This is a genomic window from Anaerobiospirillum sp. NML120449 (assembly GCF_023051105.1).
Taxonomy (GTDB): Bacteria; Pseudomonadota; Gammaproteobacteria; order Enterobacterales; family Succinivibrionaceae; genus Anaerobiospirillum.
Genome location: NZ_JALKIL010000008.1, coordinates 57,672 through 115,342 on the forward strand (window position 1 = coordinate 57,672; position 57,671 = coordinate 115,342).

31 protein-coding genes and 1 other RNA gene (1 of these 32 only partly in view) are annotated in these 57,671 nt (G+C 52.5%); 16 read left to right on the top strand and 16 right to left on the bottom strand.

Translation table 11 applies throughout. The features are described 5' to 3' along the window. Window positions 1-1,580: 1,580 nt before the first annotated feature. A complete protein-coding gene (locus MXE41_RS03885; RefSeq protein ID WP_247099438.1) occupies window positions 1,581-5,558 on the bottom strand; it encodes a GGDEF domain-containing protein in 3,978 nt (1,325 codons plus the stop codon). Between the two features lie 1,229 nt (window positions 5,559-6,787). Beyond that, window positions 6,788-7,777, bottom strand: a complete 990-nt coding sequence (truB, locus tag MXE41_RS03890; RefSeq protein ID WP_247099439.1) for a tRNA pseudouridine(55) synthase TruB — start codon at window positions 7,775-7,777, stop codon at window positions 6,788-6,790. A gap of 845 nt (window positions 7,778-8,622) precedes the next feature. On the opposite strand from truB, the gene ffs reads away from it, so the two are divergent. The 3 genes from ffs to MXE41_RS03905 all read left to right on the top strand — a co-directional run bounded on the left by ffs (window position 8,623) and on the right by MXE41_RS03905 (window position 12,124). Next, window positions 8,623-8,720, top strand: an RNA gene (ffs, locus tag MXE41_RS03895) — signal recognition particle sRNA small type. Between the two features lie 725 nt (window positions 8,721-9,445). Then, window positions 9,446-10,750, top strand: a complete 1,305-nt coding sequence (locus MXE41_RS03900; RefSeq protein WP_246977915.1) for an AAA family ATPase — start codon at window positions 9,446-9,448, stop codon at window positions 10,748-10,750. 735 nt (window positions 10,751-11,485) lie between these two features. Beyond that, on the top strand, window positions 11,486-12,124 hold the full coding sequence (locus MXE41_RS03905) for a copper resistance protein NlpE N-terminal domain-containing protein (protein WP_247099440.1): 639 nt from the start codon (window positions 11,486-11,488) through the stop codon (window positions 12,122-12,124). A gap of 508 nt (window positions 12,125-12,632) precedes the next feature. On the opposite strand, the gene MXE41_RS03910 is transcribed toward MXE41_RS03905, so the two are convergent. Next, window positions 12,633-13,418 carry a hypothetical protein gene (locus MXE41_RS03910; protein ID WP_246977917.1) on the bottom strand — a complete coding sequence of 262 codons (786 nt, stop codon included), beginning with the start codon at window positions 13,416-13,418 and terminating at the stop codon, window positions 12,633-12,635. Between the two features lie 117 nt (window positions 13,419-13,535). On the opposite strand from MXE41_RS03910, the gene MXE41_RS03915 reads away from it, so the two are divergent. From MXE41_RS03915 to MXE41_RS03940, 6 genes are all read left to right on the top strand, one after another. Continuing rightward, entirely contained in the window at window positions 13,536-13,703 is a 168-nt protein-coding gene (locus MXE41_RS03915; protein ID WP_247099441.1) for a hypothetical protein, read from the top strand. A gap of 1,819 nt (window positions 13,704-15,522) precedes the next feature. Beyond that, window positions 15,523-16,515, top strand: a complete 993-nt coding sequence (locus MXE41_RS03920; RefSeq protein ID WP_247099442.1) for a MetQ/NlpA family ABC transporter substrate-binding protein — start codon at window positions 15,523-15,525, stop codon at window positions 16,513-16,515. A gap of 268 nt (window positions 16,516-16,783) precedes the next feature. Beyond that, complete coding sequence (locus MXE41_RS03925) at window positions 16,784-17,968, top strand: ATP-binding cassette domain-containing protein (protein ID WP_247099443.1); 1,185 nt, start codon at window positions 16,784-16,786, stop codon at window positions 17,966-17,968. A gap of 2 nt (window positions 17,969-17,970) precedes the next feature. Continuing rightward, complete coding sequence (locus tag MXE41_RS03930; RefSeq protein ID WP_247099444.1) at window positions 17,971-18,633, top strand: methionine ABC transporter permease; 663 nt, start codon at window positions 17,971-17,973, stop codon at window positions 18,631-18,633. 114 nt (window positions 18,634-18,747) lie between these two features. After that, entirely contained in the window at window positions 18,748-20,130 is a 1,383-nt protein-coding gene (locus MXE41_RS03935; RefSeq protein WP_247099445.1) for an FAD-binding oxidoreductase, read from the top strand. A 178-nt stretch (window positions 20,131-20,308) separates the two neighbouring features. Beyond that, entirely contained in the window at window positions 20,309-21,466 is a 1,158-nt protein-coding gene (locus tag MXE41_RS03940) for an aminotransferase class I/II-fold pyridoxal phosphate-dependent enzyme (protein ID WP_247099446.1), read from the top strand. A 239-nt stretch (window positions 21,467-21,705) separates the two neighbouring features. On the opposite strand, the gene MXE41_RS03945 is transcribed toward MXE41_RS03940, so the two are convergent. The 6 genes from MXE41_RS03945 to MXE41_RS03970 form a co-directional block, all read right to left on the bottom strand. Then, window positions 21,706-22,638 carry a flagellin gene (locus MXE41_RS03945; RefSeq protein WP_247099447.1) on the bottom strand — a complete coding sequence of 311 codons (933 nt, stop codon included), beginning with the start codon at window positions 22,636-22,638 and terminating at the stop codon, window positions 21,706-21,708. 313 nt (window positions 22,639-22,951) lie between these two features. Beyond that, window positions 22,952-23,881, bottom strand: coding sequence for a flagellin (locus MXE41_RS03950; RefSeq protein ID WP_246977925.1), 930 nt, complete (start codon window positions 23,879-23,881; stop codon window positions 22,952-22,954). A 313-nt stretch (window positions 23,882-24,194) separates the two neighbouring features. Beyond that, window positions 24,195-25,112 (bottom strand): flagellin, encoded by a 918-nt coding sequence (locus MXE41_RS03955; protein WP_247099448.1) that lies wholly within the window; start codon window positions 25,110-25,112, stop codon window positions 24,195-24,197. Window positions 25,113-25,486: 374 nt separating this feature from the next. Then, entirely contained in the window at window positions 25,487-26,965 is a 1,479-nt protein-coding gene (gene putP, locus MXE41_RS03960) for a sodium/proline symporter PutP (RefSeq protein WP_246977927.1), read from the bottom strand. Window positions 26,966-27,916: 951 nt separating this feature from the next. After that, a complete protein-coding gene (locus MXE41_RS03965; protein ID WP_348647412.1) occupies window positions 27,917-29,293 on the bottom strand; it encodes a 3-phosphoshikimate 1-carboxyvinyltransferase in 1,377 nt (458 codons plus the stop codon). 480 nt (window positions 29,294-29,773) lie between these two features. Then, window positions 29,774-30,910: an aminotransferase class I/II-fold pyridoxal phosphate-dependent enzyme gene (locus tag MXE41_RS03970; RefSeq protein WP_247099450.1), complete on the bottom strand. Its 1,137-nt coding sequence runs from the start codon at window positions 30,908-30,910 to the stop codon at window positions 29,774-29,776. 131 nt (window positions 30,911-31,041) lie between these two features. On the opposite strand from MXE41_RS03970, the gene MXE41_RS03975 reads away from it, so the two are divergent. Further along, the gene (locus MXE41_RS03975; RefSeq protein ID WP_247099451.1) at window positions 31,042-31,182 is read left to right on the top strand and encodes a hypothetical protein; all 141 of its coding nucleotides are present in this window, start codon (window positions 31,042-31,044) and stop codon (window positions 31,180-31,182) included. A gap of 780 nt (window positions 31,183-31,962) precedes the next feature. After that, complete coding sequence (locus MXE41_RS03980) at window positions 31,963-32,802, top strand: flagellin (RefSeq protein WP_247099452.1); 840 nt, start codon at window positions 31,963-31,965, stop codon at window positions 32,800-32,802. Between the two features lie 914 nt (window positions 32,803-33,716). On the opposite strand, the gene nifS is transcribed toward MXE41_RS03980, so the two are convergent. Both nifS and nifU read right to left on the bottom strand, forming a co-directional pair. Then, on the bottom strand, window positions 33,717-34,964 hold the full coding sequence (gene nifS / locus MXE41_RS03985) for a cysteine desulfurase NifS (protein WP_246979001.1): 1,248 nt from the start codon (window positions 34,962-34,964) through the stop codon (window positions 33,717-33,719). Window positions 34,965-35,503: 539 nt separating this feature from the next. Continuing rightward, a complete protein-coding gene (gene nifU, locus MXE41_RS03990) occupies window positions 35,504-36,436 on the bottom strand; it encodes a Fe-S cluster assembly protein NifU (protein WP_247099453.1) in 933 nt (310 codons plus the stop codon). A 937-nt stretch (window positions 36,437-37,373) separates the two neighbouring features. Here nifU and MXE41_RS03995 point away from each other — a divergent pair. Further along, the gene (locus MXE41_RS03995; protein ID WP_247099454.1) at window positions 37,374-38,795 is read left to right on the top strand and encodes an MATE family efflux transporter; all 1,422 of its coding nucleotides are present in this window, start codon (window positions 37,374-37,376) and stop codon (window positions 38,793-38,795) included. Window positions 38,796-39,048: 253 nt separating this feature from the next. Here the strand turns inward: MXE41_RS03995 and MXE41_RS04000 are convergent, their stop codons facing one another. From MXE41_RS04000 to MXE41_RS04010, 3 genes are all read right to left on the bottom strand, one after another. Then, window positions 39,049-42,219 carry a heavy metal translocating P-type ATPase gene (locus tag MXE41_RS04000; RefSeq protein ID WP_247099455.1) on the bottom strand — a complete coding sequence of 1,057 codons (3,171 nt, stop codon included), beginning with the start codon at window positions 42,217-42,219 and terminating at the stop codon, window positions 39,049-39,051. A 1,940-nt stretch (window positions 42,220-44,159) separates the two neighbouring features. After that, entirely contained in the window at window positions 44,160-46,124 is a 1,965-nt protein-coding gene (locus MXE41_RS04005) for a heavy metal translocating P-type ATPase (protein WP_247099456.1), read from the bottom strand. A gap of 205 nt (window positions 46,125-46,329) precedes the next feature. After that, on the bottom strand, window positions 46,330-46,557 hold the full coding sequence (locus tag MXE41_RS04010) for a heavy-metal-associated domain-containing protein (RefSeq protein ID WP_246978549.1): 228 nt from the start codon (window positions 46,555-46,557) through the stop codon (window positions 46,330-46,332). Between the two features lie 499 nt (window positions 46,558-47,056). On the opposite strand from MXE41_RS04010, the gene MXE41_RS04015 reads away from it, so the two are divergent. The 3 genes from MXE41_RS04015 to MXE41_RS04025 all read left to right on the top strand — a co-directional run bounded on the left by MXE41_RS04015 (window position 47,057) and on the right by MXE41_RS04025 (window position 53,597). Beyond that, window positions 47,057-47,236, top strand: coding sequence for a hypothetical protein (locus MXE41_RS04015; protein WP_247099457.1), 180 nt, complete (start codon window positions 47,057-47,059; stop codon window positions 47,234-47,236). A gap of 635 nt (window positions 47,237-47,871) precedes the next feature. Beyond that, on the top strand, window positions 47,872-48,825 hold the full coding sequence (locus tag MXE41_RS04020; protein ID WP_247099458.1) for a 2-hydroxyacid dehydrogenase: 954 nt from the start codon (window positions 47,872-47,874) through the stop codon (window positions 48,823-48,825). Window positions 48,826-49,409: 584 nt separating this feature from the next. Next, entirely contained in the window at window positions 49,410-53,597 is a 4,188-nt protein-coding gene (locus tag MXE41_RS04025; protein WP_247099459.1) for a DnaT-like ssDNA-binding domain-containing protein, read from the top strand. A gap of 189 nt (window positions 53,598-53,786) precedes the next feature. On the opposite strand, the gene MXE41_RS04030 is transcribed toward MXE41_RS04025, so the two are convergent. After that, on the bottom strand, window positions 53,787-54,410 hold the full coding sequence (locus MXE41_RS04030; protein WP_247099460.1) for a formyltransferase family protein: 624 nt from the start codon (window positions 54,408-54,410) through the stop codon (window positions 53,787-53,789). Window positions 54,411-55,783: 1,373 nt separating this feature from the next. Here MXE41_RS04030 and folP point away from each other — a divergent pair. After that, window positions 55,784-56,629 (top strand): dihydropteroate synthase, encoded by an 846-nt coding sequence (gene folP / locus MXE41_RS04035; RefSeq protein ID WP_348647413.1) that lies wholly within the window; start codon window positions 55,784-55,786, stop codon window positions 56,627-56,629. 837 nt (window positions 56,630-57,466) lie between these two features. On the opposite strand, the gene MXE41_RS04040 is transcribed toward folP, so the two are convergent. Continuing rightward, window positions 57,467-57,671, bottom strand: the 3' portion of a protein-coding gene (locus MXE41_RS04040; protein WP_246978555.1) for a hypothetical protein. 278 nt of this gene lie beyond the right edge of the window; the window shows 205 of its 483 coding nt (coding positions 279-483); its start codon lies off the right edge, out of view — the gene reads right to left on this strand; its stop codon occupies window positions 57,467-57,469.

Here is a 57,671-nt window from a genome sequence, read left to right on the forward strand (position 1 = left end):
AAAAGCCATGGATGCTAAAGCGACAGCAGGTAAGGCGTCATGTGCATCTCCCTCAAAACCGTCTCCATAAGGTACGACAAATACACTTATGCCGTAGTCCACGATAAGAAGTTTCTGGGGAATTGGAACGTATTACCCTGACTTGCAGGAAATGTGTGTGAGTGGCTTTCTGCAAGGAAAGCTCAACTACAATGGGCAGCTGTTACTGAGTGCTGTAGAAAACAGCGAAGCAATAGGTAGGTGATGACAAGGAACAGATCTGCTCCTGGATCCCAAATGCCGCTTTTCGCTTGTTGCGCATCACAGGCATATGACAGGAAAACCAGATCTCAATGCCAAGACATCAGTTCAGTAATCAACCGACAGGTAATTCAGACAGCCTTGATGCTATTGAAAATATGCATCTATTTCCACTCTCTTCTACCCTCATAATCCCCTATTTTATGGGAATTATGGATAGTAATAGTGAGCTTGGGTGTCTGAAATTATGGCAAAGTTTATCATAAAATTTTAAAGATTCTAGTTATAAACTTTAAATATTATGGCCTACACACCATATTTATTTCCGATGGTTTCTGTCACATCGCGAACAGCTTCTGAAAAATCCTGATTCCATCAGCTTTCTAAACAAATTGAAGCACTGCTATGTTTTACCTGAAAAAATACTGCAACATTTTATCGAAAGGCAAAAAATGCGCTTTTACATACAGTTTTGCCATTTATGAATGTAGAAAAATCACATTTTTTCGCCGGTTAATGCCAGCGTGCTCACGCCCACTTCTCCTCTCTTGTCGCTGACAAATCTCATATACTCAAGCTTTTATAAGTATTTGTGTATTTGTGCTCATGCACATAATTCACGAAAAGCACGCTTTTGAGGAGCCATTCGCCCAAAATGCCATTAATTTGAGTTAGTTCGTAACTGTTCGTAAAAGGCCACGGACACAAAAAAGCCCTCATGACGAGGGCAAATTGTTACATGGTACGCATGAATATCACTGGCATGAAGGCAATACAGCAAATGCATCCGCGCAGCAAATGCAACAGCCCAGTCAGTCAGTTCAACAACCAAAACAACTGCGTATATGTAGCAGCCCCTACAGTCACCTGCATTGCCGGCTAATGGCTTACCTCATTGCTGTACCGGCTTAACTCATGGCTGCAGTAACGGCCTGCCTCACGGCTGCCTTCCTGTCTTACCCCATGGCTTACCTGATGACTTCCTGACTGACAGTTCCCCTTGCAAGAGGCTTTACAAATTCTTATAGGCCATACTTTTTTTTTGCATTGTGCCTGTAAGGCTATATGCCTCCTTTATAAATGCTTTTAGCTATTTTTGCATGCACGACTTTATCGGCTGCACTGCAGTTTTGAATCCTGCATTACCGCCATTCTGCCTGCGTGCATTAATGGTCGATGCGCTTGCCCTTCATCACACCAATACTGGCTGTCTGCGTGCCTTTACGGCTGCTGCTCTGCACTGCACTGCTTTGGCCTGCGCTACAGCCATGTTGACTGCATGCAGCAGGCATGCACCATGGCTGATGGCGTGTATGATTTGCAGGCAGTCTGAAGTGGCATCATGCTTTACTGTCGGTTTTGGACTGCGAAATATCGCCTGATGTACTGTTATCTTTATCAAAGGATGCATTGCGCTTATCTGGCAGGTCTACGGTATGAGGACCAATGGATACCTCGTTGTAGCCGTCGTGATCTACGACCACCACATTTGCCTGAGGTTCGTTGCGGACGCTCACAGTGTCGCCTATTGCGTTATTGAGCTTGCTGTTGTACTCCTTGCGCAGCTCGACTTCATGAGCCAGTTCACTTGCTGTGAAAGACACTTCATAAGCTGAACCATCCTGACTTAACTGGATAGAGTTGGTCCCCTCACTGCGAGAGTTTGATTCAAAATAATCCACACCAATGAGCACGGCCGAATCATGACCTGCACTTTCCGTGCTACTGGTGTAATTACGTCTGATGTGTTCAGTTACACCGTGCTCCATACTGGTACTGGTATGAGCTGTCCTCAAGTTACGGTACTTGCGCAGAGCCTTAATCCTCAGATTAAGCCGCCTCAGATGACGTAGAGCCTTACGGCGTGGAGAACGACGCTCTTCAGCCTCAATTACAGCTGCAACTTCACGTGCAGTATCAGCATTGGCAACAAGACAGCTGCCGCTGCTGGCAGCAAGGGTAGTTCTCTGCATTCCAGAAAGTTCTTGTGACTGTGACTTCCCCGAATCAGTCTGACTGGCACTCTGACTGGTAGTGTCGCCTGCATTGTTGCTGGCACTGCTACTGGTGCTGCCATCATGATCATCAGAATCATTTGAAATGGCTACGGTATCGGCAGATTTATGAGCAACAGCGGTGTTTTTCTCTTTATCGTTCGCAGCATCGGCATCGCCGTTTGCAGCCGCTGCTAATGGTCCGCCTGCAGAGGAGGCAGAGCTCTCTTCATTGATGGCTTCGGCTGCAGCAGCTACATCCGCGTCAGCCTGCGCTTCGGCAGGCTGAGCTTCAGTGGCCTGTGCTCCGGCATGATTAGATTCGGTGGCCTGTGCTTTGGCAGGCTGTGCTTCGGTTGCCTGGGCTTCTGCGATTTTAGCTTCGGTTGCCTGTGCTCCGGCAGGATTAGATTCGGTGGACTGTGTTTCTGCGATTTTAGCTTCAGTAGCCTGTGCTTCGACAGGCTGGGCTTCGGCGGCCTGAGCTTCGGCGGCCTTCTGGATGGCCTGAAGAATTTCTTTTTCTCTGGCCTCTTCAAGCAGCTCGCGCTGGCACTTCTTCCTTTCAAGGTAGTAGAAGTAGGCTGGAGTGCTTATGTAGTTGTTCAGCTCTTTCCGCTGACGGTCGAAGTAGTCAGACGTGTCCTCATTGGAGTTTATGAAGAAAACGCCCAATAAACCGCCCATCAGGCTGTTTGCGGCTTCAGCAACTTCACGCGCCTCATCCTCTTCAATGGCTCTGAGTTTTTCTACAGTAGCCTTGCGCTCCTCTTCATTCATGTTCTTCAGGGCATCCTGGTCGAAATCGAAGAGTTCCGGACTGTCTGACTCTGAAGGCAGGGAAATAGCCCTCTCAAAACTTCCTATGGAAAAGGAGCCCTCATTGCCCACAAAAGATGCCATTGCCAGGCTGTCGGTATCATTGCTACCGATCATTCTTTCCTGTTCTTTCTGCTCAATAGCTGCAATCTGAGCAATTACTGCAGAGGATGATTCCTGACCAGGGTCAGGCTCGGAGTCGTCCTTATCCTCCTTCTTTTCTGGCTTGGACTCTGTATTTTCATGAGCCTTGTTTTCACCTATCGAAATACCATGAGTTTCAAGAGCAATGGCCTCATTGCAGGCATGAACGCGGTTACGTCCGGCATGCTTGGCCTCATACAGAGCACGGTCAGCCTGAGCAATCATTTCCTCAATACGGAACTGACCGGGACGGTCGGTAACCAGACTCAGACCTACGGAAATAGTAACGTTACCGCTTACTACACCGTCATTCTTAAGGTGCAGTCCCTCTACGGTACGGCACAGACGGTCAGCAACACGGAAAGCATTTTCCTTGTTGACATCAGAAAGGATTACACAGAATTCCTCACCACCATAGCGGTATACCAGGTCCTTCTTGGCAAGGTTATGGTGAATGGTCTGAGCAACAGCAAAGAGCACCTCATCACCGCGCTGATGGCCCATAGAGTCATTGAGCAGCTTAAAGAAGTCGATATCAATCATCAGAATGGCGAAGTTGGCCGGAGTATTGGTATCGAGCTCCTTGATGAGCACATTAAGACTGCCTCGGTTAAATACACGGGTCAGAGCGTCATACTTGGAGTGGGTTACCAGCTCGTCATAACGCTTCTTGAGCACATTGGAGTTTTCTTTGATGGATGAGAACTCTTCGAATATCTGCGGCAGCACATCAATAACTTCTCGAATTTCCACGAGATGCTGTCGTTTGAAGAAGTCTTCATAGCGCCCCAGATTAACCTGCTTGGTATAACGGAATTTAATCAGTATGCGGGCAATGGTACGCAGAGGCTGCATGACCAGGCGGTTAAGGAAGAAGATAACCACCCAGAAACCAACCAGACCAAAGCCAATGGTGATCATTACCATTGGCTTGGTTTCAGAGGCCAGATAGGTAATGTCAGACAGTTCCTGATGCAGAGAGTGCAGCTCAGAATAGGTAAAGTCGTCAGAGAGGTCCTCTACATTGCGGATAATGGTCAGCACATCATTGGCAAACTCACGCTGCTGCTTGATGTAGATATCCCAGATAGGATCAAAACGCTCCAGCTCCTGACTGTAGTAATCGAGCATGCGGGCATTATGCTGGGCAGTTACACTGCTTATGGTCTGAGAGTCCATTCCCTGGAAATAACGTGCATGAATGTGGGAGCCGTCGACAGTATGCTTTTTGAGCACACGCTCAAGCATTGCCTGGTCAAGCTCCTCAATACCAGTGGCTCCATTGTCGCGGCCACTCATAGCCTCAAGCTCAGCCTCTAAATCAGCCTGCTCGGCACCACCCACAATAGTACTTACAGCACGGTCTTCACTGCTGACAAAAGCTGGCAGCTCAACTCCTGATGGATGCTTTTTGCCCTGAGCTTTAATCTGAGCCTGAGCACTTTCAGCAGACAGTGAAACCTCGCCTCCTGCCGCAGCTGATGCAGGTGCAGGCTTATTCTCCTGCCCGCTGGTACTGGTATCAGAGCCGGTCAGAGCTGCAAGTACAGCTGACTCAATATCGGTCACAGCCTCAGCTTTGCCAGAGGCCTGAGAACCTGATTTATCAGCAGCTCCGGCATCCTCTGCAGCTGCATTGTCAGCGGCTGCAGCAGCTTTGGCTGCAGATGCAGTGGCGCCAGCCTGGCTGGTGGCAGCACTGGTCTTGCCCTGTCTGTAGCTCTCTTCGCCCTCAATGGTTCTTGGAAGTACCGGATGGGAGTTGATAAAGGACTGGCGATCAAAAGAAGGATCGAGACGCTCGGTAAAAATAGAGTGATAGTAGTGATGGATGCTCTTGAGATCGCGGTTGTAAACACCGGTGCGGTACAGGTCAATGTAGTCACCCTGAGTAAGGGTGAGATCGGTAAAGATCTCAGGCTGCTCACTGGTAATGAGAAATGCGAGCATATCCATGTAATGGAGGGAATTATGTACGTTGGAGCGTAGCTGATCGATGAGAATGCGCTGCTTCCACAGGCGGTTAACCTCAAGAAGCAGTTCGTCGCGCTTGGTCTGCAGGCTGCGGGTATTGAAAATGAGATTGTCTTTGAGGGCGGCAGTAGCCTGGAAATAGGCTAGACGACAGCGCTGCTGATCCACTGAGGATGACAGAATTTCAATGTTGCGACGCAGCTGAACAAGACTGATGGCTCCCTGCTGGGCAGCAGATATGTGTGGAATGGCACCATCCACAAGATCCTGGGCCTTGTCCTGGATCTTGCCCATGTCTATATACAGGAAGAAAGACAAAAAGATCGAGAGCACCATTACAGGCAGAATACATACTCTGGTCAGGTCGCTGATCTTTTTGATTTGCAAAAAGCTGTTCACAAAGTTCTCTCCGCACTACCGGCAGTGCAAGTTCTCTTGCGTCAGTAATTGTTAATTCACTATCTGTCTGGATACAGCTCTGCACATTGCAGGCCAGCTCCAGACTCGATTATCAAGTTCAGGAATTTAAGGTACCGCCGCCTTTTACCTTATGTCATCGTTTGCATTAATCATAAGTCTTATCCGCAGACAGCTCCACAGCTGCATCTTACGGAGTCGGCAGACATTTTCTGTTACGCACAAAGTGCAGGATTCTGACCCCATAGCAGGCATTTATATAGCTCGATACGCTCTGCAAAAGTAAGGTACAGCAGGCATCGTCCTGTGTTCAAACCGGGAACAGCAGTCTTTTTCTACGGGGGAATACCCCATCAACTATGACCGCAGAAGATGCTTGAAAAGAGCCGGTGGTATAGAAGATACAGGTGGCATGAACTGTCCGGCCCGGGCATATATTCAGGATTAAGGACAGTTAGTTTCCTTTCTGTGATGGCTAAACGGGATTATTCAGATTTACAGGTCAGATATGGTTTGATCAGGCAGGTGCTAATCAGGATTAAAGGCATCAGACGAAATAAAACAGAATTTACAAACGGAGTGATGTCCTGAACTGCGTCCCCCTGCTTAACTGCAAAGGCCTGAAAATTCCCCTTGCAGCAAACTCCCGAGAATAAAAACCCAGTTTATTAATTCTGGCTAAAAGCTGATGTGACCTGAGTTGCAAATTCTTAATATGCAAAAGTTTACACATAAATTAATTTTGCTCAAGTACAGTACCAGGCCACTGTTATTACCATGCTCTCTGTCCACCAGGCATACAGAACAGGCAATGACGGCCATTTGCCATGAATATGTCCATGACATCTGACCTTATAAGCCGTAAAACTCCTTTATCAGCTCAATTCCACAGCTTATAACCATCATGCACCTGCCTGAGCCCCCAGTATCATGGACAGGATGAGCCAGCTGAACTGGCCCATACTGCAGCGCTCCATGCCTGACCATGATGCAATGCCATGGCTGACTATGATGAGGTGCACATGCCTGCCATGATGCAATGCCATGGCTGGCCATGATAAGGTGCACATGCCTGGCCATGATGCAATGCCATGGCTGACCTCACAGATCACCACTATGGCAGGTGTGCTCAGTCAGTGGCTCAGCATGCCAGGAGCGCGGACTGCGCGCCTGACAGAGTCATGCCGGGCCTGGGCAGGCTATTTGACGCTGCCGGCCTTTTCCTGAGCGCGGAACTCTCGGAAGAGATCCGGGTCCATGAGGCGCTTAGGTACCAGGATATTGTCCTGAGTAAAGTAGCAGACGCCCATAAAGTAGTTGTTATAACGTACCTGTACCGGCTCTTCAGGCTTGATGCCCGGAGTGCACAGAATCTGGCCCTTAAACTCAGGCCCCTGGCGGACGCCGTTGCTCAGCGGCTCGGCTACGGATAAAGGAATGTCTACACGTGGCAGATTATCAAGGGCATCGGCAACAGAAATCAGGCGCTCATCGAGACTTGAAAAGTCAAGCTTGTCCTCACGTGATGAAGCCAGCTGCTGCAGATCTTCAAGGGTAGTCATGTGACCTGCTGGCAGGCCCTCAACAAACGTACGGCGCAGGTGGGTAACGTAGGCTCCGCAGCCCAGAGCCTCGCCAATGTCGGCAATAAGAGTACGGATATAGGTACCCTTGGAGCAGTAGACTTCAACCTTGAAGGTAGTAGCGGTCTTTTCCAGCAGGTGCAGTTCGTGAATGACGACCTCACGCTTTGGAATCTCCACTTCGTCTTCAAGGCCCTGACGGGCATATTTGTACAGAGGTTTGCCATCGACTTTAATGGCTGAGTAGATAGGTGGGACCTGGGTTATTGGACCACGGAACTGGCTGAGCACCTCCTCAATACGATCTGAGGCACCGGTCGGGTCACGCTCAAGCACTACTGTACCCTCACGGTCACCTGTAGTGGTCACCACACCCAGGGTACCCTCGGCCAGATAACGCTTGTTACCTTCAAGGAAGAAAGAAGAAAACTTGGCAGCCTCGCCCAGACAAATCGGCAGCAGTCCGGATGCCAGCGGATCAAGAGCGCCAGTGTGGCCGCCCTTCTGAGCTTTAAAGATAGCGCGACACTTTACCAGGGCAGTGGATGAGGAAATACCCTCAGGCTTGTCCAGAAGAAAGATGCCATTAATCTTGCGCTTTGCCATAGAAGGTCACCAAAGAACTAATCGATAACAGAAAAAACTTATCCCGCAAAATCCGGGAGAATCACATCACTTTGCCGTAAGGATGCCTCAACAGACAGGTTCTGTCCTTAAGCAAGCTCAATCAATGAAATGTATTGTTTTACCGGGCCCGTGGCCCATAATTCATAACGCTGTCTGAGTGCAGGATAAACATCCCAGGCTGCCTGTGCAGCTGCTGACAGACTAAGCTGACATGCAATGGCTGGTAGACACTGCCTCCAGCACTGCCGCCAGCACCGCCTCAATGGCGCTCCGGCTCTGCTGTCAGGCAGGTCAGGCCCGGTTATGAAAAAAGCATGTGACCGGCCGAAATATCAGCTGACTTATGCGGCCCCAGTCTGAACCTAACTTGCCGGAAAATACTGTCGCCCCTGCGCTTCAGGTATGCGATGGCAAAAGCCTGTAAAGCCCTCAGGCAGCCGCAGTATGCGGTCTTTTGCAGCTGGTCAGCTGCCGGAAGCCAAAGTGCGCACATTGTATCATAGTGGCAAAATGATTAATGTCCGAACGCCGCACTGGAAGCCAGCTACGTCAGCGCACAAAAGCCATTCATGGCACCACAGGACTGTAAACAGTAAGGCATTCCTGCCGTCCCAGGCAGCCTGCTGGCCTTACTCTGACTCTGTCCAGAGTGAGACTCCATACGATACGTCGGGGACTGCTGCAGATGAATGCAAAGACCTCAGAGTGGCAGTTGCATGACTGGCCGGATCCATGGGTCTGCGCATGCTGCGCTGGTGCTGATGCATGCAGTGCTTGCCAATCAGAGGATAATCTATTATCATACCGGCACAATGTTATGGGGGTGCTAGCCCTCTCGTACTTGTTCTCAGATCAACCCGGTCAGGTCCGGAAGGAAGCAGCCAAATTTGAGTAATGAGGTACCGAGATTAAGTTAGTGCTCCCGCCCATGAAGACGCATTTGCGTCTTTTTTCGTTTCTGGGCCATGCACTTTGCGCCCGACTCACTATCTCCCGGCCAGCTCAGGCTGCTATGCTTCCGGCAACTCCCCTCTCCAGGCCAGCTAAGGCTACACCGATCTATACAGCTCCACTGTCCTGCCAACAGGCTGCCCTGTTCCCTGCAAATCAACTTTCCCGACCAGCACAGGCTGACGTGCTCCATGCCTGGCCCCACTCCATTCACAATGGTCATCAACTCCAGCCTCATGGCCTAATTCTTTGCCTGCCTGTCATTGAATGTCCTGCAGCTCAGTGCTCGCGCCCTCCCTGTTCAGAGCGGGCATACGTCTTTGTAACGCGTGTTTTGTCAACAACTGAGAATCTTGCTGCAATCTGCCCTCAGGTCATAATCGTTGACCATAATTGTTGCCGTGCATCCGGGCCTGAGTCTGCGCCCTGCTTTTCGTCTTTAGCGCCTGTCTTTGCTATCATAGGGCCCAGCTGTCAGCAGCTGCCCTTTAAGCAGCCTATGCTGTCATGTATAAGCCTTTACGGGCATTATCAGCCCAACGCTTCCAGTAGCGCCTATGGTGCGCCTCATGCGCTGCGACCGTAACTGCACTTGTTGTGGCGGCAGCGCAGGCTGCGGCGGCAGCGGCCCTGGCTGCAGCATGCTGCAGATGCAGCGGGCTGTAACTGTCCCATGTTCCGGTACGAGTGTCTTTCATGGAAAATGTAAATTCACGTGGTAACTCCCATCTTCATGAGGTTATCTTTGCTGACCGTCATTACATCAGCAAGCTTGAGCAGATCCAAAACTTCATGCGCCATCTTGAGCATGGGCAGCGTAATCCACGCCAGAATATCTTCATGCTGATTCGTCCTCGTGGCTTTGGTGTATCCCTTGCCAGTGAGGCCCTTGAATACCTCTACCGCCGTGATGAACTGCTTATCGACCACCTTTCGAGCAAGGCTGAGAGTTCCCTTAATCTCGATAACATAGGTGAGTATCCGGTACTGCACTTCAGCTTTTCCCGCGTTAAGGCCAACTCCTTTAATGACATTGTCAAAGTGCTCTTTGATACCGTACAGAGCCTGATCTGGGAGCATCACGTCAAGATCAAGACCGATGCAGGCAAGGATCTGCGCATGCAGATGCTGCAGCTTATCCGCACCATCAGCGATCGTGATGGCCGTCCGGTAGTTGCTCTCTTTGACAATTACGACATGCCTATCATGCTCATCAGCCGCCTTGAAAATGAGCAGGAACGTCAGCAGTGCCTTGCCCTGTATTTTGAGATGCTCAATGCATTCCGTCAGGCTGGTGACCGGGTGCGCTTCTGTCTTCTGACCGGCCACGTCAAATTCCCTCTGAGTACCAATATGTCCGAGGGTCTGCCTCATGTGGTTGACCTGTCTTTCAGTGATATTGCAGCTGACCTGGCCGGCTTTACCATTGAGGAAATCAAAAACACCTATGGTGAGGATCTGGCCCGTATTGCTCCTCAACAGGGTGTAACCGTAGCCGAGTATCTGGACACCCTTGAAAAGTGCTATGGCGGCTTCGTCTTCTCCGACCGCATGATCAAGGTGCTCTGCCCTTTCTCTGTAACCCGCGCCCTTGATAATGGCGGCGATCTGTATGCCTACAGCTGCGACAACAACTACGTGTTCCTGCAAAGCGCCCTGGACCGTGAAAAGCCTGACCTCTCCTGGCTTATCGAAAAGGACGGTCAGGATCAGCTGCTGCTTGAGGAAGTAAGCCTCAATCCAGAGGGCAAGGAGTTTGGCTCACTGCTGATTCAGCAGGGGCTTATCTCGGTCAACAAGGTTACCTTTGCTGACCGCTCCCACTCTCTTTCATGGCGCTACAAATACGGCTTTACCAATGTTGAAATGCGCCGTATATTCCAGATGCTCACAGGTATCTCTCACCCTGACCTGCGCGATCTGCCAATCAACACCCGCGTATTTGACGCCGGTGAAGAGGAATACCTCATTACCCGTGACGAGCCCCAGGCAGCCAAATAGCCGCCTGACATGCTGATAATTCAGCAGAGCAGCCCACCAGGTCCCTGAGCTGACTCTGCCTGAATCTGCAGCCCTGACCCCAAAGCTAATTGAGAAGCGATGCAACCAGAGCCACAGATCGGATTGAGCTTCTTCTGCAGCCACGGCCCCTGAGTCAACTGATCTGCTGCTGCCGCCATGGCATCAAAGCAGACTCTGCCCGCATCAGCAGCCCTGAGGATGAAGGTATCAGCAGCGCCAACATTAGTCCTGCGTACCTGCTGGGCTGCAAATAACAGAAAATGTGTCTGTCCAGTTGATGATATCTGTGCAACAATGCACCTCTCCAGTCCGCGCAGTGCTATGATCTGGTGCGACTGCACCAGTTAACGCTGAACGATACTGCCATGAGCACTCCCTTCCCGAGTGACATACCAGAACAGTATGTGATACAGCGATGCAGTGCTTTACTGTGATGGATTGAGATTATGCAGCTGCCTTGGATGCAGCTCTGGCTGCAGCCTTACCCCCAACTTCAGGCTGACAGATACGCTCAGTGACTGGCGTGTCGCCAGAGTGACTGACCGTCGCCTGAGTTACTGGCATGTCGCATGAACGGCGTGCAGACAGCCCCGGGCAGCTGCAGTATGATACCGCCGTCAGCACCGGCCTTACAGAACCTGATATCAGTGACGGACTGCCCTGCAGCCCTGATACAGACATGATTTTTCGTGCTAACACAAAAGGTAAAATTCGATGAATAAGATCAACGTGACTCTGGCTGCTGCAGCTGTAATGCTCAGCATGACTGCCTGTAACGACAACACCAAGAAAGATGCTGCCGCTGAGCCAGCCAAGACCGAAGCTGTCCAGACTGTAGATGCTGCCAAGACCACTGAGCCAGCTCAGGGTGCCGAGGCCGCACAGGGCGCAGAAGCTGCACAGACCGCCGAGCCAGGCAAGGAAGGTGAGGCTGCTCAGGCACCTGAGGCCGATGCTGCCAAGGACACCGAATCTGCCGAGGCTGCTGAGCCAGCCAAAGACGGCGATGCTGCCAAGGACGGCGAAGCAGCCAAGACTGATGCAGCTGTGATGACTGGTACTTTTGAGGGTGTACTGCCAGCCGCCTCCTCTGAGGGTATTCGCGCCTCTCTGACCGTAAATGCAGATGGCACCTATACCTACAAGACAGAGTACATTGGTGAAAAGGATGCCAACTTTGAGGCCAGCGGTGTTTATAACAAGATTGGCGACGACCTCATTGAGCTGGTTACCCCATCCTCAGGCGAGAAGACCTACTTCAAGCGTGTTGAAACCGGCTACATGCTCTCTGACAGCAAGGGTACTGTTAATGACGGTGAGCTTGCTGACCAGTACATTCTCAAGGCACGCTAATTTTCCTGCACCTGCAGCCTGAAGCCTGCAGCTGCGCTGCATGCACTTCTGACTGCAGCCAGGCTGCATGTACTGCAGGCTGTATGGCCCTGCAAAAGCCAGGAAGCCCGCAGGCCGTGGCACAGGACACCATCAGCATGGCGTGCTCCTTACCATGGCCTGTTACGACAAAGCCCGCATGGCTCAATACGAGCATGCGGGCTTTGTTATTTGTAACCAGGCATGGTACAGCCATGCCTGTCAGGCTCAGACCTGGCAGTCAACCCCAGGCAAGGCTGTCCGACCCATTAGGCTTGCGCTCATGAGAAGCGCTTTGTACCTGTCAGTTGGAGCTGCAGTAGTCCAGTGCCTGGCAGCCGGGGTGCAGTGGCATACCTGGCAGCCAGCGCTGCTGGAGCTGCAGGAATCCTGTGCCTGGCAGCTGGGGGCAGGGGCATGCATGGCACTCATGGCTGCAGGGGCATGCCTGGACGCCAGCGCTGCTGGAGCTGCAGGAGTCCTGAGCCTGTCAGTCATGGCTGCGAGCATCGTGCGCCTGGCACTGTGAAGCTGTTGAGCCTGTGTCCGGCGGGCTGGCACTGTCTGCAGCAGCTGAGCTCATGGAGCTGGCTCCTGAGGCAAAGATTTTTCCTACCGGGATACGGGACGATACTGTCTGGTAGGCTGATTTGTCATCGACTGTATACAGATGATTCTTTTTACGGTGCGGGAATACCCGACCTACATGGTCCGGTATGAAGCAGATTTTGCGTGCCGGTACCGCAGCGGTGAGGAAAAAGCGCGGATTTTCCGTGCCCGTCTCCTTGTAGATAACAGCATAGCGGCAAAAGCCATGCGGTCCCTGTCCCATAATGCGGCTTAGCAGCGACATCATATAGTCACCAAAGCCCATGTTCATATCAAGGCAGACCACGGCATAAGCCTCAGCCACTATGGGAGCCCTGTCACTTCTGAGCTTTGCTCTGAGTCTCAGGAAGTACAGATAGCGCATCAGATAGACAAAGGCATAGAAAAGCAGCAGATACATGAGGCTGAGCAGCAGAATACGCATGGAGCTGCTGATACCCTCATGATGCAAATCGCCCATGGCTGAATCAATTTCGGCAACAGGATTGCCCGGCATGCCCGGAGGCAGACCGAAAAGCAGCAATGCAGCAATCAGAGCAAGGTAAAACTTAAGCCCCAGACGGCGCTGACAAACGGTATCAACAATGTTGAAGTCAAAACGCACTCCGGCCTTGAGCAGATAAGACTGCAGATACTGATGGTCAAGAGGTGTTTTTTTAAGTGCCACTGAGGTAATCCTTCAGAAAACATCTAACCGGAAACTAAAGATGGTACTGCCAGCACCGGCTGGCAACAGCACTGCAGCTGCCGCGCCTGAGGCTCTGGCAGCATTGCCTGCCGCAGCATGCAAAACAGCGTGCTCCGCCACATGCAAAACCGCATGCCCGGCCCCGGCAAAACCGCATGCCCGGCCCCGGCAAAACAGCCCAGCATCATGCTGATACAGCCAGATACTGGCTGGGACTTGCAGGTACTTTCTGTCACCATGACCATCCTGATTCTGGCATGGTGAGCTTACTTCCATTTTAGCGGCTTACCTTATATTTATCATCATGCCCGAAAAAATCACTCTATCAGGAGTCTGGCACACAGCAAGTTGACTGCAGCCGCCTGGATCTTAGCTCTCAAGGCTGTCCCATGTCGGCTTTGAAGTCCCCACGATAGTCCTGTGCGGATCCATGCCGGGCCTGTGCCTGTTCCATACCGGGCCAAGACCAGTACTATGCCTTCTCCATGTCTGGCCAATACTGGCACCATGCCTGATTCATATCCGCCGCATTTCCCAGCCACCTCAGACCACTGCAATACTGTCATATCAGGCCTGATGTTATGACGCTTCATTCATCGGCTACAGCCAGGCAAGGCGGACAGAAAGCCAGCGCCATACATACAGACAGGCACTCAGATAGAGGATCAGGGGCACGGGAAGTTTTTGGTAATTGGGATGTCAGGGAAATGGTGCCTGCGTGTAATCATGGTCATTCAGAGCTTTTAGCTGATAGTTAACTGCGCATGCAGGACAGTACCTTTTCTTCTGAACTGCTAACCAAAATGACTCAAAGATGCCCGAAATGTGCACTATTTGCAGGCAAAGCACGGTCATTGAGCACAACAAGTGCGCAGAGTGCCCTATTCGTTTGACAGTTTTGGGCTATAAAGATTCAATAGTAAACACAGTCTCCGGTCACAGAACCGGAAATCAATATAGATTTTCCTGATTTATTCAGGCTTTTATGGCTGTTACTGGACTTTGCACCGCTGCGGATCTCAGCTTTTAAAAGGATCTGCCACACTCTGCCCCTGGTATGCAGAGAGCTGTGCAGTCAGACTCACTGTAGCTGACTTATTTTCGTGCCCCCTCAGGGGAAACAAGGAGAGCACAATGAAACACTCTCACAATCAGGCATCAGGCAAGCATCTGCCATCCCCTAACTCAAGAAGCTGCGCTTTCAGTCAGCTCGCCTGCACACGCTCATCAATTACCCTCCTTTCCCCTATGCTATCCAGCATGCGTATGCCAGGCATGGCATAACATCTATTCTCCCCTCATCCCAAAAGACAGAAAAGCCCTCAGCAGTAACCTCTGCGCTGTGCTTAACAGCCGGCATACCGGCCATAAATATCTGTCAGCGGTCATATCCGCCAGTCCTTGAACTTTCAGAATTAAAAGTCCTTTTACAGGCAATACTGCGGCCCGAAGTGCCCCTGCAGTTTACGTATTGAGCTTACCGGAACAGTGATGTACCAGCGCCAGCTCAATGCAGCTCCTGGCAAAAGCCAGCAGGCCCCCGGCTTCATCGTATATGACAGGCACCACTTCTGCCACTGCAGCCGCCATAAGCCCACGGTCGCGGCCCACAACCAGGGCCCTCGGTTCAGAGGCCTCAGCTCATAAGCATCGGGAAACATAGCTGCAGCAGCGCTGGAGCACAACGGGGTGCACCGTGCCCCAACAAGCCGCACATGCTGCAATTGGCACCACCAGGCTGACAGATATTCATTCATGGCCCGCGTTGCCTGCACAGCTGCCCTGCATGGCCTGAAGGCACAGCTGCCCTGCATGGCCCGCGTTGCCTGCACGGCTGCCCTGCATAGACTTAAGGCACAGCTGCAGGTAAGAGGCTTACAGCAGTGGCAGACAGTTACGCAGAATGGCTGCAGCTGCAGATGCGGCCTGCAGGTGTTCCGGGGAGACAGGAATAACGTTTTGGCTGACGCCATGAGGCTCAGCAACTCTGGTGGCAGATTAGTCTGCTGACAGTGCATCAGAAATTTATAAGACGCCCATTTGACCTAAGGTCAGAGCGGGCAACCTATTCAGGAGAAAAATAATGAAGTCCAAATTAATTTTAAGCCTCTGCGCTGCCGCAGTATTTGCTCTTACCGGCTGTAACGGCGATGACAAGAAGACTGCAGACACTGCTGCAGCTCCTTCTGCCCCAGCTGCCGGTCAGGTGATTAAGGTGGGTGTATGCCCTGGCCCTTATGGCGAGATGGTTGAGAAAATCATCAGCCCATTAGTAGCTGAAGAGGGTTACAAAATTGAGCTGGTTACCTTTACCGATTACGTACAGCCTAACCTTGCTCTGGCCAGCGGCGACATTCAGGCCAATCTGTTCCAGCACCGCTCCTACTTTGACAACTTCGTAGAGACTCAGAAGGTAAAGCTTGAGGCTGTTATCAATGTTCCTACCCTGGGCATGGCCTTCTTCTCTGACAAGGTTACCTCCTATGACCAGCTTGAAGAGGGCAGCAAGGTCGGTCTGCCTAATGACCCAATCAACCTGGGCCGCGCCCTTGGTATTGCTCAGAAAGCAGGTCTTATCAAGTTAAACCACCAGGAAAACGACAATAAGGCCAGCATTGCTGACATTACTGAGAACAAGTACAAGCTTGAGTTCGTACCAATGGATGCAGCTCAGATTACCCGTTCTCTGGACTCCGTAGTTCTGGGCATGATTCCGGGCAACTACGCTTATGCTGCCAACTTTGACTTTTCAAAGGCTCTGAGCGTTGAGGATGTAAGCGAGCCGGTAAAGAACCTCATCGCTGTTAAGGCCGGTGACAAGTTCCACGCCGATCTTTTCTACCGCGTCGTTCACTCCCAGAAGTTCAAGGACGCCATTACAGCTCACAAGAACTTCGATGCATTCACCCGTCCGGACTGGTGGGATAAAGTAAAGGCCGATGCCGATACCGAAGCCGCCTCTGCTGACGCCGCTCCAGCAGATGCCCCACAGGCTGCCGCACCTGCCTCTGGTGAGGCACCAGCAGCTGACCAGGGTGCCAGTCAGGAAGCTCCAGCTGATGACAAGGCTGCCTGACAGCTGCCGCAAACTGTGCCTGCCCCCTGCACACATCGCAAGACTGTCAACTGTTGACAGCCTGAGCCCAGCTGGCGCCAGCAGCGCCCAGGGCCGGTGCAGGCAAAGACAGCACGGCCTGTCCTGATGGACAGGCTCTCTGGATAACACAGAGCCACTGTGGCTCAAAGGTCATGCCTGCTGCCTGTTCAATGCAGGCTGACAAGCTCAACTTCCCCGGTATGAAAATGACTAACGCGGCTGCAGGCCGCAATGACTGGAGACAAGCATGATCCGCTTTGAAGAGGTCAGTGTCAGATTTGGTGATTACACAGCTGTGGACAATGTATCCCTGCACGTTGAAAAAGGCGACTTTTACGGCGTGCTCGGCCAGTCCGGAGCCGGTAAATCCACTCTGGTACGTACCGTAAATCTGCTGCAAAAGCCAAGTTCGGGACGGGTTATTGTTGCCGGTACCGAAGTCACCTCTGGCCTGAGCTCAGCCCAGCTCAGCTCCTTAAGACTGCGTATAGGCATGATCTTTCAGCACTTCAATCTGATTAAGAATGCCACTGTTTTTGACAATGTAGCCTTCAACCTCAAGGCCCGTGGAGCTGCCCGTGCCGAGATTGAGGCCAAAGTCCCACAGCTGCTTGCCAGTGTGGGACTGTCAGGTAAGGAAAGTCTTTACCCGCCATCACTGTCAGGCGGTCAGAAGCAGCGTGTGGCGATTGCCCGCGCACTGGCCAATGATCCTGAGATTCTGCTTTGTGATGAGGCTACCTCAGCCCTTGACCCTGACACCACCTCTGAAATTGTTGCTCTGCTCAAGAAGCTCAAGGCTGAGCGCAATCTGACTGTACTGTTTATCACCCACCAGATGGAAGTGGCCAAGACCCTCTTTAACAAGGTGGCCCTGATGGCTCATGGCAAAGTAGTTGAGCATGGCAGCACCTACGATCTCTTTGCTCATCCATCAAGCGAGTATGGCCGTGCAATGATCTCACGCCATGACGCTTTGCTGCTGCCACCTGAACTGCTGGCCAGCGAAGACAATCTCTATGAAATTACCTACAAGGAAGAGCAGGCCTACGACAGCGTAATTGCTCAGGCCATCAAACGCTTTGATGCTGATATCAGCATTCTGGGCGGACGAATTGAATACATTTCCGGCAAGCCGCTGGGCAACCTTATCATCTCGGTACGCCGCTCCAGCCATGCCCCTGATCAGGTGCTGGACTTCCTGTCTCAGAGCGCCTTCATCAAGAAAATCAAGGAAAACGGCCAGCTGCTCAATCAGCTAAACCCTGAGGCTGAGCGCTCAGTAGCCCATATCGACTACGCCGCAGCTGCCACAGCAACAGCCCCGGATGCTGCCCCTGCAGCTGCCACAGCAACTGCCCCGGATGCTGCCCCTGCAGCTGCCAGTGCAGCAGCCGCTGCCAGCAGCACTCAGGACCAGAACAAGGAGTAATCATGTTAGAAGAAACCCTGCAAATCCTTGATCGTGAATTTGCCAAAGCAGCATGGGAAACCACCATCATGCTGGGCATTTCCCTGATTCTTGGTGTGGTCTTTGGCCTGATCTGCGGTCTGGTGCTCTATCTGAGCTCCCATAAGGACTTTATTAACTCAAAGTCCATCAATTCCGTGCTGGGCTACATCATAAATGTAGTGCGCTCCATTCCTTTTATCATTCTGGTGGTCTTTACTCTGCCACTGACCTTTGCTCTGATAGGAAGCAAAATTGGTCCTATTGCAGCTGCGGTTCCTCTGTCTATCTGTGCCATTGCCTTTTATGCCCGTCTGGTTGAAGGTTCACTAAAGGAAGTAGATCCGGGCGTACTGGAGGCTGCCCTGGCCTCAGGAGCATCCAAATCTCTGATTGTGCGTGATGTTCTGCTGGTTGAGGCTGCTCCGGGCCTGATTCGCGGCTTTACCGTGACTTTCATCAGTCTGATTGGTTTTTCAGCCATGTCAGGCATGGTCGGCGGCGGCGGTATCGGTAATATCGCCATTCTCTACGGCTACTACCGCTATGAAACAGGCGTAATGATCTTTGTCATTGTCCTCCTGGTACTCTTTGTTCAGCTGGTTCAGTGGCTGGGCGACAAGTGGGCCAATGGCCTGAGCCGCTAAAGTAGCAAGTCTCAAACTGCTGCTGCGTCTGCCCCATGGGCAGGCGCCGCCACAGGGCTGCTACCAGCATATTGCTGGTACTGCCTGGCATTAACTGTTTTCAGGAATAATAAAGTGTCTGACAATACAATCTGCCTGCAGCTTAAAAAGCTGCTTTCATCTGAAGCTCAGGTACAGCCAGGCGATGCAGTTGATGCCCGCCTGCTTACAGACTTTCTGGGCTATGAAAAAGGTCATGCCGAGGTCTACGTCAAAGCCGCCTGTGCTGAGGACGTAAGAGCCGCTGTGGCCTTTGCCTGCGAACACAGGATGAGTGTTACCGTACGCGCTGCCGGTACCAACCTGGTAGGCTCCACCATTCCCCAGGGCGGCCTCGTGCTTGATGTCAGCGGTATGAACCGCATTCTTGAGCTTGATGAGGAAAACCGTACCATTACTGTAGAGCCTGGCGTTCTGCTTTGCGACCTGCAGGCCTACGTTGAAGAGCGAGGTCTGTTCTACCCTCCAGATCCGGCCGAGAAAAACGCCACTGTTGGCGGCAATATCGCCACCAATGCCGGTGGCATGCGTGCCGTCAAATATGGCGTAACCCGTGACTATGTTCTGGGCCTTGAGGTAGTAACTCCCGATGGCCGTCTGGTCGACCTGGGCTCCAAATGCCTTAAGGACAGCACCGGCCTTAATCTCAAGCAGCTCTTTATCGGCTCTGAGGGCACCCTTGGTGTTATTACCCGCTGTGTTCTGCGTCTTATCGACAAACCTGAGAGCACCTGTCATGCCCTGGTAGGCTTCAAATCGCTGCGTGAGGCTATTACCTCAGTAAATGAGATCAAGCAGGCACTGCTTGAGCCTACTGCCATTGAATTTATTGAGCGCAAGGTAATTGCCCTTGGCGAACAGTTCACTGGCAAGTCTTTCCCTATGCCCGAGTGCTCTGCCTATCTGGTAGTAACTTTCGATGGCCGTGTGGGTGAACCAGATCATCGTCTGCAACGCTGCCGCGAGGTCCTTGAACCTTTCCATAACATTGAGTTCCTGCCCCTTACAGACCCGGCCATATCAAGTGATGTCTGGACCGTTCGCTCAGCTCTTGCCAAAGCCGTACAGACATCGGGTCTCTGGGAGCCTGTCGACACTGTAGTACCGCTGAGCGACATTGCTACTTTCGTAGATTATGTCTCTGAGCTGTCAGAGAAAAGCGGTATACGTATCCTGGCCTTTGGTCATGCCGGAGATGGTAACGTACATCTGTGCATACTCAAGGACGATCTGCCAGTTGAAAAATGGCCTGATACTCTGACTTACATCCTGTCCTCGCTGTATCGCCGTGTCTATGAGCTCAAGGGCAAGGTAGCTGCCGAGCATGGCCTTGGCCGTCACAAGCGCAATTACTTCCTTAAGGAAGTTGATCCTCAGGAGCTGGCTCTGATGCGCGCCGTCAAAGCCGCATTTGACCCGCACAATCTCTTCAACCCGCACAGCGGCTACTCACTGTAACCAGACCTGACATGGCCCGCGCCAGGGCGAAACAGCCTCATGGCGCTGCGACCCTGGCGCTGCAGCATCAGTCAGACGTGCGCCAGACTGAAGGTCAGTTACCAGCCAGACGCAGCTATTACCCTGCTGAGCCCCTTTCATTTGCCGGGCACTTAGCCCCTTGCCTGTGAGCAATATTATGCAAACCTCATTAAGAACAGCTTCCTTCACCGATTCAGTTATCAGACGTATGACCCGCGTCTGCCTCAAGTACGATGCCATTAATCTCTCCCAGGGTTTTCCTGACTTTGATCCCCCTGCAGAGCTGACAAAGCGCCTTAGCGAAGTAGCCTTAAGCGGCCCACATCAGTATGCCGTTACCTGGGGCGCTCAGAATGTACGTGAGGCCCTTGCTGCCAAGATTAAGCACTTCTCCGGCCAGGCGGTTGACCCCAACAGTGAGCTGGTAATTACCTGTGGTTCTACTGAGGCCATGATGGCCTCGGTACTGGCTACAGTAAATCCAGGCGAAAAGGTGGCCATTTTTTCCCCTTTCTATGAAAACTACGGTGCTGACTCCATTCTGTGCGATGCCCAGCCTGTCTACGTCCCACTCAAGCCACCATCATTTACCTTTGACCCGGCTGAACTTGAGCAGGCCTTTGCCCAGGGCGCAAAAGCACTGATTCTGTGTAACCCGTCCAATCCATGCGGCAAGGTCTTTACTCGCGAAGAACTGGAAACCATCAGCGATATCATCAGGCGTTACGATGCCTTCGTAATCACTGACGAGGTATATGAGCACCTGATTTTCAAACCTCATACCCATACCTATCTTGCTACTCTGCCGGGCATGAAAGAGCGCACTCTGGTGTGCAACTCCTTCTCAAAGACCTATTCCATTACCGGATGGCGCCTTGGCTATGTACAGGGACCTGCCCATATTATCGAAGCCGTACGCAAGGTCCACGACTTCCTTACTGTAGGAGCTGCAGCTCCACTGCAGGAAGCCCTGATCGCAGGTCTTACCCTGCCTGACAGCTACTATGAGCAATTGCAGGAAACCTACGCCAAAAAGCGTGAACTCTTCTGCTCAGGCCTTGATGAAATCGGCCTTGAGTACTACCGCCCACAGGGAGCCTACTATGTACTGGTCGACATTGGCAGCTTTGGCTACGACAGCGACGTACAGTTCTGCGAGGATCTTGCCCGGAAGGTAGGCGTAGGTGCCGTACCAGGCTCTTCTTTCTTCAAGGAAAAGGTTAACAACTACATCCGCTTCCACTTTGCCAAGAAAGAAGAAACTCTTACCGCCGCCCTCGAGCGCCTCAAAAACATCCACATCCTCAAGCGCTAACCAGAGTCCGCAAGCCGCCCCACAAATCATGACCCGGGCAGCATTGTGCCCTCCGCATGTGACTGTACAGGCCACACTTTGCATCATATTGCGTTTTGCTCTGTCGCAAGCCTCCGTAGAGACATGCCAGTTCAGGCACCTGCCGCCCACAAACAAAGCCCCTGATCATTGCTGACCAGGGGCTTTGTTATGAAGTTCGCCAGCTAAGAGCTGACAGAACATAATCCCAGACTAAGGCATTATCCTAAGAGGGACAAACCAAGCTGTGGACGGGTGTTGGCCTGCATGAGCATGGAGGTAGCAGCCTGCTGAATGATGGACTGCTGGCTCAGATTGGCTGATTCCTCGGCAAAATCTGCGTCACGAATTCTGCTGCGGGCATCAGCCTGGTTGGCAGAAACGTTGGCCTGGTTTCTGATTGAAGACTCCAATCTGTTCTGTATAGCACCTAGTCCAGCACGTGAGCCGTCAACAGCGCCGATCATCTTGTCAATGTTCTCAAGCAGCTTATCAACGCTCTCGACTTTGGTGAAAGAAATCTTACCGCCAGCAGCTGCGCCAGTGAAGAATGCCTTAAGGTTATCAGCAGTAACGCCAGCTGCAGAGGCAATCTGAGAGAACTTCATTGCATTGACCTGGAAGTCAATTGTGTCTCCCTTGTTTGCTCCTACCTGCAGTGTGAGCTTACCCACGTTGTTGGAATCCTGACCAGCAGTATCCTTACCCTTGGTCATGATGGAGTTGGTGCCTGCACCGTCCAGGATTAAGGAACCGCCAAACTTGGTTTGCTTGGCAATACGGGTAATTTCCTGGGTCAGAGCAGTGGCTTCTGCAGACAGAGCTTTTCTGTCATCAAGTGTATTAGTACCGTTACGTGCCTGTACAGCCAGGGTACGAATCTTCTGGAGCATTCCAGTGATTTCGTCCATGGCGCCCTCAGCAGTCTGGGCAAAGGCCACGCCATCAGAGGCATTGCGGTTACCCTGATTCAGGCCATTGATCTGGGTGGTTAAACGTGAGGAAATCTGCAGGCCTGCTGCGTCGTCCTTGGCACTGTTAATTCTCAGTCCTGACGAGAGACGCTGATAGGTCGTATTGAGCTGATTCTGAACATTATTGAGATATCTACGACCGTTTAAGCTCGACACATTTGTGTTTACATATACCGCCATTGCTAATACTCCTTTACTGCATAGTAGTGGAGTGTCGCGCTTATTGACCGCAGCCCCCACTTTATATCTTTAAACGGAAGATACGCTTTATGTACAGAACATTAACCAGATTATCCCAGTGAGGCCCAACACCGCTTTCCAAAGTCTTTATAGATATGAAAATAGTCGTAAGGCCTGATTTAAACCATGAAATCATGCTCGCATAACTTTCAATACCCTTCAAAAACAAAGCCCCCGATCATTGCTGACCAGGGGCTTTGTTTTGAGGCGCAATCAGCTTACAGCTGACAGAGCACAGTCTTATCTTAAGGCATTAGCCCAGGAGGGACAGACCAAGCTGTGGACGGGTGTTAGCCTGCATGAGCATGGAGGTAGCAGCTTGCTGAATGATGGACTGCTGGCTCAGGTTTGCTGATTCCTCTGCGAAATCTGCGTCACGAATTCTGCTGCGGGCATCAGCCTGGTTGGCAGAAACGTTGGCCTGGTTTCTGATGGAAGATTCCAATCTGTTCTGTATTGCACCTAGTCCGGCACGTGAGGCATCTACAGCACCGATGAGCTTGTCCATGTGGGAAATGATGTTTCCAAGCTCTGCGGCATTGGTAAAGACCATGCCCTTGGCAGCATCATAGTACTTCTTCAAATCATTTGCAGCAACACCGGCTGCGCTGGCGATCTGAGAGAACTTCATGGCGTTTACTTCAAAACTGATAGTATCGCCCTTGTTTGCGCCTACCTGAAGGGTAAGCTTACCAATATGATCCTTAGTCTGACCGGCCTGGCCACCGCCGCCGCCCTTTGTCATGATGGAGTTGGCACCAGCACCGTCCAGGATTAAGGAACCACCGAACTTGGTCTGCTTGGCAATACGGGTAATCTCCTCTACCAGAGAGGTAGCCTCTTTCTGCAGAGCCTTACGGTCATCAGCGGTATTGGTACCATTGTTGGCCTGTACAGCAAGAGTACGAATCTTCTGGAGCATGCCAGTGATTTCGTCCATGGCGCCCTCAGCGGTCTGGGCAAAAGCTACGCCATCAGAAGCATTGCGGTTGCCCTGATTCAGGCCGTTTATCTGGGTAGTTAAACGTGAGGAAATCTGCAGGCCTGCTGCGTCGTCCTTGGCACTGTTAATTCTCAGTCCTGACGAGAGACGCTGATATGTCGTAGTGAGCTGATTCTGAACATTGTTCAGATATCTACGACCGTTTAAGCTCGACACATTTGTGTTTACATATACCGCCATTGCTATTACTCCTTTACTGCATAGTAGTGGAGTGTCGCGCTTATTGACCGCAGCCCCCACTTTATATCTATAAACGGAAGATACGCTTTATGTACAGAACATTAACTGGATTATCCAAGTGAGGTCAAACAACGCGTTCCAAAGTCTTTATAGATATGAAAACAGTCGTAAGGCCTGATTATATCCATAAAATCATGCTTGCATTACTTTCAATACCAATCAAATACAAAGCCCCTGATCATTGCTGACCAGGGGCTTTGTGTTGAGGCGCAATCAGCTTACAGCTGACAGAGCACAGTCTTATCTTAAGGCATTAGCCTAAGAGGGACAGACCAAGCTGTGGACGGGTGTTGGCCTGCATGAGCATGGAGGTAGCAGCCTGCTGAATGATGGACTGCTGGCTCAGGTTTGCTGATTCCTCTGCGAAATCTGCATCACGAATTCTGCTGCGGGCATCAGCCTGGTTGGCAGAAACGTTGGCCTGGTTTCTGATTGAAGATTCCAATCTGTTCTGTATTGCACCTAGTCCAGCACGTGAGGCGTCTACAGCACCTATGAGCTTGTCCATGTGGGAAATGATATTGCCCAGCTGATCAGCATGGGTAAATACCATACCCTTGGCGGCCTCATAATACTTCTTTAAATCAGTATCACCTACACCAGCGCCAAGAGCAATCTGAGAGAACTTCATGGCGTTGATTTCAAAACTGATAGTATCGCCCTTATTAGCGCCTACCTGAAGAACCAGCTTACCAATAGAGTTTTTATCGTTAGCAGCACCACCCTTGGTCATGATGGAGTTGGCACCGGCACCGTCCAGGATTAAGGAGCCACCGAACTTGGTCTGCTTGGCGATACGGGTGATCTCTTCTACAAGAGAGGTAGCCTCTTTAGAGAGTGCCTTGCGGTCATCAGCAGTATTGGTGCCGTTGTTGGCCTGTACTGCCAGGGTGCGAATCTTCTGGAGCATGCCAGTGATTTCGTCCATGGCGCCCTCAGCGGTCTGAGCAAAGGCCACACCATCAGAGGCATTACGGTTGCCCTGATTCAGGCCATTTATCTGGGTAGTTAAACGTGAGGAAATCTGCAGGCCTGCTGCATCGTCCTTGGCACTGTTAATTCTCAGTCCTGACGAGAGACGCTGATATGTCGTAGTGAGCTGATTTTGAACATTGTTCAGATATCTACGACCGTTTAAGCTCGACACATTTGTGTTTACGTATACCGCCATTCCTAACGCTCCTTTACTGTAAAGTACCGGAATATCGCGGTTTGCTCACGCAATACTCCCACAGAACAGCTAACGGGCATACCGTTTTATTTACAACTTATTTACACATAAAGCCGCATCAGGCTTACATAGCATATTTATACTTCTTTATAGATATATAAGTGAAAGTGGCACTGCTAATGTTGGCATGAAAAAAAGGTGAGCCTGAAATCAGGTTCACCTCTTTGAATTTCAGCCTGTGTGATGGACACAGCCGCTTTTTAAATCAGAACTTAGTCTTAGCCCTTATTGGCTATGCTTGAAAAGCTCTACTGCAGCCTGCAGCCCTCTGGCTACTGGCTGCTCCAGGCTGGCAGCTGGACTGCAGGTGCTGCTTAGTGCTGCTTGACCTCAACCCAGAACTTCTTTTCAAGATCGTTAAAGAGCTTCTCGCACTCGTTATCAGGCTTATAGGTCATCTTTGAAACCACAAAGATAGCGATGGCGGAGAGGATAAAGCCAGGTACGATGGAGTACAGTCCCAGGAAGCCGCCGATTTCCCATACGATAACGGTAATGGCACCGGTAGCCATACCGACAATGGCGCCTGGCAGAGTCATGCGGGACCAGAATACGGAAATAAGCACGGTAGGACCGAAAGCGGCACCAAAGCCAGCCCAGGCGTAAGCTACCAGACGTAATACGCCGCTCTCAGGATCAAGGGCGATGATGTAGGCAATGATTGCTACCAGCAGCAGCATGAAGCGGCCACACCATACCAGCTCGCGCTGAGAGGCATGTGGACGCAGCCAGCGACGGTAGAAGTCAGCAGTCAGGGTGGTGGAGGCCACCAGCAGCTGACAGGACAGAGTGGACATGATGGCGGCCAGAATGGCTGAGAGCAGAATACCGGCTACCCATGGAGTGAATAGTACCTGAGTTACGATGATGAATATCTGCTCAGGATTGGCAATGGAGACCTCAGGGTGCTTAACTGAGAATGCAACACCGTAGTAGCCGATTAATACGGCACCGATAAGACAGAGGGACATCCAGGTAATGGAGATACGGCGGGCATCACCCATGCCACGAACCGAGCCGGCAGCCATGAAGCGTACCAGAATGTGAGGCTGACCTACGTAACCAAGACCCCAGCCTACCAGGGACAGGAAGCCTATTACTGTCATACCCTGGAAGAAGTCATCAAGGGATTCGTCCTTCTGGGCAATCAGGGCATTGGCTGCATCAAGACCACCGCAGTCAAGAATCATGACTACAGGGGTAAGCAGCAGGGCAAAAATCATAAGGCTGGCCTGAACAGTATCTGTCCAGCTTACAGCAAGGAAGCCGCCGATAAATACGTAGAAGATAGTGGATACGGCACCGATTAACAGAGCATTGGAGTAATCAAGACCAAAGGTCTGCTCGAACAGACGGGCACCTGATACCATGCCTGAGGCACAGTAAACCACGAAGAAAATCAGGATGATAAAGGCTGCAATGATAGAGCAGATACGCAGAGTGTCATTGAAGCGAGCTGACAGATAGTCAGGCAGAGTCAGGGCATCAGAGGCATTGGCGGTAAAGGAGCGTAGACGGGCAGCTACAAACTTCCAGTTGCACCAGGAACCAACAGTAAGACCAATGGCAATCCAGGCCTCGCCCAGACCATGCAGGAACAGAGCTCCCGGCAGGCCCATCAGCAGCCATCCGGACATGTCCGAGGCACCGGCTGAAAGAGCGGTAACAAAACGACCCAGACTTCTGCCGCCCAGAACGTAATCGTTCAGGGAATTGGTCATACGGGCTGCTGCAATGCCGATTATCAGCATGCAGAGGATATAGACAATAAATGTGGTTGTGGTACTAAACATGAATAAGTGCTCAGAGCTAAGCTCGCCTCATATCGCTGCAGACCAGGCTGACTGCGCACCTCACATGGCCATACTATCTTGGCTTGACACCAGCCTGTTGAGTAAGACAGAAGAAATTGTCTGCTCCCTGCGTCCTTTAGTAAGAAAGACGCTGCCCTGCTGCATTGTTTGCAGCCGGATGACTGTTGCTCGCGGATTAATGACAAATCCACCTTACTGAGGTTATATCAGCCCCCTTATGTTCTCCGTCAGATACGAATCATGGCAGTGTGAAAAAAGCAGTCAAAGAGCTTAAATCAGGCACAAAAAAGCCAGTTAACGGAGAAAAACTGGTCCATAATAGCAAAAAACCCCTGTCTATGCTTGCAAGCACGCCCATTTTTGCACCAGTTTCAGGCATTTTCCCGCTTGCATAAGCCTTAAGCACTATTTTTGCCCAGATTACCCCAGCGCTGTCCCTTTCCCTTCCACTGCCTGAAAAGATACTGTCTTCTTTAGCTTTACCAATGCTGCAATGGGTAAACCTACGTCCCTTCCAACACCATAACCCCAGGCCCATCATGAGGGCTTAATGCTGCAATCTTACAGCTTACCCATACAACAAAGGCCCTGAACGGGCCTTTGTTTTATGGCATCCAGTGATGATAAATGTATGACTGCGCTGTAGGTAGCCAGCGTTACTGACGCATCCGGAAACGAAGCCATGGACTTTGCAGCCCATGCTGCGCTGGCATATCTGTATTAAGGGCCTCATCAGCCTCAGCTGACGTACTGTGGCTGTGGATTACTGGCCGCAACTGCAGTCCTCTGGCTGCGGGTTCAAGGCTGCAGGTGCCGACTTCTGGTTGCATGTTCAACGCTGCAGAGCAGTAGCTGGGCCAGGGCTGCAGTTGCACTCCTACAGCTGCAGGTTTCAGGCGTCATACTTCAGGCTCCAGCCTGACTGTGATGCTACTTTCTGACACTTACCTGAGCAAAGCGGGTGAAATAATCAGGGAAGGTCTTACGGCAGCAGCCCGGGTCGTTGATGACTATCTTTCTGTCAAGGGCAGCAAGCGACATGCACATGGCCATACGGTGGTCATTGTAGGTATCAAAGGCAGGAACATCACCGCTCTCGCGCAGGCTTGCACACTGCGGGTCTGAGCCGTCAACCATAATGTAGTCCTGTCCCTCCTCTACCTTGCAGCCCAGCTTGCGCATTTCTGCTGCCATGGCGGCAATACGGTCTGTTTCCTTAACACGCCAGCTTTCAATATTGCGAATCACTACAGGACTGTCGGTAAACAGAGCCATTGGCACCAGAGTCATGGCCGCATCAGGCATGTCATTCATGTCAATGTCGATACCATGGAGCACAAGGGCCTTACTTACCCTGAGGAAGTCCTCACCCACTTCAATGTTTGCGCCCATGCGCTCAAGCACTTCAATAAATCTGGCATCGCCCTGAATGGAGTCGCGGCCTACCCCCTTTACAGTGACCTCACCGCTGATGGCTGCAGCAGCAAGGAAGTAAGTAGCGCCACTGGCATCTCCCTCTACCAGATAAGAAGCTGGATTGATGAGTTTCTGAGGAGCAATGTCAAAGGACTCAAAGCAGTTATTGGCAACCTCAATACCAAAGCGCTTTAAAAGCTCAATGGTCAGATGAACATAAGGACGGGAAATCAGTTCACCCTTTACATTCAGGTGCACGGGACGGTCAAGCAGGGCACTTACCATAAGCAGGGCAGATATGAACTGAGAGGAAGTGTTGCCAGCTACCTCAAGCTCACATACAGAGCTGCATGAACCAGCCCCGGAGCCTGCGGCGCAGCCATGGCTGCCACCCTCTCCGTCTGCAGCATGCTGCACAGCTTTAACACCGGTAATGAGCAATGGCGGATAGCCCTCGTTGCCCAGATATTCGATTTTTGCTCCCAGTGCGCGCAGCGCATCTACCAGAATGCCAATAGGACGCTCATACATGCGCGGCTCACCTGTCAGTCTGTAGGTGCCATCAGACAGGGCCAGCGCTGCGGCCAGCGGTCTCATGGCGGTACCGGCATTACCAAGGAAAAGCTCAACAACGCCAGCATCGGCATTGTTAAACACGCCGCCCATACCTTCTACAGTAACCACGGTGTCATCATTGCTGTCCAGGGTTACTTTCACCCCCAGAGTCTGCAGAGCAGAAAGCATGACCTCAGAGTCATCTGAACGCAGGATATTGGTAAGACGGGTGGTTCCTGTACCCAGAGCGCTTAACAGCAGAGCACGGTTGGTCAGGCTCTTGGAGCCAATCAGATTTACTGAACCAGCGACATGGTCAATCTTTTCTAAGGTCAAAGTATCCTGCATGAGAGTATGCCCTGCTGGCGCATGCTAAGGTCTCGACACCAGGTGTGCTGCCCTTAGCTGCGCAGATAAAAAACACGTGCCCCGAAACAAAGGGACACAGCCTGAGGAGGCAAGAGATCTGCCCTGTGCCTGCGGCACAAACAAAAATGCGGCCTAAAGCCGCGTAATTCGCCTCACAATGTGGGATTAAGCCTATTAGCTTTAACAGTCATAGTCAATTAATGCACCGCCTGCGACCACCATGCCCACTGCCACAGAAAGGCTGAGCATGCGTTGCATGGCTGCAGTGCCATGACAGCCCCATGAATGCAGCACAGGCGTGCCCCTGCTTCCCTGCTGTCATAATCTGACCGCATCACCGCCATGCCCTGCAGAAGTCCCGGCCACACCTTTTATGCCTGGTTGGGATAAGTCATGGCATAGCCATGCCTGAAACAGCGATGCGTAGCAGAACATGGCAGATCAGGGTTAACTCATGGAGCTGTCACTGGAACCCTCCAGTTTGCTGTCCTTGAGAATGAGCTGCTCTATACGGCGCAGACAGAAGTCGTTTTCATCAGGGTGCCCCATGGTGATATTAATCAGCGAAGGCAGTCCCAGATACTCAAGATGTCGGGTAAAGATACCCTGGCGCATCAGCGCGTTATACCAGCTGTGGGCTCTGGAGCCAAAGTCTATGGTGACTGTATTGGTCTTATTATCAACCATGGCAAGACCGTAGAAAGAGCAGAACTCACGATAGCGGTTGCGCTCGGTATTGGTACGGTCCAGCACAAAGCGGGTAAATACGTTGTCTGTAAGAGCAGCGCAGGCACAGTCCAGTGCCAGCTGACTTACATTGTAGGGATCGCGCAGCACATTGATGATGCCGCAGATCTCATCACAGGAAAGCATGTAGCCTATTCTCAGGCCTGCAAGTCCATAAATGTGGGAAAAAGAGCGCAGCAGCACCAGGTTGGGATAATTGATGATAAGGTCATACAAATCCTTATAACCGCCTCCCAGGTAGTCAATCAGCTCCTCGTCTATGACTACCAGCACATCCTCAGGAACATCCTGCAGCATCTTTTCCAGACTTGAGTAATGAACGAAAGCTCCCAGAGGATTAGACGGATTGGCCATGATAATCATGCGGGTACGATCATCGATGGCTTCAACAATCTCCTCAAGAACAGGCTCCCAGTCATCATTAATGCCGGTACTCCTGATGCCTGCACCACTGATACGGACAGCACGCTCGATCATAATTGAGTTGACACGAGGCACAATAACATTGACCGAAGGGTTGAGAAAGGCACGGGCCAGCAGAGAAATCAGCTCATGATTGTCTGCTCCTGCTGTGATGTTGTTGACATCATAGTTAAAGGTACTGCTCAGCAACCTCTTGAAGTGCCAGGCTCCGGCATCTGGGTAATAAGGCAATTTGTCCGCATAGCGCTCGAGAACCTTCTGAACCTTGCGACTAATGCCATAAGGATTTTCACCTGAGTTCAGGCGCACAAAGTTCTTTGCCCCTATTTCCTCATGCACAAGCTCAACTGGCTTGCCCATACGATAAGGCAGCATGGAGGCTATGGCACCATTGGCAAGTGAGCTGAAATCCATGACAAAACTCCTGCAGTTTACTCATCCCATTGCCACAGCAAGGCCCAGAGTAAAGCAATCAAACAAAGACAGAGGCCTCAGCCCCGACAAGGTCATACCGGGCAGATCTTAGCATAGAGCTCAGCAATACCATGATTACGTTCAAGGCCATGATGCCGGTCCAGGCAATGAAGGCTGGCAACGCCATGATGACGGCCCGGACAATGATGGATGACAACGCCATGATGACAGGCAATGCCATTATGACTATGACGGGCAAGGCTAATAGATGAGGGCGTAATAGTGTGATGAGGTTGATGATTACCAGGGATGGGAGGAGTGCTGTAAAAGATTTTGGAAAGCACAGACGCAAAAAATTCCGGCATGCATTGCTGCAGTCGGTTTGCAAAGAAATGACGAGATTTTGATGGGAACTACTGGACTAGTCATAGCTCTGCTGCTGTGACTAAAGTGCTGTTTTTGAACGCTAACCAATATTATTAACAGCATCGACCAGTGCTAACCAGTCCCTTAAATGTGATGTATTCAAGCATCTGAAAAGGTGACTAAGGCGGCGCACTATGGCACTGATTGTCTGATCAGATACCGCCCTAGCGTCTCACATGCTTATGGGCCTATTATAACGATAGATAAAACAAAGTTAAGCCTTAATTTTGATCTTTTTCACGTATCTGACCTCTGTCCAGGAAAATGGTAGCGTATACAACCTGATAAATAAGGCAAATTTGAAAGATGTTATTGGTAACATAAGATATTGTGATCTTGATCAAAAATTTGTCCATTGATTGCAGTTAGCACATTTTCTGTGCAACGACAGCGATATTTTCCGCTTTCCTAGATGGAAAAATAGTAACTAGGCTCTCCAGGCTGACTCTTTTATTTAAGCGCTTTTCCAACTACAGCTCCATCAGCATCCCGTCCCAATAATTTCCCCTGCCATGTATCTGTCCTTAAGGCCCAGCCACGGCCCGAGCATGTGCCAATCATTGATATATTCTTACACTTACTTACATCTATTTCAGTAGTCAAAATGCGTATTTTAGACATTTAATATGTCACCAGGCCACCTGAGAATTAACAGTGCCAAGGACGATGCCGCAGGCCTGCAGATCAGCTCCCGCCTCACAACTCAGATTAATGGCCTCAACCAGGGCAACCGCAATGCCTCCGACGGTATTGCCCTTGCTCAGACTGTTGAAGGTGCCATGGACGAAGTCACCGGTATGCTTCAGAAGATCCGTACCCTGGCTGTTCAGTCCGCTAACGGTACCAACACTGCTGACGACCGCGCCGCCCTTAACAAGGAAGCCAACGCCCTGGCTCAGGAAATTAACCGTATTGCAGGCCAGACCAAGTTTGGTGGCAAGACTGTCCTTGACGGTGCAGGCAATGGCGACGACATCTACGGTGCTCCTGCTGCTGGTGGTGCTGGTGGCGGTAAAGCTAATGCAGGTACATTAACTCTGCAGGTTGGCGCCAATAAGGGCGACACTATCGGCTTTGATGTAAACTCAATGCGCTTCTCAGCTATTGCTGAACTTGCTGGTGTAAAAAACATTCTTGGCGATTTCTACGACAAAGACAAGCAGAATGTAAAGATCAGCACAGCAGAAAATGCCACAAAGCTGCTCACTAATATTGATAAGCTCATCGGCGCTGTAGATGCTCAGCGTGCAGGTCTAGGCGCTATCCAAAACAGGTTAGAGAGCTCCATTAGAAACCAGGCAAACGTTTCCGCCAACCAGGCTGACGCCCGCAGCAGAATTCGTGACGCAGACTTTGCCGAAGAGTCTGCCAACCTGTCACAGCAGTCCATTATTCAGCAGGCTGCTACCTCCATGCTCATGCAGGCTAACACCCGTCCACAGCTGGGTCTTTCCCTGTTAGGCTAAGGTCAAATACCAGAAATTACTGACAGTCGGTCTAAATAAGCCGATTGCGATTCAAAGCCCGCTGGCACAATGCCTGCGGGCTTTTTCGTATCTGGATACCTGTAAAACATGAGCAGATTTTCTTTAAGAGCTGTTCAACCGCAGATCATGCCGATCGAGCTGCAAGTGACATTATTGCTCGTAGATGTTCAATATTATACTTTACATAACAATATGTATATATTGAAAATATTACAGTTTATTCTTTACATATCGTTATGTATTGCATATCAGATTAATTATGGACTCAATGCGTTATGGAGCGCAGCTGTTCTGGATTGAACTCTAAGGTTCGTTCTGGATCGCAGCTGTTCTGGATTGAACTCTAAGGTTCGTTCTGGATCGCAGCTGTTCTGGATTGAACTCTAAGGTTCGTTCTGGATCGCAGCTGTTCTGGATTGAGCTCTAAGGTTCGTTCTGGATCACAGCTGTTCTGGATTGAGCTCTAAGGTTCGTTCTGGATCACAGCTGCTCTGGATTGAGCTCTAAGGTTCGTTCTGGATTACAGCTGTTCTGGATTGAGCTCTAAGGTTCGTTCTGGATTACAGCTGTTCTGGATTGAACTCTAAGGTTCGTTCTGGATTACAGCTGTTCTGTATTGAGCTCTAAGGTTCGTTCTGGATCGCAGCTGCGGATAATTGAGAACTCTATGGAGTTCTGGATTGCAGCTGGGCGCATTGTTGCTGAGGTTGCAGAGGTGGCTGGCCGGGACGGCCAGGGGCGGGATTTGGAGTTTTGCTGTGGGGCGGGTACGACAAAGCCCGGCATGGCCGGGCTTTGTGAGGGCCGGAGAATCCGGCACGGGAGGTGCTGCCGCTGGCAAAGCCAGGGCGCTGCGGCCAGCGCTGCTGGCGCTGGGCGCTGGAGCGGAGCGATTAGGCGCGGCGCTCGTTTGACTCAGGATCGAAGACGTGGTCGACGTTCTTGAGCTGTGGCTTGTTCTGGTTCCAGTATGGGGACAGCTCACGCAGACGGCCGATAATACCTGGCAGAACCTCGATGGTACGATCGATCTCAGCCTCAGTGGTGAAGCGGGATAAGGAGAAGCGGATAGTACCGTGAGCACAGGAGAATGGAATGCCCAGAGCCTGCATTACGTGAGATGGCTCAAGGCTCTCGGAGGAGCATGCAGAGCCTGAGGAGGCGGCAATACCGTACTCATTTAACATGAGCAGAATAGCCTCACCCTCAATGAACTTGAAGCCTACGTTCAGGGTGTTTGGAGTACGCTCAGTCTGATCGCCCATTACCAGAACCTCAGGAATGGTCTTTACGATGGCATCCTGCAGCTTGTCACGCAGCTTGCGTACGCGGGTGTCCAGCTCGTTTAAGTGAGCCTTGGCCAGCTCACAGGCAACACCCAGACCTACGATGTATGGTACGTTCTCTGTACCGGCGCGACGGCCTCTTTCCTGGTGACCACCGTGGAGGTATGGCAGGAAGCGGGTACCACGACGAACGTATAAGGCACCAACGCCCTTAGGAGCGTGCAGCTTGTGACCGGAGAAGGAGAGCATGCGTACCTGAGTGTTCTTAACATCTACAGGAATCTTGCCCACAGCCTGAACAGCGTCAGAGTGGAATACTACACCACGCTCGGCAGCAATCTCGGAAAGCTTTGGAATGTCGTAGACATTACCGGTCTCATTGTTAGCCCACATAATGGAGGCCAGAGCGGTCTTGTCAGAAAGCAGCTTTGCCAGATCCTCAGGATTTAAGTCACCCTTGGAATTTGCCTCAAGATACTTGACGGTAACACCACGGGCTGCAAGGAACTCACAGGTGTCGATAATAGCCGGGTGCTCCAGACGGGTGGTAACAATCTCATCCTTGTTCTTCTGGGTCCATAAGGAGGTCCATAAGGCGGCGTTATCAGACTCGGAGGCACAGGAGGTGAAGATAATCTCATCAGGGTGCTCAGCGCCGATTAAGTCAGCTACCTGCTCACGGGCACGGCTGATGGCCTTCTCAACAGGAACACCAAAGCCATGCTGAGAGGAAGGATTACCGTAGAAGGTAGTCAGGTAAGGCATCATGGCCTCAACTACCTTTGGATCGATCATTGTGGTGGCGTTGTTGTCCAGGTAAATGCCGGTACCTGCACCCATGTTATTTGTATCCATCTTTTTTCCTGCAATTGCCTCATGCCCCCTGATTTGGGGAGCGGCGGGCAGCTGTAAGTTTTATCCGGCCGGATTTTCATCACAGCAAGGCGATTTTCTGCAATGTCTTATCACTGATATCGCTTTGCCTGGTGCCAGTATCATCTGTATTAGTGCTGGCGCAGAGAAACAAAAGGTGAGCGGTGGGCAGACAGACTGTCCTGTGGGCTGGTCATCTGTCCATGGCATGATGAGGCGGCAGGTCTGACCTGTGTCAGTGGCTGCATAATCCCCGCACCCTTCCGGGCCGGTACTTTCAGTACCATGATTGAAACTGTTTTGACCTTTGACAGTCGGGGAGAGCCAGGATTTACCTGGAGCGCTGGGCCTGTGGTGCATGGCACCGGCCTGCTGTTCTCAGCTGGTAGTGCATGGCACTGGTCAGCTGCTATCTTCCCCGGCCGGCAGCTGACTGCGTGGTCAGTCTGCCGGCTGTGGTCCATCAGTGAGGGCTTTGCTAATTGCGGCCCTGCTGCCTGATGTCCTTGCGATCTGCGCTGTTAGACGGAGATCTTGAGCTTGGAGAAGTCAGCGCCAAAGGCGGCTTCAAGCTTGGTCTTTAAGAAGTTTAAGGTCATGTCGTGCATCATGCCGGTAGCGATGTTGCCGGTGAAGCGGAACTTGATCTCATCGCCGTTAATGCCCAGCAGGCTGATGCGGGAGCCGTCGGTCAGACCGGAGTTGAGCTCCTTGACTACGCCGTCAACTTTCTGGAAGTGTGGAGAATCCAGGGTAGCACCATCAAATGAAGTGGTGTTGCCGGTGCTGCAGCCACAGCTCTTGTTCTCGGTAGTGGTGGCAATCTTGATGCCCTGAACAGGAGTCTGAGCAAAGCCTGGACGTGGGGTACCGCAGCGCTCGAGGTCAACCCAGACCTCATCGATGATTTCTTCGATGCGCATGTGACAGCTCTGGCAGCCGCCGCCAGCCTTGGTGTAGTTGGTAACTTCCTCAACGGTGGTGAGGTGGTTTTCCCATACTACCTTCTTAATCTTGTTGGCTCCGACGCCAAAGCAGTGACAGATAATCTCGCCGTCTTCGTCGTGAATGTGCTCATAGGTCTTGCCGTGGTAGTTGGCAATGGCAGCGTCTAAAGCTTCACGGCCCATTACGGAGCAGTGCATCTTCTCAGCTGGCAGACCGCCCAGATAGTCAGCAATCATCTGGTTGGTAATCTTTTCAGCCTCGGCCAGGCTCTTGCCAATCAGCATCTCGGTTAAAGCAGATGAGGATGCGATGGCGCTGCCGCAACCATAGGTCTGGAAAGCTGCATCTTCGATAATGTCGGTGGTTGGATTGATCTTTAACATTAATCTCAGAGCATCACCGCAAATAATCGAGCCCACGTCACCAACAGCATTGGCGTCTTCAATAACACGTGCGTTGCGTGGATTCAGGAAATGATCTTTAACTTTTTCAGAGTAATCCCACATAGCTAAAAGCCTCAATTAAATTCGGTGAAACAGACAGATTCATTCCGTCTGGTGCCGGACATAACAGATCCGGGCATAAGCGGGACATCCTGTCTCCGTCATACCTCTGTCAGGCACTGGGTCAACTGGGCTGACCTGAAATCAGCGCGTTGATTTTAGATCCTGAAAGCCCTCATTACAAACCATATTCCTGACCTTCAGGATATCCATGGATTAATGCCTTCATTCACTTGGTTCTGTTGTTAACTCCTGCATAAACAGGCCTGAATTAACGGCTTACAATTTTACAGGAAATAACACAGGTGATAATGCAAAGATTTAGCAAATGCTAACCTGTCCCCAACAACTGATCAAAAGTACCATTCAGGGTGGAGAGCTCACCTGGCATCAACAGGCATATAAATCACAGCCACAGGCAGTTGCCGCTATTATTGCACAGTATTACAAAAGTAGATTAATAAAATGCTAAAAGCACCGGTATGACCCGTCTGATTTAGGGAAAATTTTCACTTCCGCCATAAGTTTTTACCATTTGCCTGCTGTATCGTGCCCTGCCCCTGCCATTGCCTGACTTAGCACCACAGGCAGCAGTCATGACCAAGGCTATGGCCATCTTGAGCATAGGCACATAACTGTTGCTGCGCATGCACAGCTGACGCACCGGCAGTGCGCCATGACTGCCACGAACAGCTATGAGCAATGGGATGGCTGGCCGGGCCGTCAGTTTCCGTGCAGCCGGCTGGCTGCACGGCGCGGCAAGTGGCAGCTGCGGTGGTCAGTGCCTGGCCATTGCGGTGGCCAGTGCCAGACCATTGCGGTGGTCAGTTCATGACCATTGCGCTGACCATTGCAGGTGCTGAGACCGGGCGGCCCGGGCTGCAAGGGGGTATAATGACGCCAGCTTTTAACTTCCCGGTCAACAGAGCAAGGGGTATGCATGACTAATCAGGCAAAAGCAAGAGAAAGCCTCAGCGACATGGTCAACCGTGACATGACGCTTTCTGAGCAGATTGGACTGACAGTAAGACTGAGTATGCCGTCAATCATGGCTCAGCTGTCCTCAATTGCCATGCAGTATATCGATGCTGCCATGGTGGGCAGTCTTGGAGCTCAGGCATCAGCCTCCATAGGTCTTATGATGGCCCCAATCTGGCTGTTTACCGGTATCTGCATTACCTCAGTGTCAGGCTTTTCCGTACAGGTAGCTCATCTGCTGGGCGGACGTGACGAGGTCAAGGCACGTATCGTAGTGCGTCAGAGCTATGTGGTCCTGATGATCTTTGCTCTGGCCGTTTCGGGAGTTGCCTGCGCCCTTGCCTCATCCCTGCCGGTATTTCTCGGAGGTTCTCCGGAGATTGTGGGCCACTCAGCTGCCTACTTCACTATCTACATGGCAGCCCTCCCTCTGTTCCAGCTTAACTTCCTGTCAGCTGCCATGCTGCGCTGCTCAGGTAATATGCTGCTGCCAGGCATGCTCAATATCATGATGTGCGTGCTGGATGTTATCTTCAATTTCATCTTTATCTTTGAGACCAGGATAATCGATCTGCCTTTATTTGGTCCGGTTGAGGTCTATAGCGCCGGTATGGGCGTTGAGGGTGCTGCTGCCGGAACAGCGGCAGCCGCCGGTATTACCGGTATTATCATGACCTTCTTCCTTACCATGCGTTCACCGTCCCTGGCCCTGCATATTGATAAGGGCTCATTCCGCCCTACTCTTGAAGTGGTAAGACGAGCACTGCGTATCTCCCTTCCTATTACCGCTCAGCAGTTCATGATCAGCTCAGCCCAGATTGTGTCCACCATGATTGTGGCTCCCCTGGGTACTGTGGCCATTGCCGCTCACTCTTTTGCCATAACTATTGAGGCTATCTGCTATATGCCGGGCTTTGGTATTGGTGATGCCGCCACCACTCTGGTAGGTCAGTCCATTGGCGCCCGCCGTTTTGACCTTACCCGTCGCTTTGCCCGTATTACTCTGAGCTTTGGCACTCTGGTCATGGCTGTCATGGGCATGCTTATGTATATCTTTGCCCCTGAGGTCATGGCTGTAATGACTCCTGATGAGCATGTACGTCAGCTGGCCGTTGACGTGCTGCGCATTCAGGCTTTTGCCGAGCCTCTCTTTGCCGTAGCCATCGTGGGCTATGGCATCTGCGTAGGTGCTGGTGACACCTTTATCCCAAGCCTGCTCAACTTCGGCTCCATGTGGCTTATCCGCCTTGGCATGGCCTGGTATCTGTCCTTAAGCTACGGCCTTACCGGCGTCTGGATTGCCATGGCCGTTGAGCTTTCTATCAGAGGCATGCTCTTCCTTGCACGCCTGCGCTGGGGCAACTGGATTAAAACCATGAACTGACCGGCCCCAGCGCCGTCGCAGCGCCAGCGCCATGGCCAGCCTCGGCCGTTAGCCGTACTTTGCCTGGCCTCAACATGCGCCATGGCTCCTGCCATGCAACGGCCATGGGCGCGGCCCTGTCACGGCACTGGTCTTGACCACTGCGGTCCACGCATCAAATAGCAAAGCCCCACACAGAGGCTGATAACAGCTTTTGTGTGGGGCTTTTGACTTTTCTTCTGATCAGAGTGTTGACTCGTCAGTCAGGCTGCGGCTACATGGTAATGCCCTTGCACTCAAAGCCCTCTTCGGTGATGGCACTTGATATCTGCTCGTCGCTTAGCTCAGGTGCTGCCTTAATGCGGGCACACTTGTTTTCAAGAGATACCTCAATGACCTCACAGCCAGGCAGAGCGCTCAGAGCCCGGGTCACACTGCGTACGCAGTGCTGACAGCTCATACCCTCAATCTGTACTGTTTTTTCCATAAACTCACTAACCTCACTTTGCTGTGCAAAAGCCTGAGCCTGCAGACTGTCCTTACAGCCACACTCGCCCCTGCTCTCCCCGCAGCAGCTGCCACTTTCAGATTCAGGCTCTGAGCTGGCGGCGCTGGTACCGGTACTGGAGCTTGTACTGGTGCTGGTGCAGGACTGGTCATCAGCGCTGCAGGCGCAGCCATGGCCTGGGCTGCAGCATGATGATTCACTGGCTGTGGAGCTGGCCGGGGCGGCAGCTGCCTGGGAGCCGGTTGCGGCGTCAGCTGCCGGCAGTGGTCCGCCGGTTACGGCCACACGTGCAGGTAAGGACAGGTCAAGGCGGGCGGCGGTATTCTTTTGTTTGGCAAGGTCACCGCCATGCTGGGAACCACAGACAGCATAGTTTTCGCACTCTTTGCAGGCCATGGCCTTGCAGTGTTTGGTAGAAACACCAGCAAGGGCATTGAGAGGCATGCTACGCAGTCTCAGGGCATTGCCTACCACGCACACTGAGCTCATGCTCATGAGCAGCGCGGCCACCATAGGGTTGAGCTGCATGTCAAACTGAACAAAGAGACCGGCGGCCAGTGGAATACAGAAGATATTGTAGACAAAGGCCCAGAAGAAGTTTTCCTTGATATTGCCAAGGGTAAGCTTGGACAGAGCAATGGCACGGGCAATGGTGGTCAGATCGTCACGCATAACAATGATGTCCGCACAGGATGCGGCAATATCGGTGCCTCCGGCCAGGGAAATACCGACATCACTGGCAGCAAGAGACGGAGCGTCATTAATACCGTCGCCCACCATGGCTACGACATTTTCCTTTCCCTTGAGCTTGTTTACCAGGTATGCCTTGTCAGCCGGCATACAGGCTGCTTTCCAGGTATCAATACCGGTTCTGCGGGCAACAGCCTCCACAGTGGAGAAACGATCACCTGAGACCATAAGCGGCCGCACGCCCTGGATATGGAGCATTTTGACCATTTTCTGGGCTGATTGACGGACACGGTCACCAAGGTAAAAAGCAGCCAGCTCCTGACTGGCATCAAACAGATGCACCAGCAGATACTGATCAAGGCGCTTTTGCTCAGAGCTCTTTTCACTGGCCGCAACATAAGCCTCCTCAAGACGCTCCCGGCTTTCAGCAATATCAGCCCGGCTGCTGTGCATGCCCTTCATAAATTCGGTACTGCCCATGTAGTAAACATGCCCCCGTACCTTCATCTCTACACCACGTCCCTCATGGACCTTGAAGTACTCAATGTCCCCATCACCAAAGCCGGTAAGACGGGCCATTTCAGCGGCGCTGACCGCGCCAGCTCCGGCAGCGCCCGCACTGGCTGCGCCTGCGCCGGCTCCGGCTGTTGCAGCTGCGCCGACTGTGGCGACTGCGCCAGGCGTGCCCATTGCTAAATGGTCATCCGTTGCAGCCGGTGCTGATTCCCTGACCAGCTCGTCGCGGCACCAGGTGGCAAGGGCACGGGCAATTGGGTGCTCAGAGCGCTGCTCCATGGCAAGTACCAGCTGCAGAGCCTGAGTTCGGGTCAGAGGGCTGCTCTCGTGCATGTCTGCCCTGGCAACCGACATTTTGCCTGCGGTGATGGTGCCGGTCTTGTCAAAGACCATGATATTGACGCGGCTTAACTGCTCAATGGCCTCAGGGCTCTTAAAGAGAATTCCCATGGAGGCTGAGCGGCCGGTAGCCACCATAATGGCAGTTGGGGCTGCAAGGCCAAGGGCGCAAGGACAGGACACCACCAGTACGGATACGGCAAAGGTCAGTGCCGTGCCTGGAGGTGCTCCCTCCATAATCCAGATGATGGCTGTTACCAGAGAAATGAGCATTACAGCCGGCACAAAGAAAAAGGAAATGCGATCGGCTATACGGGAGATAGGAGCTTTCTGGCTGTTGGCTTCATCAACCAGGGCAATAATTTTCGACAAGGTGGTATCGGCACCAGTCTTAAGTACCCGGCAGACCACATAGCCATCGCGCATGAAGGTAGCTGAGGTGACAGGAGAACCCACCTTGCGGGTTACCGGACGGGCTTCACCTGTCAGGGCGCTTTCATCAAAAACACCCGATCCTTCAATAACCACGCAGTCGACACCGACGCGATCGCCATTGCGCAGGATAATCTCATCGCCAGGCACAATGTCATCAAGAGGCACGGTGGTCTCTTCAAAACCGCCCTTGCCATCAGCAACACGTTTGACCGCCGTATCCGGTGCCAGCTCATAAAGAGCGGCAATAGCGCTGACGGCCTTATGCCTTGCTTTGGCCTCAAAATACTTGCCCACTGATACCAGAGTAAGAATGGTTGCCACAGACTCAAAATACAGTGAGTAATGATCATGCAGGTGGGCAGCATCAAAGCCCGGCGGGATTAGATAAAGGCTGTAGCACGAAAAGAGGAAGGAGGCACCGGCACCAACGGAGACCAGAGAGTCCATGTTGGGCGCAAATCCCAGCATGGCCTTAAAACCTGAGGTAAAGTAATGATAATTGAGCACCATTACAGCAAGACTTATGGCCAGCTTAACCCAGGCACTGACAAGAGCATCACTGATAATGCTGATACCCGTCATAGGACCCATGGAAACAATCATCAGCACTACGGTAAGCACTGCCGAAGCAATCAGGGAAAACTGTCTTCTGGCAACATTACGTGCCTCAGTCTCACCGGCAGCCGACAAAGAGGTCCCATCACCAGCGCGCCCTGCCCTGCCATGGGCACCGGAGCTCAAAGCCTGAGCTTCATAGCCTGCTTCCTTAACAGCATGGCAGATAAGCTCATCTGAGCAGCTGCCACCCTCAAAGCTTACAGCCATGGTGTTCTGCAGCAGCTGGACGGATACGGACTGAACTCCGGGCACGGCGGCTACAGCCTTTTCAATACGTGCCTGACAGGCCGCACATGACATACCTTTGATGGCAAAACTCTGCCTGTGCATTTCACTCATGATTTCTCCTCACTGCGGCATGGCTCCGCAAGGGTCAAACACCATTACACATCAAAAAATTCACCTGCTGTATGCTGAAGCCAACAGCTGCATGCTAAAGCCAACAGCTGCATGCTAAAGCCAACAGCTGCATGCTGCGGTTGCAGGCCCAGCAGGCAGCATCCGCCGCCCGGCTCTGCAGATGGCAGAGCGCAGCCTGCCGGGCAGCCAGTCAGCTCTTTGCGCTGTGATCCTGAGTTAAGGCACCAGGACGGCCTGAGGCAAGGTGACTTTCAGTAAACTGCTTAATCTGAGATTGCTCAGCCCAATGCGTTAACCGGCTGTGTGATGACGTCTATGCCGGTTAAGCAGATGACGTGAAACTGCAGTGTATAACCAAAATCACAACCCGATAAGCGCCATCAGACCGAAAATATGACCCAGTCCAAAATTTTGGACCGATAAAAAAACCCGTTTCCCAGCCAAATCAGCCTCAAATCACCACGAAATCAGCCCAAAATAGCCGCAAATCACCAAAAAACCGTCCCAGGGGACGATCTGACGCCTCCACGGCACAACACGACCGTACATCAAATGAAACTTTGCCACCTGCCCGGAACATTGCACGAGCCTGACAGGCCCATGGCTGACCCTGCCATAGACATGATTTCGTTTTTACAGGGCCCATAAAACAGAAAAGCCAAGAGCTCTAGGGGCCCTTGGCTATGCACGTTAGGATCTGTCGCAAAAGATTATAGCACCAACTAACTCAAATTAGCATATGCTAACTAAATTCCCTGTTATGGTGCAAAATATCGATAAACCAGCTCAGCTGTTAATTGCCCCTCATAGCGGCGCCCGCCCCACACCATTACGAGCAAAGGCTATAAATATGCCCTTTAACCGCTCAACTCTGCCCTGCCCTGCCCTGTTATACCTTGCTCACTCATCCAGTCACCTGACACTTGCAGTGAGATTCCTCATGCTCAGTACACTTACTACACTGCCTGCTGCGCTGGCGCATCATTTGTCTCTGACCGACAGCTAAGAGTTACGCATTAAGAGCTAAGCGCTGGTGCGCCCGACGCAGCACCTCCCGACGCAGCACTGCCAGAAGCAGCACCGCCCGATGCAGCACTGCCCGAATCATGGTTTTACATCCCTGACAACAGGAGCTGCAATGGACTGCTGTGCTGAAAGTGCAATGCATTTCAATGCATTGCTGAACATGGCAGAGCTGTTCTATGCTAAAGCTATGCTCCTGCTTTATTGAAGCATTGCGCCTCAGCTGCAAGGCCTGAGCTGACGTCCCTGCTCAGGCATGACTGCAGGCCGTTTGGGGCATAGCCATGACCATGATCGGCCGGATTTGAATGGACGGCGCTGCTCCTTGATGCCTCTCCTGCTCATGCCTGTCCAGGCATGGCCACCCAGGCATCGCGGACCTGCTGATGGAAAATTATGGGGCTTAGAAAAAAGAAAAGCCAAGAGCTGTAAGTCTCTTGGCCATGCGCGTTAGGATCTGTGGGCTCATTATAGCATCAGCTAACTTAAATTAGCATACGCTAACTAATTTTTCTTTTTTGGTGCAAATACCAATCTGAAGCGGATAAATAAGCCCGGTAGAAAATGAGCTATATTCATTTGCCTGCCGGGCTCTTTAATTTTTCTGCTTCAGCTCCTGATAAGGAAGCTGTTAAATCCGTCTTGCCTCAGCATGGCCCTCAGTTCGATCCCTGATGCACTCCGCGCAGGGGCTCATGCTGATTATGGGTCCAGTGCTGCCTGTGCCCCGGCTCTGACATCGATATGGTCCGGAGCCCGGGGCTGCAGCCAGGTCCGAGGATCGTACACAGACTCGGTACGGGGCCATGGCCGCAGCCATGTCCGAGGCTGTAGCTGGGCTGGCTGATCAGAGGCTCGGGCCAGGAGTCAGGCTGATGCCTGCTGGCAGACTGGGGCTAAGCGGCATGGGTTGAGGTTGAGGTGGTTACTTCCTTGACCTCAAATTGACGGGTCTTAACCCAGTTAAGTGGACGCATGGCGTTGAGTACGGCAATAATGCACAGACCTACGTCACCCAGGATTGCCAGCCAGATGTTGGCAAAGCCCAGAGCGCCGAGCAGCAGGATAATGGCCTTGGCGCCAATTACCAGAGCCATGTTCTGCCTGGCAAGAGCAAAGGTACGACGGGCCAGATCGACAGCTGTCGGAATGCGGGTAAGGTCGTCATTCATTACCACTACATCAGAGGCTTCGACAGCTGAGGCTGAGCCAAACTGTCCCATGGCAATACCGACATCGGCGGCAGCCAGTACCGGGGCGTCATTAATACCGTCACCGACAAAGGCTACAGTACCTTCTTTACCCTTGATGTCCTTAAAGGTGCTCAGCTTGTTTTCAGGCAGCTGACCGGCATAGAAGTTGTCTATATGGCACTGACCGGCAATACTGCGGGCTACGGCTTCCTTGTCGCCGGTAATCATGTAGGATCTGATACCCATTCTGGTCAGCTCATCAAACATGGCTACGGCGCCTGGCTTGATCTCATCGGCAAGAATGATACGGCCCATGAGTACGCCATCTTCCACCACATAGATTTCAGTACCGGTGACATTTACCGGAGGAACGCTCAGACCAAGACGGTCGGTTACCAGCTGCTCCTTGCCTACACTGATTTTGTGGCCGTCTACCATACCCTCAAGACCATAGCCTGCGATTTCATTTACCTCAGTGGCTGTAGCGGCACTGATGGAGTTTTCAAGGCAGTAGTTAACAATGGCTGTACCTACAGGATGGGTGGTCTGCTGCTCCAGAGAGTGCAGCAGGCTTAGCATGCGCATGCGGCGCTGCTCATCCTCACCCTGAGAGTGCTCAGCTCCAGAGGTAACAGTTTTAACCTTGCCCTGCTCATCAAAGAGTTCTACCTGTATGACGGTAAACTTGCCACGGGTAATGGTACCTGTCTTGTCAAAAGCAACAGCCTTTAGCTTTGACAGAGACTCGATGTGTACAGAGCCCTTTACCATGACGCCTGTCTTGGAGATAGCACCCAGACCGCCAAAGAATGACAGCGGTACAGACAGAACCAGGGCACATGGACATGATACTACCAGGAATACCAGAGCTCGGGTAAACCAGTCGCCAAAATTCTCACCTGGCATTACCAGCGGAACCAGAGTAAGCAGCACGGCACAGCTGACTACAACAGGGGTGTAGTAAACAGAGAAGCGGGTAATCAGAGCCTCAGGACGTGACTTGTTGGCAGCAGCATCCTCAATGAGGTTGATTAAGCGGGTAATGGAGCTGTTCTTACTGTCGCGGGTAACAATAAGCTCAATAACACCGCCCATGTTTATAACACCTGAAGGTATTTCCTGACCACGGGTAAACAGAGCCGGCTCACTTTCACCATTGAGGGCACTCATATCCATGGCGGCACTTTCCTGAACCAGGGTACCGTCAAGGGCAACTGATTCACCGGCCAGCACACGGATACGCGAACCGATCTTTACCTGACGTGGTTTGACAATGGACTCATTGCCCTCATCGTCAATAACACGAACCTTGTTAGGCTTGAGCTTAACCAGTGAGGCAATTTCGTTGTGTGAGCGTTGTGAGGCATATTCCTCAAAAGCATCACCAATGAGATAGAAAACCATTACTGCCAGAGCTTCAGCATAATCCTGCAGGCCAAAGGCGCCAAAAGTGGCAATGGACATCAGGAACTGCTCTGACATGCGGTGACGGATGAAAAGATCGCGGGCAGCTGCAATTAATACAGGATAGGAGACCAGCAGATAAACAACTGTGGACAGTCCAATCTCAAACCACATATTGCCTATGACATCACCAAGCAGCAGAGCTATGGTGATTAAACCGGCTGCCAGCCTGACCTTTAACTGCCATGACATGGTCCTGAGCATGGTTATACCCTCTTAAACAAAGCAAATACGAAAGCAAAGAAACTTAACACTCTGGCAGCCCCCTGAAGCTGCCGGACATACCCGGTTCGTCAGAGCCCCGGCCAAATCAGAGCACATGCTTTATAACCCCGGCTTCACAGCCATCTCCGGCTTATGAGCCTGACCAGCACCTGTGCCGTTCTCTGACGCTCCGGGATGTCAGATACTAGTCGCGCAGGTCGATTTCGATACCATCTTCGAAGTTGTCTGCAACCTTCTGAGCCAGCTCGAGGATCTGCTCCTCATCAGCATCATCAGCAACTTCCATGACCAGAGACTTCATAGGGAAATTGATATCGGCAGAGGAAATGGCATCTTCTTTGGCAAGGAGTTTGGACAGCTCAAGAGCGCAGTGTGGACAGTCCAGACCATTGATATCGCAACGTACTTTCATAGTTAACTCCCGGAAATACAGGTAAATGAGTATTGGGGGCCGCTGTGCAATGACGGGCAAGGCTGTGCGGCGCATCTACAATATTTGAACAACCGTTCAAGTATGAGCTCATTATAACCAAATACTTGAACATTTGTTCAAATATTAGAAATAAATTTCCACTCCAGATAACGAAATCGCAATTTTAATGGCTTTTACAGGCCCCAAACCGACGCAACCCCAGCAAACCAGCCACGCCCCACCCGTCTGCTTAAATCCAGCACAAGTCCGGCAGTTCCAGAGCCTTTGCCTGAACTTGCGCAATAGTAAGGGACCTCCCACCATGGCTCTGTACATCCATTCCCTGCCGCAATATTTGTGTCAGCTCAATGTAAGCTGCATGCTGCACCAGGCAGCAATCAGCCCAGTCAGCCCCTCTGCGCTGACCTGCCCAGTGCTTCGGACAGCACTGTTAACCTGCCACTGCAAGCTTAGATTCCTGTCGTTCCATGGCCTTCATATGCCGCATTTCACTGCTGCCGGTATCTCATATACTGGCATGCTCACCGCTGACGTCCTGCCTTACCCCTGCTCCATGGCCCGCCCCAGCCATGAGGTGCTCAGTGGTGAAGCCCTTGGTTCAGTACAGCATCCATCCCTTTTTCGCGACATTGCCCTGCCATGGGATACTGAGTTGTGAAGCCCTCGGCGCAGAGCAGCATCCGTCCATATTACATGGTCTTGCCATGCCATGATGTTCTGATTTATGAGGCCCTTGGTTCAGTACAGCATCCATCCCTTTTTCGCGACATTGCCCTGCCATGAGGTACTGAGTTGTGAGGCCCTCGGTGCAGTACAGCATACCTCCCTGCTTCATGGTCTTTGTCTTTGCCATGTTGTAGCTGAGGTTTAGCTGCCATGCAGCTGCACCTCATGACTTGATGAATGAATGGATGGATGGATGGATGAACGGACAGCCTGATGGCTGTTCGGAAAACTGGCCGGATATGCTGATTGCCAGATGGCAGCATGGCCAGATGGCTGGCCGGGCTGTTCAGGACCTGGCAGGTCCGGGCACGGTTAGTGTTCAATTAAGTGCAGTAATTAGCTTGCAGACCACAATAATTACAGGAGAATGCACGTTTTCCGGCAATGCGATGTGAAGGTGGCTTTGCCAGGATATGATACTTACACTGTACCTGAAGCCTGAGGGCTGTCTGCTGTGCTGATGTGATCAGCTCTGTCATACATCAGACAGGCTGTGCGGGGCTGACAGCAAGGTACTGACTGTATTGCATTAAGAGCTGGCCATAAGGCCAGAAATGAGGAGTGGTTATGGCTTTAACAATTTTAAAGGTGGGCGGATTTGACATGCTGCCAAGGCTGCGCGATGAGCTTGAAAAGCGCGGTGAGTACTTTGTAGACAGCAATCTTGCTCCTGAGGAGCGCAAGGCTGTCCGTGCCCGTACTGATATTGTTGTGGCCTCGGGCAACAGCTGTTGGCAAAAAGAAGACTTTGACGGAGCTCCCAGCCTCAAAGCCATTGTCTGCTTTTCTGTAGGCTACGACCGTATCGACTGGCAGGAGGCTGCCCGCCGTAATGTCTTTGTTACCCATACCCCTGATGTGCTCAATGATGATGTAGCTGACACGGCCATTATGCTCATGCTCAATACCATGCGTGAGTTCAAGGCCACTCAGGAATATGTTGAGGCAGGCAAATGGGGCACAGCTCCCATGTACCCTCTTACCCACTCTCCTGCTCACCGCAAGGTCGGTATTGCCGGACTGGGCCGCATTGGCAGTGAGATAGCCGATCGCTGCAAGGCATTCAAGATGGAAATTGGCTACTACGGCCGCAACCGCAAGGATGTCCCTTATCAGTACTTTGATAATCTCAAAGACATGGCTGCCTGGTGCGATGTAATGATTCTGGCCATGCCTGCATCTCCTGACAACAGACATGCAGTTAACAAAGAGGTACTCAGTACCCTTGGATCTGAGGGCTATCTGATTAACATTGCCCGTGGCTCAATTGTTAATACAGCCGATCTCATTGAGTGCCTTGATAACAAAGTCATTGCCGGTGCCGGCCTTGATGTTTACGAAAACGAGCCTGAGGTACCAAAGGAGCTGATGAACCGTCCAAATGTTGCCCTGCAGCCTCACACTGCCAGCGCCACCTGGGAGACTCGTGATGCCATGGCTGACCTGGTGCTGCGCAATCTCGACGCCATTCTCGAAGGCCGTGCCCCGGTAACCCCAGTGCCAGGCACCCGCACTGTCTGAGACCAGGCCATATGACCGTACGCCGACAGACATGCCGGCATACGCCTGAATGCCCGGCCAGCATACGCCTGAGTGCCATGCCTGCATACACCAGACAGCCATGCCGCCATACGGCTGCCAGCGCAACAGGCAGACATACTGATCCTGCCGCTGACCAGGAGCGTTGTGGCAGCGCCAGCGTCGCTGACAGCGCCTGACTTTACTCAAGCATACAGTGCCTGTCAGAGCGTCAGCCTGGATTGCAGATCCTGTTACAGGTCTGGTATGCCCATGGCTTTCACCAGGGCAGCAGGTCTGTCCTGCTGCACTCCGCTCCTGCACTGGCAGGCCAGGTCCATCCTGGCCGGCATTGTATAATGCAGCAGCAGTCGCCTTTAGCCTGCAAGGGCTGCCTCATGGCGGCGCCGCTGTGCGGTGAAGTGAGATGCAGGTGCAAGGCAATGCTGCTGTGCAGCCAAGCAGCAGGTGCTGTTGCATGGCGGCGCTGCTGTGCAGGATGTGCCTGCAGCGCATGCTGCAGGCGGGTCTTACGGTCCTCTGGCTGCCCATCATGAAATTCCCGGCCTGACTTTGAGGTAGAAGCTATGCTTAACAGAGCTGAATTTATCCAGTTACAAAGTACAGTTCTGAGCCATCTGGCCCGCACCATGTACGTTTTCTACATCAAGCCTCAGGCCCGTCAGGGAAACACTCTTATCGATCCTGTTGCCCTGGCATCCCAGCTGGTCTCAACCAGCACCAGCGCTCCGTGCTCTCCCTCTCTTGAGGATATTGAGGCTGCCTTAAATGAGCTTGAAATGCTCAGCCTCATTGAGCGTGAACAGGAAGACGCCGTATGGCAGAACGCCAGTGTTACCCTGCCTTTCTTCCTTGAGGAAACCAAAATAGTCCCGGGCATGCCTTTTACCATGTTTCTTGCCTGGGAGCCGTCAGCCTCACTGCGTGAGGTGGCTCTTAACATGGGCCTTGCTGACTTTTCCTACCAGGAGTCTGAGCTTCGTGACTTCATCAGTTTCTGGATCAATAACAGAATGCGACGCAGTCAGCACGGCTGGGAAACAGCCTTTATCCGTCGCCTGATGAAAAACCGTGCCTCAGATGCCACCCGCACATACGCCGCCTCAGTAACCCGCGCTCAGACGGGCTCATCACGCTCACGCATGCAAAAGCGTCTCGATTCTATCAGCACAGATCCCCTGCAGCGTGCTTATTTCCCTGATGCCGACAGCTCGAACCCTCGTGCTGCTGTAATGGCCATGCCGCCGGGATCTGCCATTGCAGGTCAGACTGTTTTACCTCAGGGCACAGGTGTGCAGCCTATAACCAGCTACAATCCCCAGCTGTCTGAACCTGCCCCGGGCAACCAGGCTTCCGCCCTGGCAGCTGGAAGCTCTGCAGCTTCCGGCCCTGCCGCTGCCGTCCCGGCAACAGCCGGGCATGTTGCTGCTGGCAATGCTGCATATAGCCATGCTGGCCAGCTGCCTCCTCAGCCTTTTGGCAAGCCGGGATTTGGTCAGCAAGACGGCTATGGCCAGTCCCCTTATGGCAATAAGACTCAGGGACAGACAGCACCTGCTTATGGCATGTCAGCCCCTGGCATTCAGCCTCATGCCGCTGCATCACAGAATATGCAGCCTTATGGCAGGACAGCTCAGGGCATGGAAGAGGGCCGCTTCGCCCGGCAAGGACGCCCTGATGCCCCTGGAGCTTATGCCAGTGGCTCCTATCAGGGCCTGCAGACAGCTGTGGGAGCAAACAGGACTGCTGTAAGCGCTGCCTCATATGGTGCAGGTGCAGCCAGTGCTCAAGGCAACACTGACAATATGCGCCATGGCCAGAATCAGTATTATGACTACCGCCGAAATAACGGATCCTCATGGCAAAAGGCCCCTGTTCACCCTGATTTTATCGAGCATAACAATAACGATTCACAAAACCGTTCATGGCGCGACAGCGAAAAGGATGCTTACGGATCAGAGCCGGTATGGGATGACCGCCAGCTGGGTTATGAATCAGGATATCAGGCCTCGCAGCCCCTGCCCCCACGTCGTGATGCAGCCCAGCGTACCGCCGCACGCGCCGGCATCATGCAGAGCAGTAACAGCCCTGACAGCGAGGCTTACAGCCCAGGTGTATATGCAGGCTCAGGTGTCACTGGCGGCCAGTCACCTTACTATGGCCAGAGCTGCCAAAACGGCCAGAACGGCCAGCCAGATTACGGCACCTCTGGCCCTCAGGGTGCTGCAGGAGGGCCATATCAACATCACATGGCTTATCAGCAAGCTCAGGATCAGGGCCGCTATTACAATCAGGCCCTGGGTCAGGTCCATGGCTATGGACAGACGACTGGCCAGCTCTCCGGAAATGGTCCGGGCCCACTGCCGGGCACCAGACAGGGATATGTCCAGGCCAATGGTCACAACAGACAGCCGTATCAGCAAAACTGCCAGGGCCCACAGTACTCTCCTGACACTCAGGCAATGTACTCCCGTCAGGGCAAAGATGAACTCTATGGCAATAACTCCCGGTCATACCAGGGAGCATATCAGTCCCAGCACTATACCAGCCCTCACGGAGACCATGGCATGGCTGCCACAGGTCAGCAAATGCAGAATGGCGCCCAGCCAGCTCAGTACCAGAACGGCAGCATGAGCAATGGTTCTCCTTATGGCCAGCCCCATCCTCAGGCTCAGTATTCTCCTTATGCCAGCTCTCAGGACCGGAGCCAGGCAGCTGGCATGTCAGACACTGCTGTCCCTTGCAACTATATTGCGGGGAACAGCCTGGTATATTCAGCCAGCGCATCAGCCAGTCCAGATGAAACTGGCAGCATGTCTCAGCCATATGCTTTGCAAAATGGACAGTACAGCACAAATGAAAAGGCACCATGGGCTCAAAGTGATGAGAGCAATGCCTTTAACAGTACTGCTCAGTCATCCCGGAGCATGGGCATGCGGGCTCACGGCGGCATTATGACTGATGCCTCAGTCTCCGGCTATGCCGCAGCTGCAGCCGCAGGCGCAGCTGCAGGCGCAGCTGCAGCGGCTGCCGGCCGTGGTGATGATGAGGACAGCGAAGAGAGGAAAAAGGCCGAGCGCGCTGAGCAAAAAGAACGTCGCTGGCTGGAAAAGCGCAATAAGACCAACTACAGTGCCCTTGCTCTGGAGCAGGCACGCAATCAGATTAATGATGCAGCTGCAGCAGCCAGTGCCATTACCTCAGCTGCAGGTGCAGCTGCGGACACCAGCTGTGGCAATGCCGCTGCCTCTGAGTCAGACAAAGGTGACAGTCAACTGACGGACGGCAGCGCTACATCTGTTGCCGGGACTGCCAGTGCCGCCGGCACAGCGGGTGTCTCTTGCGCAGCAGGCGCAGCTGACAGCTCCCCGGGCAGCAGCTGTCCAGGCACAAAAAAGTCCTGGCAGCCCGAGGGATCAGCTGACACACAACTGGCCCGTCCCCGCGCTCTGCGCAAGCCTACCCTGCGCTCCATTGCCTCAGGAAAACCTGAGTATGAGCTGATAGCCCCTGGTTACAGTGACACGCTTAATGCTGGTCCTTTTGACGACAGCTTTAATGGCGATGACCTTAATGTCTGTGGTACTCAGACCTTCAGCCAGGCTCAGGGCATGGGGCAGGGCTTCACTGGCAGCGCCCGCACCGGCAATCTGGAAGGAGCACAGCTCCAGGCAAAACCTTTTGCAAGCTTTGGCATAACTCCATCAGCCCTGAACACCATGGTCACTGCAGACACAGCCGCCCCGGCATGGCAGCATACTGCGCCTGCCACCAATGGCGGTCCAGGCGCAGGCGCGGCCCCTGCATCCGGTGCCGTCAACATGGCTGGCGGCCTTAGCCCGGCTGCCACATACATCCCTGATGGCAGTGCAGACATGTCCGCTCTTGCTGACGTATCTGCCATGCAGCCAGAGCTTTACAGCCCTGACACACTTAACAATGGAGAACCAGCTCCGGAAATACTGCCGGGCTTTAATCCTGATGATGCCAGTGGTGGCCTTATCATGGCAGCTCCCCAGACCTTTGAGCAGGTCATGCTCATGCAGGAGCGGCAGCTTGCTGACCAGAACGACCTGAGCGCCGGCGGCTTTGACCAGAGCTTTATGGAAGAGCTCAACCGCGAGTTCAACCAGGTCCCCCAGGCCCGGCTCGCCGCCATGGAGCCTGAACAGCTAAATCAACTGCATGCTGACAGCACCGCTCCATCTGCACCGACCACTGCAACAGCAGCTGACGCCAGTGCCGCCCCTGACAGCTTTTCAGCACCAGCTGACTTCCCAGCTGCAGCTCCCCCTGACTGTACTGCAGCTGCGGCCACTGCCACTGCGGCCACTGAAGCCGCCGCCAATGCCGATGCAGGTCATGATGAGGTAGCTGATGGTGCAACTCAGGCCGCTGTTGAGTCTGGTTCTGATGTCCGTGATGGATGTGAGGCTGCTGCTGATAGTGCTGCAACTGAAGCTGCTGCGGCTGATTGTGCTGCAACTGAAGCTGCGGTTGACGGAGATGTTCCTGATGAGGCTTGCTGTGCAGTTGAAGCTGCGGTTGACGTAGAAGCTCATGCAGATGCTGGTGCTGCAGCTGCTGTTGACGGAGATGCTCGTACAGATGCAAGTGCTGCAGCTGCGGTCGACGGCGATGCTCGTGCAGATGCTGGTGCTGCAGCTGCGGTTGACGGCGATGCTCGTGCAGATGCTGGTGCTGCAGCTGAGACTGACAGGGAGTCTGGCAGTGGCGGGGACAGCCTGAGCTGAAATAGCCATGATGGCTGGCTTTGAGCCTCGTGTGCTCAAGTGAGTATGGGATGCGGGACCTGATGGGGCCTGGGTGGCCGCAATGGCCATGGCCTCTTTGTCCTGTTACGGGCCGCAGGAAAGTAACAGGGCCTGCACAGCTTATGCCGTGCAGGCCCTGATGATTTATGAGATGACGACGGTCTGTCATCAGTCAGCGCGCTCGATACGCAGGATGTATTTGCGACCGTCCTTGATGAAAAATGCCGGCCAGTTTTCGTTATCGGCTATACGCAGCTGATTGAAGAGCTCGCTCAGGCTTTTGTTCACATCAAGCTCGCTGTCTGCAGCGGTGCGCTTGCGGTAAAAGCTTTCCTCGCCTGTCTGATCATGGGGAGTGAGTTCACTGCAGCGCTGCTTAAATTCAAGACACAGGTCTACACAGGCCTGAGCCTGAATGTCTCTGATTTCATCGTAGAGCTCATGGCCGCTGAACTTTACTGTCTTTTTGAGATACCATGGACCATTATCTGCTTTGGCATCAGCCTCAAAAAGAGTGAAAACTATATCGTTGCGGCCCTCAAGTATCTGCCAGGCAACCGGTGCCCAGCCCTTGCCCTGAGGCAGGTCTGAGGCATGCACCACTATGTTGTGACGGTGACGTGAGAGGTACTCCTGAGCAATCAGACGATGATAGGAGAGGATAAAAACGACGTCTGTATCCTCGGGAATATCTTCATGTCTGAAGTAAAGCGGCATATCTGCTGTGCTGGTAAGTGTCTGCGCATATGGGACAAACCACTGATCAGGGGAAGTAAGTACCGAAAATTTCATAAAAGCTTTAATATGCCGCAGGCTCAGGCATAGTCCTTGATAAACAGGTATGTTGGCGTTATGGGAGGCAGGAGCTCCCCTGATGTGTCAGACTGTGACAGCTCAAAACTGCAGCAGGTATATCTTTCCGGTAACCCTGCCAGGTGTGTCTGGCAATTACCGCCTGCATTGCATTGCACAGGACTGAGCTTTGAAATTAGTCTGCAGCGGCCGGAGGCGCTGCGGATCGAAGCGCTGCGGCTAAAAGCACAGCGGCTGTAGGCGCAGCAGCTGTAAGCATGTGAACAATGCCCGGGCACTTCCCGGAGACTGTAGCTGTCTTATAACCAGTGTCCAGATTATAGCGTGGCCATATTTTTCGTTCAGAATATTTTTTTGCATCAGTACAAGGCAGTGGGGCTTACCCCTTAAGGCCTGTTTAAGTCCCGAACTCCAATCCAGTCCAGGAGGACATGCTGAACAGGCTGTATGGCACTTTATCATACATATTACGTATGAACTTGTATAGACACTTCAAGAACTGTCTGCAGTTTACTTTGCCCCAAAATATGTCCAGATTCAGACCATGATTGTCAAACGAACTCTACGCGGCATGGCCCAGCCACAGCCTGGCACCTAATAGCCCGACATAATAGCTCCGGCTCTTGCCCTGCTCCCGGAACTTTCCATGCTTTCGGTATCTCCTCTGGTTTCGTCCCCAGCCAAAGGCCTGTAATTTCCACTGCCACTTACACTTCCACTGCTCAGCAAGAACACAGCCCCCGCAAGGAGAATGCACCTGGCTGTCCTGCTGACCCATGCTGGCCCTGCTGACCATGTCAGCCAGCCTCATCAGGTCAGTCTGGGTCCATGGCCCATTAAGCTCTGGCAGCCGTTGCAACTGCAGTGGTTGCTGCAGCTGCCCTGCAGAGAGCCCGCCACAGCTGTCATGAGCCATGGCCGGGCTCTGGCTGGAAGCCTGGTCCCCTGGGCCATGGATAAGGCTGCTACTGTGGCTGATGGGGCTGACTGAAATTCCGGGGCTGCTGGTGCTGCAGGGAATGCCGGGGCTTCAGGTGGTGCAGGGAATGCCGGGACTTCAGGCGCAGCTGGAGCTGCTGTCAGGGCCTGGGCGGCAATATGGCTGCGTATTACCTTGATTTGAGCTCTTTTTAGGAGCTTTTGGGCTGACATGGGCCTATGCTAATCCAGTTCTCAAAATAGCCAGGTACTGTAACTGATGTTTTTCTGTTTTCAGCTGCAGAGTAACAGTTCTACGCAATGTGATAATTGTTCTATCATTGCGCAATATCACATCATGGGCTCAGCATGCTTACCACGGCAGGTGCTTTAGTATTATGATCAGCCCCTGAATTAATTTTGGAGGAAAGCCAGTGAATGAGTTAATCTTTAACGCCCGTGGCCGCAGTCTTGACCTGTCAACCCCTAAGATCATGGGTATTCTCAATGTAACCCCTGACTCTTTTTCTGATGGTGGCAAATTTCTTGGACGGGATCAGGCCGTAGCCCAGGCTGCCCTCATGGCTGAAGCCGGAGCCTCCATTATTGATGTAGGAGGCGAATCTACCCGACCTGGCGCCGATCTGGTACCGGTAGAGGAAGAGTTAAGCCGCGTAGTTCCTGTGGTTGAAGAAATTGCCCGTGAGCTTGATGTCATGATCTCCGTTGACACCTCAGCTCCTGAGGTTATGGAAGAGTGCGTCAAGGCCGGTGCTCACCTGTGGAACGACATCCGTGCTCTGCAGCGTCCGGGGGCTGTAGAAGCTGCCGCCCGTCTTGAGGTTGGTATCTGCCTTATGCACATGCAGGGCGATCCCAAGACCATGCAGATTAACCCTGTCTACCAGGACGTAGTCAAAGAGGTTACCCAGTTCCTGCGTGAGCGCGCTGATGTCTGCTCAAAGGCCGGCATTCCAGCTGATCGCATTATCCTTGATCCTGGCTTTAGCTTTGGCAAAAACCTCGACGAAAACTACATCCTGCTCAACAATTTGAGCAAGATTACCGAGGGCACTGATTACTTCCTGCTCTCAGCCCTTTCCCGTAAGGGCATGATTGGCAAGGTCACAGGACAGAGCATTGCCGCTGACCGCATCACCGGCTCTGTGGCAGCTGCTTTCTACTCCTTCATGCAGGGCGCCAACATGGTCCGTGTCCACGACGTTGAAGAAACAGCTCAGGCCCTGGCCGTCTACAACGCCATCATGCAGTACCGCTAATCACCAGCCCTGTAGCACAAGCAAGAAGGCATAAGCCATCAGTCCCAGTCCTCAGGCGCCGGGCTGTCCTGTCCAGGCCTTTCAGGCCCGGCACCGGGCTACCCTGTCCAGGCATTTCATGCCCGGCAGCTGCCTCAGGCACAGCCTGACCGGATTAATGCCTGACAGAGACCCTGCCAGAGCGCCAGCAGCCAGCAGCCAGCAGCCAGCACCGTATAACCGGCCTACTGGCCAGGATGCTGAAATTCTGCGTTCATGGTAAAGCCCAACTCAAGGTAAATCTGCAGGCTCAAGCTCCCACGTGGCTCATGGCATATATGGCCGTAAAGCAAAAAGCACCCTCAGGGGTGCTTTTTGCTTTTGTGCCGGGCCGAAAATATACTGCCGGACGAACACAGCTGGACAAAACGTCGGCATATCAATGAGCTACGTATGCTGCCCGCCTCAACCTCAGCTGAGCATACGGCCATCTTTTCGGCCAGGCTTACTTGCCTGCTGGCTTACTTTTACAAAACGGATCAGGCATACAGCATGAGCAGCTGCCCGGAGTGATCAGATTTGTCAGGGCCCTGCATGCAGATTACGGCGCAGGGGCCGGTGCCGCCACTGGGACTTTCGACTGGTTAGGCGCTGGTGCCGGTGCCGCCACTGGGACTTTCGACTGGTTAGGCGCTGGTGCCGGTGCTGGCACTGGGACTGCAGACGGGGCAGGCACCGGGACCAGGGCTGGGGCTGACGGTTATACATGCAGGCATACATGCCGACAGACAGACAACTGTGTCTGCGGGGATGGCGCTGACATACATGATGTCACTTGCTTATGCCGGAGTCAGAGTCTTAGAAGACAGGAATCATGGTCCTGATCTCAGCCCAGCTGTCCATGGCCATGGCAATGACGTAGGCAGCCAGCAGGCAGCTGAGATCAATCCATAATCTGATTTGCCTCTGGCGCTCTGTTGAGCAGTATAAAGCTGTGCCTGACTCAATGAAAAAGCGTAAAGTACGGCTGGCCACAATTACAGCTGCGGCATTTAAGAAGGTC

What these genes read in the sequence shown, in the direction of transcription:
- MXE41_RS03955 (WP_247099448.1), bottom strand. Translation starts at nt 25,112, where the DNA reads ATGGCGGTATACGTAAACACAAATGTGTCGAGCTTAAACGGTCGTAGA.
- nifU (WP_247099453.1), bottom strand. Translation starts at nt 36,436, where the DNA reads ATGTGGGATTACTCTGAAAAAGTTAAAGATCATTTCCTGAATCCACGC.
- truB (WP_247099439.1), bottom strand. Translation starts at nt 7,777, where the DNA reads ATGGCAAAGCGCAAGATTAATGGCATCTTTCTTCTGGACAAGCCTGAG.
- nifS (WP_246979001.1), bottom strand. Translation starts at nt 34,964, where the DNA reads ATGGATACAAATAACATGGGTGCAGGTACCGGCATTTACCTGGACAAC.
- MXE41_RS03905 (WP_247099440.1), top strand. Translation starts at nt 11,486, where the DNA reads ATGAATAAGATCAACGTGACTCTGGCTGCTGCAGCTGTAATGCTCAGC.
- MXE41_RS04025 (WP_247099459.1), top strand. Translation starts at nt 49,410, where the DNA reads ATGCTTAACAGAGCTGAATTTATCCAGTTACAAAGTACAGTTCTGAGC.
- MXE41_RS03945 (WP_247099447.1), bottom strand. Translation starts at nt 22,638, where the DNA reads ATGGCGGTATATGTAAACACAAATGTGTCGAGCTTAAACGGTCGTAGA.
- MXE41_RS03925 (WP_247099443.1), top strand. Translation starts at nt 16,784, where the DNA reads ATGATCCGCTTTGAAGAGGTCAGTGTCAGATTTGGTGATTACACAGCT.
- MXE41_RS03975 (WP_247099451.1), top strand. Translation starts at nt 31,042, where the DNA reads ATGATTACGTTCAAGGCCATGATGCCGGTCCAGGCAATGAAGGCTGGC.
- MXE41_RS04005 (WP_247099456.1), bottom strand. Translation starts at nt 46,124, where the DNA reads ATGCTCAGGACCATGTCATGGCAGTTAAAGGTCAGGCTGGCAGCCGGT.
- MXE41_RS04030 (WP_247099460.1), bottom strand. Translation starts at nt 54,410, where the DNA reads ATGAAATTTTCGGTACTTACTTCCCCTGATCAGTGGTTTGTCCCATAT.
- MXE41_RS03930 (WP_247099444.1), top strand. Translation starts at nt 17,971, where the DNA reads ATGTTAGAAGAAACCCTGCAAATCCTTGATCGTGAATTTGCCAAAGCA.
- MXE41_RS04010 (WP_246978549.1), bottom strand. Translation starts at nt 46,557, where the DNA reads ATGAAAGTACGTTGCGATATCAATGGTCTGGACTGTCCACACTGCGCT.
- MXE41_RS03970 (WP_247099450.1), bottom strand. Translation starts at nt 30,910, where the DNA reads ATGGATTTCAGCTCACTTGCCAATGGTGCCATAGCCTCCATGCTGCCT.
- MXE41_RS03920 (WP_247099442.1), top strand. Translation starts at nt 15,523, where the DNA reads ATGAAGTCCAAATTAATTTTAAGCCTCTGCGCTGCCGCAGTATTTGCT.
- MXE41_RS04015 (WP_247099457.1), top strand. Translation starts at nt 47,057, where the DNA reads ATGCCGCATTTCACTGCTGCCGGTATCTCATATACTGGCATGCTCACC.
- MXE41_RS03950 (WP_246977925.1), bottom strand. Translation starts at nt 23,881, where the DNA reads ATGGCGGTATATGTAAACACAAATGTGTCGAGCTTAAACGGTCGTAGA.
- MXE41_RS04020 (WP_247099458.1), top strand. Translation starts at nt 47,872, where the DNA reads ATGGCTTTAACAATTTTAAAGGTGGGCGGATTTGACATGCTGCCAAGG.
- putP (WP_246977927.1), bottom strand. Translation starts at nt 26,965, where the DNA reads ATGTTTAGTACCACAACCACATTTATTGTCTATATCCTCTGCATGCTG.
- MXE41_RS03995 (WP_247099454.1), top strand. Translation starts at nt 37,374, where the DNA reads ATGACTAATCAGGCAAAAGCAAGAGAAAGCCTCAGCGACATGGTCAAC.
- MXE41_RS03915 (WP_247099441.1), top strand. Translation starts at nt 13,536, where the DNA reads ATGCAAAACAGCGTGCTCCGCCACATGCAAAACCGCATGCCCGGCCCC.
- MXE41_RS03940 (WP_247099446.1), top strand. Translation starts at nt 20,309, where the DNA reads ATGCAAACCTCATTAAGAACAGCTTCCTTCACCGATTCAGTTATCAGA.
- MXE41_RS03980 (WP_247099452.1), top strand. Translation starts at nt 31,963, where the DNA reads ATGTCACCAGGCCACCTGAGAATTAACAGTGCCAAGGACGATGCCGCA.
- MXE41_RS03900 (WP_246977915.1), top strand. Translation starts at nt 9,446, where the DNA reads ATGGAAAATGTAAATTCACGTGGTAACTCCCATCTTCATGAGGTTATC.
- MXE41_RS04000 (WP_247099455.1), bottom strand. Translation starts at nt 42,219, where the DNA reads ATGAGTGAAATGCACAGGCAGAGTTTTGCCATCAAAGGTATGTCATGT.